The 43144-nt window shown below is 70.4% G+C and carries 44 protein-coding genes and 4 pseudogenes (1 of these 48 running past the window's edge); 28 read left to right on the top strand and 20 right to left on the bottom strand.

Annotation, left to right across the window (positions count from 1 at the left end; genetic code table 11):
• Positions 1–1037, bottom strand: the 5' portion of a protein-coding gene (locus ABZS71_RS12150) for a beta-L-arabinofuranosidase domain-containing protein (protein WP_356209196.1). It extends 985 nt beyond the left edge of the window; only the first 1037 of its 2022 coding nucleotides appear in the window; it begins with the start codon at positions 1035–1037; its stop codon lies beyond the left edge, outside the window.
• 185 nt (positions 1038–1222) lie between these two features.
• Positions 1223–2307 (bottom strand): annotated as a pseudogene (locus ABZS71_RS12155) (MerR family transcriptional regulator).
• Positions 2308–2348: 41 nt separating this feature from the next.
• Between ABZS71_RS12155 and ABZS71_RS12160 the strand changes: the two are divergent.
• The 7 genes and pseudogenes from ABZS71_RS12160 (at position 2349) to ABZS71_RS12190 (ending at position 7895) form a co-directional block, all read left to right on the top strand.
• A complete protein-coding gene (locus tag ABZS71_RS12160) occupies positions 2349–2654 on the top strand; it encodes a hypothetical protein (protein ID WP_356209199.1) in 306 nt (101 codons plus the stop codon).
• Positions 2655–2799: 145 nt separating this feature from the next.
• The gene (locus tag ABZS71_RS12165) at positions 2800–2946 is read left to right on the top strand and encodes a LamG-like jellyroll fold domain-containing protein (protein ID WP_355843769.1); all 147 of its coding nucleotides are present in this window, start codon (positions 2800–2802) and stop codon (positions 2944–2946) included.
• 230 nt (positions 2947–3176) lie between these two features.
• Complete coding sequence (locus tag ABZS71_RS12170) at positions 3177–4190, top strand: aldo/keto reductase (RefSeq protein WP_356209202.1); 1014 nt, start codon at positions 3177–3179, stop codon at positions 4188–4190.
• Positions 4191–4373: 183 nt separating this feature from the next.
• A pseudogene (locus tag ABZS71_RS12175) lies at positions 4374–4971 on the top strand (AAA family ATPase); the annotation flags it as partial.
• 75 nt (positions 4972–5046) lie between these two features.
• Positions 5047–6075: a CobW family GTP-binding protein gene (locus ABZS71_RS12180; protein WP_356209205.1), complete on the top strand. Its 1029-nt coding sequence runs from the start codon at positions 5047–5049 to the stop codon at positions 6073–6075.
• Between the two features lie 95 nt (positions 6076–6170).
• Complete coding sequence (locus tag ABZS71_RS12185) at positions 6171–7625, top strand: FG-GAP-like repeat-containing protein (RefSeq protein ID WP_356209208.1); 1455 nt, start codon at positions 6171–6173, stop codon at positions 7623–7625.
• A gap of 81 nt (positions 7626–7706) precedes the next feature.
• The gene (locus tag ABZS71_RS12190) at positions 7707–7895 is read left to right on the top strand and encodes a hypothetical protein (protein ID WP_356209211.1); all 189 of its coding nucleotides are present in this window, start codon (positions 7707–7709) and stop codon (positions 7893–7895) included.
• Between the two features lie 16 nt (positions 7896–7911).
• Here ABZS71_RS12190 and ABZS71_RS12195 read toward each other — a convergent pair whose 3' ends face one another.
• The gene (locus ABZS71_RS12195; RefSeq protein WP_356209213.1) at positions 7912–8895 is read right to left on the bottom strand and encodes an aldo/keto reductase; all 984 of its coding nucleotides are present in this window, start codon (positions 8893–8895) and stop codon (positions 7912–7914) included.
• 150 nt (positions 8896–9045) lie between these two features.
• Between ABZS71_RS12195 and ABZS71_RS12200 the strand changes: the two genes are divergently transcribed.
• Both ABZS71_RS12200 and ABZS71_RS12205 read left to right on the top strand, forming a co-directional pair.
• Complete coding sequence (locus ABZS71_RS12200) at positions 9046–9288, top strand: hypothetical protein (RefSeq protein WP_355843755.1); 243 nt, start codon at positions 9046–9048, stop codon at positions 9286–9288.
• Positions 9289–9666, top strand: a complete 378-nt coding sequence (locus ABZS71_RS12205; protein ID WP_355843752.1) for a toxin Doc — start codon at positions 9289–9291, stop codon at positions 9664–9666.
• 27 nt (positions 9667–9693) lie between these two features.
• Here the strand turns inward: ABZS71_RS12205 and ABZS71_RS12210 are convergent, their stop codons facing one another.
• The 4 genes from ABZS71_RS12210 to ABZS71_RS12225 form a co-directional block, all read right to left on the bottom strand.
• A complete protein-coding gene (locus ABZS71_RS12210) occupies positions 9694–11475 on the bottom strand; it encodes an FAD-dependent oxidoreductase (RefSeq protein WP_356209217.1) in 1782 nt (593 codons plus the stop codon).
• Positions 11476–11622: 147 nt separating this feature from the next.
• A complete protein-coding gene (locus ABZS71_RS12215; RefSeq protein ID WP_356209219.1) occupies positions 11623–12894 on the bottom strand; it encodes an MFS transporter in 1272 nt (423 codons plus the stop codon).
• 71 nt (positions 12895–12965) lie between these two features.
• Positions 12966–13469 carry a MarR family transcriptional regulator gene (locus ABZS71_RS12220; protein WP_355843743.1) on the bottom strand — a complete coding sequence of 168 codons (504 nt, stop codon included), beginning with the start codon at positions 13467–13469 and terminating at the stop codon, positions 12966–12968.
• A gap of 95 nt (positions 13470–13564) precedes the next feature.
• Positions 13565–14581, bottom strand: coding sequence for a YncE family protein (locus ABZS71_RS12225; RefSeq protein ID WP_355844070.1), 1017 nt, complete (start codon positions 14579–14581; stop codon positions 13565–13567).
• Between the two features lie 444 nt (positions 14582–15025).
• On the opposite strand from ABZS71_RS12225, the gene ABZS71_RS12230 reads away from it, so the two are divergent.
• The 4 genes from ABZS71_RS12230 (at position 15026) to ABZS71_RS12245 (ending at position 20175) form a co-directional block, all read left to right on the top strand.
• Complete coding sequence (locus tag ABZS71_RS12230) at positions 15026–15922, top strand: Gfo/Idh/MocA family oxidoreductase (protein ID WP_356209222.1); 897 nt, start codon at positions 15026–15028, stop codon at positions 15920–15922.
• Between the two features lie 90 nt (positions 15923–16012).
• Positions 16013–16756: a beta-phosphoglucomutase family hydrolase gene (locus ABZS71_RS12235; protein WP_355843737.1), complete on the top strand. Its 744-nt coding sequence runs from the start codon at positions 16013–16015 to the stop codon at positions 16754–16756.
• Positions 16753–19098 carry a glycosyl hydrolase family 65 protein gene (locus ABZS71_RS12240; RefSeq protein ID WP_356209225.1) on the top strand — a complete coding sequence of 782 codons (2346 nt, stop codon included), beginning with the start codon at positions 16753–16755 and terminating at the stop codon, positions 19096–19098. The genes ABZS71_RS12235 and ABZS71_RS12240 overlap by 4 nt, the downstream gene beginning before the upstream one ends.
• A gap of 27 nt (positions 19099–19125) precedes the next feature.
• Positions 19126–20175, top strand: coding sequence for a PHP domain-containing protein (locus tag ABZS71_RS12245; RefSeq protein ID WP_356209228.1), 1050 nt, complete (start codon positions 19126–19128; stop codon positions 20173–20175).
• Positions 20176–20189: 14 nt separating this feature from the next.
• Here the strand turns inward: ABZS71_RS12245 and ABZS71_RS12250 are convergent, their stop codons facing one another.
• A complete protein-coding gene (locus ABZS71_RS12250) occupies positions 20190–20762 on the bottom strand; it encodes a YceI family protein (RefSeq protein ID WP_356209231.1) in 573 nt (190 codons plus the stop codon).
• 201 nt (positions 20763–20963) lie between these two features.
• Between ABZS71_RS12250 and ABZS71_RS12255 the strand changes: the two genes are divergently transcribed.
• The 6 genes from ABZS71_RS12255 to ABZS71_RS12280 all read left to right on the top strand — a co-directional run bounded on the left by ABZS71_RS12255 (position 20964) and on the right by ABZS71_RS12280 (position 24800).
• Positions 20964–21470 carry a hypothetical protein gene (locus ABZS71_RS12255; RefSeq protein ID WP_355843725.1) on the top strand — a complete coding sequence of 169 codons (507 nt, stop codon included), beginning with the start codon at positions 20964–20966 and terminating at the stop codon, positions 21468–21470.
• Positions 21471–21478: 8 nt separating this feature from the next.
• The gene (locus tag ABZS71_RS12260; RefSeq protein WP_356209233.1) at positions 21479–22672 is read left to right on the top strand and encodes a hypothetical protein; all 1194 of its coding nucleotides are present in this window, start codon (positions 21479–21481) and stop codon (positions 22670–22672) included.
• Between the two features lie 310 nt (positions 22673–22982).
• Positions 22983–23171, top strand: coding sequence for a hypothetical protein (locus ABZS71_RS12265; protein WP_356209236.1), 189 nt, complete (start codon positions 22983–22985; stop codon positions 23169–23171).
• A gap of 117 nt (positions 23172–23288) precedes the next feature.
• Positions 23289–23507 (top strand): hypothetical protein, encoded by a 219-nt coding sequence (locus ABZS71_RS12270; protein ID WP_356209238.1) that lies wholly within the window; start codon positions 23289–23291, stop codon positions 23505–23507.
• Complete coding sequence (locus ABZS71_RS12275) at positions 23504–23665, top strand: hypothetical protein (RefSeq protein WP_355843713.1); 162 nt, start codon at positions 23504–23506, stop codon at positions 23663–23665. The genes ABZS71_RS12270 and ABZS71_RS12275 overlap by 4 nt, the downstream gene beginning before the upstream one ends.
• Before the next feature lie 124 nt (positions 23666–23789).
• Positions 23790–24800, top strand: a complete 1011-nt coding sequence (locus ABZS71_RS12280; RefSeq protein WP_356209240.1) for a methyltransferase — start codon at positions 23790–23792, stop codon at positions 24798–24800.
• A 54-nt stretch (positions 24801–24854) separates the two neighbouring features.
• Here the strand turns inward: ABZS71_RS12280 and ABZS71_RS12285 are convergent, their stop codons facing one another.
• From ABZS71_RS12285 to ABZS71_RS12305, 5 genes are all read right to left on the bottom strand, one after another.
• Entirely contained in the window at positions 24855–25673 is an 819-nt protein-coding gene (locus ABZS71_RS12285; RefSeq protein WP_356209243.1) for a class I SAM-dependent methyltransferase, read from the bottom strand.
• A 167-nt stretch (positions 25674–25840) separates the two neighbouring features.
• Entirely contained in the window at positions 25841–27037 is a 1197-nt protein-coding gene (locus ABZS71_RS12290) for a globin domain-containing protein (protein ID WP_356209245.1), read from the bottom strand.
• Positions 27038–27157: 120 nt separating this feature from the next.
• On the bottom strand, positions 27158–27607 hold the full coding sequence (locus ABZS71_RS12295) for an Rrf2 family transcriptional regulator (RefSeq protein ID WP_356209248.1): 450 nt from the start codon (positions 27605–27607) through the stop codon (positions 27158–27160).
• A gap of 71 nt (positions 27608–27678) precedes the next feature.
• A complete protein-coding gene (locus ABZS71_RS12300; protein ID WP_356209251.1) occupies positions 27679–28458 on the bottom strand; it encodes a metallophosphoesterase in 780 nt (259 codons plus the stop codon).
• 86 nt (positions 28459–28544) lie between these two features.
• Complete coding sequence (locus tag ABZS71_RS12305) at positions 28545–29660, bottom strand: AI-2E family transporter (protein WP_356209253.1); 1116 nt, start codon at positions 29658–29660, stop codon at positions 28545–28547.
• A 446-nt stretch (positions 29661–30106) separates the two neighbouring features.
• Here ABZS71_RS12305 and ABZS71_RS12310 point away from each other — a divergent pair, with 446 nt between their 5' ends.
• The 3 genes from ABZS71_RS12310 (at position 30107) to ABZS71_RS12320 (ending at position 33617) form a co-directional block, all read left to right on the top strand.
• Positions 30107–31339, top strand: coding sequence for a cysteine desulfurase-like protein (locus ABZS71_RS12310; protein ID WP_356209256.1), 1233 nt, complete (start codon positions 30107–30109; stop codon positions 31337–31339).
• Between the two features lie 162 nt (positions 31340–31501).
• The gene (locus ABZS71_RS12315) at positions 31502–32101 is read left to right on the top strand and encodes a hypothetical protein (RefSeq protein WP_356209258.1); all 600 of its coding nucleotides are present in this window, start codon (positions 31502–31504) and stop codon (positions 32099–32101) included.
• 319 nt (positions 32102–32420) lie between these two features.
• Positions 32421–33617 carry an acyltransferase gene (locus tag ABZS71_RS12320; protein ID WP_356209260.1) on the top strand — a complete coding sequence of 399 codons (1197 nt, stop codon included), beginning with the start codon at positions 32421–32423 and terminating at the stop codon, positions 33615–33617.
• A 33-nt stretch (positions 33618–33650) separates the two neighbouring features.
• Here ABZS71_RS12320 and ABZS71_RS12325 read toward each other — a convergent pair.
• A pseudogene (locus ABZS71_RS12325) lies at positions 33651–33839 on the bottom strand (IS5/IS1182 family transposase); the annotation flags it as partial.
• A gap of 202 nt (positions 33840–34041) precedes the next feature.
• Between ABZS71_RS12325 and ABZS71_RS12330 the strand changes: the two are divergent.
• From ABZS71_RS12330 to ABZS71_RS12345, 4 genes and pseudogenes are all read left to right on the top strand, one after another.
• Positions 34042–34404, top strand: coding sequence for a DUF2267 domain-containing protein (locus tag ABZS71_RS12330; protein WP_356209262.1), 363 nt, complete (start codon positions 34042–34044; stop codon positions 34402–34404).
• A 455-nt stretch (positions 34405–34859) separates the two neighbouring features.
• Complete coding sequence (locus ABZS71_RS12335; RefSeq protein WP_356209264.1) at positions 34860–35360, top strand: hypothetical protein; 501 nt, start codon at positions 34860–34862, stop codon at positions 35358–35360.
• A gap of 906 nt (positions 35361–36266) precedes the next feature.
• Positions 36267–36629, top strand: coding sequence for a DUF2267 domain-containing protein (locus tag ABZS71_RS12340; RefSeq protein ID WP_355860304.1), 363 nt, complete (start codon positions 36267–36269; stop codon positions 36627–36629).
• Positions 36630–37225: 596 nt separating this feature from the next.
• Positions 37226–37536, top strand: a pseudogene (locus tag ABZS71_RS12345) (IS5/IS1182 family transposase); the annotation flags it as partial.
• Here the strand turns inward: ABZS71_RS12345 and ABZS71_RS12350 are convergent.
• From ABZS71_RS12350 to ABZS71_RS12365, 4 genes are all read right to left on the bottom strand, one after another.
• The gene (locus ABZS71_RS12350) at positions 37535–38092 is read right to left on the bottom strand and encodes a GNAT family protein (RefSeq protein WP_356209266.1); all 558 of its coding nucleotides are present in this window, start codon (positions 38090–38092) and stop codon (positions 37535–37537) included. The pseudogene ABZS71_RS12345 and the gene ABZS71_RS12350 sit on opposite strands and share 2 nt — an antisense overlap.
• A 273-nt stretch (positions 38093–38365) precedes the next feature.
• Positions 38366–39247 (bottom strand): fructosamine kinase family protein, encoded by an 882-nt coding sequence (locus tag ABZS71_RS12355; protein ID WP_356209268.1) that lies wholly within the window; start codon positions 39245–39247, stop codon positions 38366–38368.
• On the bottom strand, positions 39244–39708 hold the full coding sequence (locus ABZS71_RS12360) for a low molecular weight protein-tyrosine-phosphatase (RefSeq protein ID WP_356209285.1): 465 nt from the start codon (positions 39706–39708) through the stop codon (positions 39244–39246). Before ABZS71_RS12360 ends, ABZS71_RS12355 begins: the two co-directional genes overlap by 4 nt.
• Positions 39709–39907: 199 nt before the next feature.
• Entirely contained in the window at positions 39908–40528 is a 621-nt protein-coding gene (locus ABZS71_RS12365) for an L-threonylcarbamoyladenylate synthase (RefSeq protein WP_355860298.1), read from the bottom strand.
• 181 nt (positions 40529–40709) lie between these two features.
• On the opposite strand from ABZS71_RS12365, the gene ABZS71_RS12370 reads away from it, so the two are divergent.
• A complete protein-coding gene (locus tag ABZS71_RS12370; protein WP_356209270.1) occupies positions 40710–41108 on the top strand; it encodes an AMP-binding protein in 399 nt (132 codons plus the stop codon).
• 39 nt (positions 41109–41147) lie between these two features.
• Positions 41148–41990: an AMP-binding protein gene (locus ABZS71_RS12375; protein ID WP_356209273.1), complete on the top strand. Its 843-nt coding sequence runs from the start codon at positions 41148–41150 to the stop codon at positions 41988–41990.
• A gap of 158 nt (positions 41991–42148) precedes the next feature.
• Here the strand turns inward: ABZS71_RS12375 and ABZS71_RS12380 are convergent, their stop codons facing one another.
• Together ABZS71_RS12380 and ABZS71_RS12385 are read right to left on the bottom strand one after the other, a co-directional pair.
• Positions 42149–42583: a hypothetical protein gene (locus ABZS71_RS12380; RefSeq protein ID WP_356209288.1), complete on the bottom strand. Its 435-nt coding sequence runs from the start codon at positions 42581–42583 to the stop codon at positions 42149–42151.
• On the bottom strand, positions 42486–43034 hold the full coding sequence (locus ABZS71_RS12385; protein ID WP_356209275.1) for a serine hydrolase domain-containing protein: 549 nt from the start codon (positions 43032–43034) through the stop codon (positions 42486–42488). Before ABZS71_RS12385 ends, ABZS71_RS12380 begins: the two co-directional genes overlap by 98 nt.
• Between the last annotated feature and the right edge of the window lie 110 nt (positions 43035–43144).

Consider the following 43144-nt stretch of genomic DNA (forward strand, 5'->3'; position numbering starts at 1 on the left):
AGCGCCATCCGCCAGCCGAACTGGATCGAGGCGATGGCCGCGCAGGTCTCCGCGTACGCCTGGTCCGGCGGCAACTCGTACGCGTCGCCGAAGGACTCCAGATGGTGCCGGGCCCCCACCCCGCCCGTCAGATAGGTCTTCGTCGCGGCCATGTCCTCCCACAGCCGCACCAGCGCTTCCCGCAGCCCCGTATCGCCCGTCTCGGCCGCCAGGTCGGCGGCCCCGGCCAGGAGGTACAGCTGGCGCACCGCGTGCCCGGCGACCGCCGTCGCGTCCCGCACCCGGACATGGTCCTGCCAGTAGGGCGCCCCGGGGCGGGGGTCGGCCGTGCCGTCCGCCGCGCCGTCGCCAAGGCTGCCCTGTCCACGCCGGTCCACGAAATACCCGGCCAGATCGAGATAGCGCCGCTCGCCGGTCTCCCGGTACAGCTCGACCAGCGCCGTCTCGATCCCCGGATGCCCGCACACCGCGTCCACGTCCTTGCCGGGCCCGAAGACGGCGTCGATGAGGTCGGCGAACCGCGCCGCCACATCGAGCAGTCCCCTCTCACCGGTGGCCCGGCGGTGCGCGACCGCGGCCTGGAGGAGATGGCCCGCGCAGTACAGCTCATGTCCCCAGCGCAGCTCCGTCCACCGCTGGGCGTCCGGCCTGAGCTGGTGGTACGTCTGCAGGTAGCCGTCCTTGGCCTGCGCGGCCGAGACCAGCGCGGCCAGCCGCTCGACCTGCCGGGCCAACGTGTCGTGGCCGGGACCCTCTCCACCGTCGGCGAGCTGCCAGGACGCCGCCTCCAGCCACTTGTGCACATCGGAGTCCTGAAACGGGAAGTCGCCTGTGGAACCGGCCTCCGGCGCTCCCGCGGCGGCCCGCAGATTGGCGAGATTGCCCGCCTCCTCCAGCCGGTTCGGCCCCTGGACCACGCTGACCTCGGCGTTGACACGGCGTCTGGCGGCCCAGAAACCGCCGGTGATACGAGCCGTGGTGGCCGGGCGCAATGCGGTGTGCGCCCCCTGCGAGAGCCGGATCGGTCCTGCGGACATACGCCTTCCCCTTACGCCGCGCCGCCGGGCATGCCTTTCTGCCGGTCAGAGGTGGGGAAACCGGTTCTCGCGGCGAGCATAGGGAGGCCTCTTTCCGCTCGACAAGAGTTTGCACGCACCATTCATCAACGTTCAACAACCCATGGTGGCACGAGGGTTGGCGGGGCGGCCGCGGAAAGGGGGGCTCAGGCCGACACCAGCGCGCGCCGCTCCTCCACATGGGCCACCACGCAGGTGACGTTGTCGGGCCCGCCGGCGCGAATAGCGAGGGCGACCAGCTCAGCCACCGCCCGCCCGGGGTCGGTTTCCGAGGCCAGTACACGCTGGATCTCCTCGTTGGCCACGACCCCGGTCAACCCGTCCGAGCACAGCAGATAGCGGTCCTCGGCGCGGGCTTCCCGCAGACCCAGCTCGGGTTCGAACGCCGACCCGCGCCCACGGCGCGCAGCAACAGCGCCCGCTGGGGATGCGACGCCGCCTCCTCCATCGTGATGCGCCCCTCGTCGACCAGGGACTGGACGACGGTGTGGTCGTGGGTGATCTGGAACAGCTCGCCGTCACGCAGCAGATAGGCCCGTGAGTCGCCGATATGGACGAGCCCCAGCTGGGAGCCCGACCACACCATCGCCGTGAGCGTCGTCCCGACGTCCCGCAGCGCCGGGTCGGACGCGGCGAGTTCGTCCACGGACGCGTGGATCCGCCGCGCCGCCTCCTCCAGTGCGCTCAGCAGCGCGCCGCCCGGGATCTCGGCGTCCAGAGGCTTGAGCGCCTCGATGGCAGCCTCGCTCGCGTGCCGTCCGCCCCCGAAGCCGTCGGCCACGGCCAGCAGTCGCGGACCCGCGTACCCGGTGTCCTCGTTGCTCTCCCGGACGGAGCCCGTGTCGGAGAGCACGGCGTAGCGGATTCCCAGTGTGCTGTGGTCAGCAGACATCATGGTGTCCTTCCCGGACAGATGGTCGACGAGGAAGGCGGCCAGGTCCCGCCTGGCCGCGGTGGCGGCCTCGACCCGCGCCCAGTACGCCCGCACCTCCCGCGCCGCGGCATCCGGCTCCAGCTCGCACACCGTCCGGATATCGGCCAGCGGCATGCCCAGCTGCCTGAGCCAGGCCACCAGACGGGCCTGCTCCAGCTGCGCCGGATCGTAGAAGCGGTAGCCGGAGTACGGATCGACGCGGGCGGGCGGCAGCAGTCCGAGCTCGTCGTAGAGCCGGAGCGCCTTGGGGGACAGCCGCGATGCCCTCGCGAACGCCCCGATCGTCAGCAACCCCATGCTCACCCTCCTCGTACCGGGCACCTCGCCCGGCCACCACGATGCTGAAGCTTCCCCTTTGGAGAAGGTCAACGGCGGCATGCCGTTCCCTGGCACGGCCCACCTGCGGCCTGGCCCAGGACGGCCGGATCAACGTCTTCATCAAGGCCACCGACAACGCCCTGTGGGTCGCGGTCCAGGCCACGCAGAACAGCGGCCTGTACAACGGCTTCCAGTCCCTCGGCGGCGTCATCGGCTCGGCCGGTGTCGGCGTCCCCATCACCAATGAGGAGAATCTGCTCTACGTCTTCATCCAGGGCAGCGGCACGGCCAGGGACCTCTGGCTGCAGCGCCAGACCTTCGTCTGAGCGGGCCCGGCACCGCACCGCCGACCCGCGCATCCTGCCACCAGATCCTGGAGAGCGCCGGCAGTGCTGCTCGCACTGCCGGCCGCCCTCGTCCTCGCGGTTCCCCTCGCCGCGGGCCGTGTGCACGCCGCGGAGCCCGACCGGAGTGGCTGCGCTTCCCATCACCGCGGGCGGCGCCGGAGCCGAACAGCGCATCGAGGCCGCCCCGCTGCCTACCGGCCAGTGGACCCATGTCGCCGTCGCCTACGGCAGCGGCACCGCGGTGCTCTATGCGGAAGGAGGGCTGTCATAGGGGCGTCACCGTGGAGCCGGTCCACTTCGGCAACCACATCCGCGCCGCCCATCTCGGCACGTCGCAGTAGCCCGACGCGTATCCGAAGGCCGCGTTCGACGACTTCCACGCCTACGGGAAGACACTCACCGCCAACGAGGTCGCGGCCCTGGCGCAAAACTGACAAGCTCAGGCGGGCGGGCCACGGTCCGCCCGCCTCGAACCACTCAGTACGGACAAGGAAAGAGCGCATGGTCTATCGCGCCGCGGAGAACCGCTACGACTTCATGCAGTACCAGCGCTGCGGGCGCAGCGGTGTGCTGCTGCCGAAGGTCTCGCTCGGCCTGTGGCACAACTTCGGCGACACCCACCCGCTCGAAACCCAGCGCGCTGTGCTGCGCCGCGCCTTCGACCTCGGCGTCACCCATATCGACCTGGCCAACAACTACGGCCCGCCGCCCGGCAGCGCCGAGGCCAACTTCGGTTCGATCTTCGCCCAGGACTTCCGCCCCTACCGCGACGAGCTCTTCATCGCGAGCAAGGCCGGATACCTGATGTGGCCGGGCCCGTACGGTGAGTGGGGTTCGCGCAAGTACGTCCTGACCAGCCTCGACCAGTCGCTGTCGCGGATGGGCCTGGACTACGTCGATGTCTTCTACTCCCATCGCTTCGACCCGGACACCCCGCTGGAAGAGACGATGGGCGCGCTCGACAGCGCGGTGCGGCAGGGCAAGGCGCTCTACGCGGGTCTGTCCAACTACCCGCCGGAGGCGATCGCCGAGGCGGCCGCGATCCTGAAGGAGCTGCGCACCCCGTATCTGATCAACCAGCATCCGTATTCGATGCTGCAGCGCGATGTCGAGGGCGGCGTGCTGGAGTCCTCGGCCGAGGCGGGCGTCGGGGTCATCGCCTACTCGCCGCTCGCGCAGGGCCAGCTCACCGACCGCTACCTCAGCGGGGTGCCCGCCGACTCGCGCATGGCGCTCGGCCATTTCCTCAAGCGCGACACGCTCACCGACGAGCGGCTCACCCTGCTGCACGCCCTCAACAAGCTGGCGGAAGGGCGCGGCCAGACCCTCGCCCAGCTGGCGCTGGGGTGGGTGCTGCGGGATCCGCGTGTGGTCTCCGTGCTGATCGGCGCGAGCAGCGTGGCCCAGCTGGAGCAGAACGTCGCGGTGCTGGACTCGCCCGGCTTCAGCGACGCCGAACTGGCCGAGATCGACCGGCTCTCCGCCGAGGCGGGCGTCGAAATCCCCGGACGGTGAACCGAACCGGTGCGCTGCCGTATGCCCGCGGACGGCGGCGCACCGGTCGTCTTCCTCGCACCTGCCCTGGTCAGCGGCACGAGGGGCGGCACATCCATGACGGCAACCGATCACGACACGCACTCACCGGGGCACTCGCCGAGGAGCGGGCTTACCACGACGCCTGCCGCGCGGCGATGGCCCCGCGCCGGCTTCGGCTCGCTCACCGTCCTCGGTGACCTCGCCCAGGGGACGACCCCCTGGGCCGCCCGCAGCCGGCCGGAGCACCTGGGCCACCTGGGCAAACCACAGGCCGCCGTCGTTCCCCTCACCACAGGGTTCCGGGTGCCGGCCACCATCGTCGCGCTGGCAACCGGCTGCTGGGCGCACTGCGGGTCGAGGTGCCCCCGGCGCGCTCACTGCGCCGCGACGGGAGCTTGCGGATCCGCCAGGTGGCCCGGCTCACCGACGCGGCGATCGAGGTGGTGCGCGATGCCCTCGGACAAGAGGGCTCGATCGCCGTCATCGCCGCGGAACCGGACGCGGCGCGGGTGAGCCGCGAGCTGGAGACGGTACGGACGCGACCGCCACCCCGGACGGGCCCGACGCCGCCGCACGCGTCACCGTGCTGCCCGCGACACTCGCCAAGGGGCTCGAATACGACCCTGTCATCGTGGTCGAGCCCGCGGCCATCGTGGCGGCCGAGCCGCGTGGACTCCACCGGCTCTATGCCGTCCTCACCCGGGCCGTCTCCCGGCTCGATGTGCTCCACCACCGCCCCCTGCCGGACGCCCTCGGGTGACCCGGCAGGCCCGTGCCCGGATAGCATGAACGGCCCGCCCGCGAACACCACGAACCGCCGCACGGAGACGCAACCTTGGCCACGCAACGGATCCCGGTCATTCTCATCACGGGCTTTCTGGGCTCCGGAAAAACGACGATGCTCAATCATCTGATGCGTGACAGCACGGACACCCGCATCGGCGTCATCGTCAATGACTTCGGATCCATCAATATCGACGCCTTGGCCGTCGCCGGACAGGTCGACTCGATGATCCCGATCGAGAACGGCTGTCTGTGCTGCGCCGCGGACGCCTCCGAGATGGACGACATGCTCGAGCGGCTCACCGATCCGGACCTGCGCATCGATGTCGTCGTGGTCGAGGCGAGCGGCCTCGCCGAGCCGCAGAGCATGATCCGTACACTGCTGTCCAGCACCAATGAGCGCATCGTCTACGGCGGTCTGATCGAGGTCGTGGACGCGGCCGAGTTCGCGAGCACACGGGAACTCCATCCCGAGCTCGACCGCCATGTCCGCGCCGCCGACCTGGTCGTTCTCAACAAGACCGACCGGGTGGGGGAGGAGGAACGGCAGCGCCTCCTGGAGACGGTCGGGGCGATCGCGCCGGGGCTGCCGGTCCTCACCGCCGAACACGGCCGAGTCGACCCCGGCCTCCTGTTCGACCATCGGCCCCGCCACACCGTGGAGGAGCGCTTCCGCCAGCTCTCCTTCGCGGATGTGTGCGCCGACGGGCACGACGAGCACAGCCGGCATCTCCACGCCGCGTACGAGAGTGTGGAATTCACCTCGTCCGAGCCGCTGAACCCGCGCCGCGTCATGGAATTCCTCGACAGCCGCCCCGCGGGCCTCTACCGCGTCAAGGGCTTCCTCCACTTCGCGGGCGCGGGCCAGGACCAGAAATTCACGCTGCACGCGGTCGGTTCCTTTCTCCGGTTCCGGGCGTCGCCCTGGGAGCGCGGTGAACTCCGTACGACACAGCTGGTGATGATCGGCACCGGGATCGACGCCGACGCCCTCACCAAGCGGGTGACGCAGTGCGTCGAGACATCTCCGGAAGAAATCGGCGAACAGCACATGATGGGCGTCCTGCGCTACACGGACTAGGGAATTGCGTGCGGCCGGCGGGCAACCGTTCGGTGGTGTCACCGGTCCTGGTGGGTGTACATGAGGTAAACGCTCACCAACGAGCAGGAGGCTTTGTGCGTCCCCGTTCACTCTCCACCGTCGCGCGCTGCGCGACGGTGGTCGCACTTGTGACCACCCCCGCCTTACTCGCCGCACCCTCGGCGGGCGCCGCCGAGGCGCGCACCACCACGGCGGCAGGCGCGCCGCGGACCGACTTCAACAACGACGGATTCGCCGACGTCGCCGTCTCCGCGCCGACCGGCACGGCGGGCGGCAAGGCCAAGGCCGGCTATGTCGCCGTCGTCTACGGCTCGGCCTCCGGCGCGGACACCGCCCACCGGCAGGTCATCAGCCGGGCGACCGAGGGCGTCCCCGGCGATCCCGCCGCGTCCGCGCGCTTCGGGTCCCGTACCGTCGCCCGCGACCTGGACGGCGACGGCTACACCGACCTCGCGGTCCAGACGGGCGACAGCCCGGCCATCACGGTCCTGTGGGGCTCGGCGAACGGGCTGAGCGGCGGCACCCAACTGCCCGCCGGTGACGGCGACGCCTTCGGCGCCGGCATCATCGCGGGCGGCGACTTCAACGGCGACGGCCAGGCCGACCTGGTCGATGTGGTCGACCTCAGGGCCTCGGAGGACAACGAGTCGGCCGGACTGCGCGTCCGCTTCGGCCCGTTCACCCGTGACGGCGCCGCCGCGGGCAGCGCCACCGTCGACACCGGAAAGATCGACAGGCCGACCAGCCTGACCGTGGGCGACATCACCGGTGACGGCAAGGACGACCTCTTCTCCACCCACGCCTTCGAGGAGGACGCCGAGCCCAGCCTGTTCTGGAAGGGCGGCACGGACGGCCTCGGGAAGACGCCCACCAGCATCGTCGCCGCTGCCACCGCGACCGTCGGCGACCTCGACAAGGACGGCCGCGGCGACCTGATCGTGCGCACCATCCCCAGCAACATCGTCGAGAACCTGCCGTACGACCACGGCACCATCAAGGTCCTCTACGGCTCCGCGTCCGGGCCGAGCACCACCCGCACCAGAGTCATCGACCAGAACACCGCGGGCGTGCCGGGTATCAACGAGGACGGAGACCAGTTCGGCTCCTCGCTCAGCGCCGGGGACGTCAACGGTGACGGATACGCCGACGTCGCCGTCGGCATCCCGGACGAGGACCTGGACTCCGTCAAGGACGCGGGCAGTGTCGTCCAGCTCTACGGCGGCGCGGGCGGTCTCACCGGCACCGGCGCCCAGGCATTCACCCAGGACACCGCCGGTGTCCCGGGCGCCGCTGAGGCGGGCGACCGCTTCGGCGCGGCGGTGCGGCTCGGCGACACCAACAGCGACGGCAAGGCCGATCTGTCCGCGGGCGCCCCCGACGAGGACGGTGCCTACACCTCCAGCGGTGCGGCCTGGGTGCTGCGCGGCCGGACGGGCGGCCTCACCACCGATGGCGTCGTCTCCTTCGGGCCGTCGGGGCTCGGCGCGCCCGAGGCGGACGCGGCGCTGGGCAGCGACTTCCAGCACTAGTTCCCGTGCAGGGGCGGCCGCCCATCGGGCCGCTGTCCGCAGACAGTTGACGCTCCCTCAGTTTACTGGACGGTAGTGTCCATGGCGACGTATGTGAGGCGAGGGACGCACAGCGGCCGACCCCGACCGGGCCGCACCGGGCTGCTCGGGGCGGCCGCTCTGCTGCTCTCCGCCCCGGCCGACGCGGGAACCTTCCACTACGCGCTGATCGCCGACGGCACCGCCGCCCGGCGCGAACTCGCGCAGTGGGCGGCGGCCGCCGACTTCTGAGGCCTTTGGCCCGCCATCACCAGCGGGGGTGCGCCTGGGCCCGGATCCGCCGGTCGTACAGATCGCCGATGGCGTCCAGCGTGGACTGGGGCAGTGGGGCCAGACCCGCTGCCGCCGCGTTCGCCTGAGCCTGCTCGGGCGAACGCGCACCCGGGATGACCGACGTCACGCCCGGCTGCTGGACGATCCAGCGCAGCGCCGTCTGCGCGGGCGTGGCCCCCTCCGGCGCCAGCTCCCCGAACTCCACCGCCGCCTCGACGCCCTCCTCGAAGTCCACCCCCGAGAAGGTCTCACCCTGGTCGAACCTCTCGCCGTGCCGGTTGTACGTACGGTGGTCGTCCTCGGCGAAGACCGTGTCCCGGGTGTACTTCCCCGTCAGCAGACCGGACGCCAGCGGCACCCGTGCGATGATCCCCACCCCGGCCTCCCGCGCCGCCGGAACCACCCGCTCCAGCGGCTTGAGCCGGAACGGGTTGAGGATGATCTGCACGCTCGCCGTGCCCGGCCGCGCGATCGCCGCCAGCGCCTCCTCGCAGGTCTCCACGCTCACCCCGTACGCCGCGACGCGTTCCTCCGCCACCAGCGTGTCCAGCGCGTCGAAGACCGCGTCGGAGGAGTGCACCGAGGACGGCGGGCAGTGCAGCTGCACCAGATCGAGGACATCCACCCCGAGGTTGGCGCGGGAGCGGTCGGTCCACGCCCGGAAGTTGTCCAGGGTGTAGTTCTCGGCGACCTGCGGCATCCGCCGCCCCATCTTGGTCGCCACGAAGATCCCGGCGTCCGGGCGGTCCCGCAGAAACCGTCCGATGAGCTGCTCGCTGCGCCCGTCCCCGTACACGTCGGCGGTGTCGAAGAACGTCACGCCCGCTTCGACGGCCGCGTCCAGTACGGCCAGGGCGTCCGCTTCGTTCACGTCGCCCCAGTCCGCGCCCAGCTGCCACGTCCCGAGCCCGACGACGGAGACCTTCCGGCCCGCCCGGCCGAACACACGCTGCTCCATGCTCCCTCTCTCTCCTACGGTGCGGACACCGTACTCCCACCAGGTCCGCAGCACGGCTGCGCCCGTCGTAAAGCTTGTCAAGTACCTACAAATACATGAGGTGAGCTGCGGCGATTGATGTCGGGGTACCCGGCAAGTAGGGTGTCCCGCATGTCAGCACTCAACGTGGAATTCAGCGATCGGGAACTTGAGGACCTCCGCCAGATCGCCAAGGAACGCGGTACGACGATGAAGGCCCTCGTCCGCGAGGCGACGGTCGCCGACATCGCCCGGCACCGCGCCCTGCAGGAAGGCGCCGAGGTCTTCCGGCGCTTCTTCGCGGACAACGCCGACGCCTTCGCGGACGCGTTCCCCGAGGATGAGCACCGCCCCCACCCGGGACAGGCCGCCTGAATGGCCCCGCCTCTGCATATTGACGTCCCCTGGCTGCTGCAGCGCCATGAGGAAGTCCTGCCCGAACAGCCGTCCATCTCGGACTTCTCCGGGCTCGTCGCCGCCGTGGCCCGCCACCGCGTCGACCCGCCGCGACTGGGCGTCGATCCCGACCCCGCGTGGCGGGCCGCGGCGCTGCTGCATACGATCGCCCAGCTCAGACCGCTCCCGGCGAGCAACGCACGGTTCGCCAGCGCGACTGCCGTCGCCTATATGCACGCGTCGGGCGAGGGCATCGACCCGCCGTACGGGGCGCTGATCGACCTGGTCCGGGACATCCTCTCCAGCAAGGCCGATGTCTTCGACGCGGCGGGACGCATCCGCTCCTGGCGGATCTGACGGGCGGCCGGCCCTACCCGGTTCGGCTCAGCCCAGATCGAAGGTGTTGGGCAGCCCCAGCCGATAGCGGGTCTCGTCGACACCGCGCAGCAGCTCCAGCTCCGGCGGCTGGTACAGCATCCACACCTGGCACCGCCGCGCCGGTGAACCCTCCGCGTCCAGCAGCGCGTTGACGGCCCGGCGCGCCGATTCGTTCGCCCCCTCCATCGTCGCGAGGTCCATGTCGGTGGCCACATAGTCCCCGGCGAGAAAGAGATTGGGCACCGCGGTGGCGGCGGTGGGGCGGTTGTACCAGGTGCCGGTGGGATGGATCAGCAGCTGCTCGCGATTGGTGGGGGAGGGCCCGCCGAGCCCCTCGACGGCCGGGTCCATGAACCAGGAGTGCACATCCGCGTCGCGCAGCACCGTGCGCCCGGTGTCGTGCAGGCTGTCCTTCAGCTGCGCCCAGATCTCCTTGACGACCTCCTCGCGGGTGCACTGCTTGGCCGTCTTCCCGTACAGGATCCCTGGTTTGTCCCACTCCGAGACGATCGTGGACAGACAGTCGGTGACCTGCCCGTCCCCGTAGTCGGACGCGAAGTCCCGGCCCTTCCAGAACTGCCCCTGTCCGATGGCGGTGATCGACCAGGGCGAGTCCACGCAGTCCACATGGCCGTGCACGACGGGCGTAGGGGTGCGCAGATAGAACTGGACGCCGACCATCCAGTCCGTCTGCAGCTTGTCGCAGCGGGCGAGCTGCGGATCGGCGGCGCGCAGCGAGCTGCCCCAGGTGGTCCGCGCGTGTTCGACGGGCATCGCGCTGAGGTAGTGGTCGGCGGTGACGGTACGGCTCGCACCGGTGCCCCGGTCCTTGAGTCGGACCCCGGTGATCCGCCCGCCCCCGTACTCCAGCTCCGTCACCTCGGTGCCGAGCTCGAACCGCACCCCGAGGCCGCGCAGATGGGTCTCCCAGGGGCCGATCCACACCTCGCTGGTCGGGGCGTTCAGCACCCGGTCCGGCTCGCCGTCGTTGCCGCGCCCCAGCACGTTGTAGAGGAACGCCTGCACGATGCGGGCCACGGTACGGGTGCTGGCCTCCTCCGCCTTGGTGGCGACGATATTGCGGGTGATGCCGACCGCCAGCAGCCGCTGGTAGTCGTGTGACATCCGGCCGGCCTTGACGAAGTCCCACCACGGGACCTTCTCCCACTGCCGCTCACGGCGCAGATCGCAGCTGGTGAGATGGACCAGGACGCGGTCCGCGAAATACGCGATCTCGGTGGGGGGCAGGCCGAGCGCGGTGCTCAGAAAGCCGGTGATGAGCTGCAGCAGGGCGTCTGGGGTCAGCGAGCCCGCGTCGGGCGGTGCGAGGACGGTACGGAACGGCATTCGCAGATCCGGGCTGCCGCCGTTCAGGCTGAACAGCTCCTCGGTGGAGTCGACGAGGTTGTCATGGCAGCCGCCCGGATTGCCGGGGAACGGGATCCGGCGCAACGTGTCGGGCAGATTGCGGTAGAAACCGGGAAAAAAGCGGAAGCCGTGTTCACCGGGCAGCGGCTTGCGGCCCCCGCCGCCGGTGCCGGGCACATCCATGCTGCGTGCCTTGCCGCCGAGTCGGTCGTTGTACTCGTACACCGTGACCGAGAAGCCCCGCTCGGCGAGCTCGTGGGCCGCGCTCAGCCCCGAGACCCCGCCGCCGAGCACGGCGACGCTGCGGGCGGCGGGCGCGGCCGACGCGGGACGGGCGACCGCGGTGCCCAGCGCGAGAGCCCCGCCAGTGCCCCCTGCCGTGGCCAGGAACTGACGCCGTGTACTGCTGCCGCCGCCCATCACGTGATTCCCTCCCCCGGGCCGACATGTCCACGTCACGTTACCGCTGGGGCGTGCGGGGCGGAAGACGCCCGGCGGCCGGGAACCCGTTCGACGGATCACCCGGCCGCCGGGGCGCCGAGCCGGCAGGGGAGGCCCCCTCGTGCGTCAGCCGGCCGAGCCGAACTCCTCGGCCGGCGCCTGCTTCTCCAGCGTCTCCCGCCGCTCCTCGGCCGGCGCGTGCCCGGCCGCCTCCGCCGCCTGGGCCCGCTCGGCCTCGGCGAGCAGCGCATGCCCGGTGGCCAGCACGCCGATGCCCAGCGCGACCGCCGCGGCCCCGATGTAGAAGGGCAGATGCACCCCGCTGTGCTCGGCGATCTTGCCCGCGGCATACGGGGCGAGACCGCCGCCGATGAAGCGGACGAAACCGTAGGAGGCCGAGGCGACAGGGCGTTCGACGGGCGCGACGGTCATCACCGCCTGGGTGGTGATGGTGTTGTTCACCCCGATGAAGGCACCGGCCACGATCACCGCCACGATCAGCGTCGCCTTGGAGGTGGTGAAGACGCCGATGACGAGGATGTCGAGCGCGAACAGCGCCAGATTCAGATACAGGGAGCGGGCTATGCCGAGACGGGCCTGCAGCCAGGGGGCGCCGAAGACGGAGAAGAAGGCGACGAGCAGGCCCCAGCCGGTGAAGACATAGCCCAGCTGATGGGTGCCCAGGTCCATCGGGAAGGGCGCGTAGCCCAGCACCGTGAAGAAGCCCCAGTTGTAGCAGAGCGCGGTCAGCCCCATGGTGAGCAGCCCGCGGTGGCGCAGCGCCTTGAGCGGGTCGGCGATCGAGGCACGCCGCGGCGGGGTCGGGGTGGGCTCGACGAGCACGATGGTCGCGACCAGGGCGATGGCCATCAGGACCGCCACGCCGAAGAACGGCCCGCGCCAGCTGATCCCGCCGAGCTCACCTCCCAGCAGCGGGCCGACGGCGATGCCGATGCCGAGCGCGGTCTCGTAGAGGATGATCGCGCCCGCGAAGCCGCCGCTGGCCGAGCCGACGATGACGGCGAGGGAGGTGGCGATGAACAGGGCGTTGCCCAGCCCCCATCCGGCGCGGAAGCCGACGATCCCGTCGATGCCGCCGGACGCCCCGGCCGCCGCGCTGAAGAGCACGATGAGCACCAGTCCGGCCACCAGGGTGCGCTTGGCGCCGATGCGGCTGGAGACGAAACCGGTGACCAGCATGGCGACGGCCGTGACCACCAGATAGCTGGTGAACAGCAGCGACACCTGGCTCGGCGTGGCATGCAGCTTGGCGGACAGGGAGGGCAGGATCGGGTCCACGAGGCCGATGCCCATAAAAGAGATCACGCAGGCGAAGGCGACCGCCCAGACGGCCTTCGGCTGCTTGAAGGGGCTTGGAGTGCTGGGGTGAGCGGACAAGAACAGCTCCGTCGGTCAGGGCCCGAGCCGTGACGACATGGCGAGCCGTGGCGCGGCAGGGTGCCGGTTGATCAGGAAGCGGGGTGCCCCGGGGGCCTGCGCGCGTGCGCCGCGTTGTCGACCAGCCGTTGGAAGGCGGGGGCGGCGGCGCGGACGGCGGTGGCGAGTGCCTGTTCGTCCTCCGGGTCCAAAGTGGCCAGCAGATCGGCCAGCCGGGCGGTGCGGTCGCGGCGCCGCTCGGCGAGCAGTTCCCGCCCGCCGTCGGTGATCGCCACCAGCACCACCCGTCCGTCGTCCGGGTCGTCGACGCGGGTCACCAGGCCCTGCCGCGCCAGCCGCTGGATCAGCTGGGTCATCGAGGGCTGAGTGACGCCCTCGTCCGCGGCCAGAGCCGTCAGCCGCGCCGGGCCCTCCCGGTTCAGCCGGCCGAGGGTGGAGGCGGCCGTGAAGCTGATGTCCCGGTTGGTCAGATGGCGTACGGCGAGGAACGCCAGCCGCTCCAGCGCCTCCGCGACCTCCTCGCGGGCCGCGGTGGCGTCGGCTTGCCGGTGACCGGACTGCTGCGTGTACTCCACACGCAGATTTGTATCACGGGTCTATATAGGTGGGCTATGTAAAAGCGTCGACGAAAGAGTCGACGAAAGAGCGGGACCCGCCAGGAACGGCCGGCTCAGCGGAAGATCCCGGTGTGGCCGAGGGAGTACCGGCCGGGCTGCGGGTAGACCGCGAGCCCGTGCGGGCCGCCGCCGACCGGGATACGGGCGCGCAGTCGGCCGTTGCGGGTGTCGATCGCGTACACCTCGGCGTTGTAGCGGCCCGAGAGCCACAGCACCTTGCCGTCGCCGGACACGCCGCCCATATCGGGGCTTCCGCCGCCGGGGAGCCGCCACCGGTCGACGAGCTTGCCGGTCGCGAAGGACAGCACCGAGATCGAGCCCTCACCGCGGTTCGAGATGTACATGGAGCGGGAGTCGCGGCTGACGTACAGGCCGTGGGTCCCCTTGCCGGTGGGCAGCAGCCGCGGCCGGGTGAAGGCGTCGCCGTTCAGCACCCACACACCGTTCGCCACCATGTCGGCGATGTACCAGGTCTTGCCGTTCGGCGAGATCTTGACGTCCTGCGGCATCGCGCCCGCCAGCGGCAGTCGTTGCTTGGCGACCACCTTCTTCCGAGCCGTGTCCACCTTCAGCAGCTCACCGGAGAACTCGCACGACACAATGAAGTAGCGCCCGTCGGGCGAGAAGTCCGCGTGGTTGACGCCATAGCAGTCCACCGGCACCGACTTCACCACGCGCATGCTGTGCGCGTCCCGGAAGACCAGGGCCCGGTCCATGGACGCCATCACCACCGCGTACTTGCCGTCGGGGGTGAAGTAGAGGTTGTACGGGTCATGGACGTCGACCGGGCGGCCCACCCGGCCGGTGGCCGGGTTGATCGGGGTGAGGCTGTTGCCCAGGTCGTTGTTGACCCACAGCGTCTTCAGATCCCAGGACGGCACGACGTGCTGCGGCTGGGAGCCGACCTGGATCGTACGGATCACCTTGTACGTCTTCGGATCGATGACGCTCACCGTGTTCGACAGCGTATTGGGCACATACACACGCGACGGGAAGCCCTTGACCGCCCGCGACAGCTTGCCCGGCCGGTCGGCCGCGTAGAGGTCATGGGGATCCAGCGGGGCCGGCATGCCCGGCAGCAGCCGGGCCCGCGCGGCCTTCTCGGCCGCGGCGGACGCATGGAGCGAATGGCTGGCTCGCGGCGTCGCCGACTTCGCCCGGTCGTGCTGGTGCCCGTCGGAGGACGCACAGGCCGGAACCGCGGCGCAGCACAGCAGCAGGGCCGCCCCGGCCCGGACCGCGGCGACACGCGGCCGGGACGCGGGGGAGAGGTGGCGGAGAGGGCCACTGGCCACGGGGTTCCTCCAGCGGTGAGGGCGGGCTGCGGCCGGTGCCCGGACCGCGGCCGGCCGTGGCCCAAGATTGTCACCGCCGCCGCCCCCAGGCACCCGCCCGCGGCCAAGCAGGTGAGCGGCGTACCGCTGTCGACCGAAGGGGCCCCGGCCCGCGCGGCGTAGGATCGCGGCCGACGCCCGGCAGCGCCCGGGGAGGCTTCGTGCGAAGGGGGCGGACGGTTGCGGTTCGGACTGCTGGGCACCGGTCACTGGGCGGCCGAGACCCAAGGGGCGGCGCTCGCCGCGCACCCCCAGGCGGAGCTCGCCGGGATCTGGGGACGCGATCCGGCCAAGGCGGAGGCCCTGGCCGGCCGGTACGGCACGCGCCCCTACACCGACGTCGACGCGCTGATCGCCGTTGTGGACGCCGTCGCCATCGCCCTCCCGCCGGACATACAGAGCGGCCTCGCCGAGCGCGCCGCGCTGGCCGGCCGCCATCTGCTGCTGGACAAGCCGCTGGCCTTCACCACCGAGGCCGCCGACCGGATCGTGACCGCCGTCGAGGAGCGCGGCCTGGCCTCGGTGGTGTTCTTCACCAGCCGCTTCGCCGCGCCCATCGAGACCTTCCTTGCGACCGCGGCGGCGGCCGGAGGCTGGGACGGCGGCCGGGCCACCGCCTTCGCCTCGATCTTCCAGCCCGGCAGCCCCTACGGCGCCTCCCCGTGGCGCCGGGAGCGCGGCGGACTGTGGGATGTCGGCCCGCACACCCTGTCCGTCCTGCTGCCGGTCCTGGGCCCGGTGGCCGAGGTCACCGCCATCGACGGGCCGCGCGGCGCCACGCACGCGCTGCTGCGCCACCGCTCCGGCGCGGTCGGCACGCTCGCGCTCACCTTGGACGCCCGCCCCGCCGCCATGGAGTTCGCCGTCGACTTCTACGGGGAGCAGGGGAGCGCCGCCGTCCCCGACGCCGGAACGACGGCCGTAAAGGCGTTCACCTCCGCCGTCGACCGGCTGCTGCTCAGCGCCCGCAACGGCGGAGCGGACCCCTGCGACGTGACGTTCGGCCGCGAGGTGGTCTCCGTCCTGGAGGCCGCCGACCGCTCCCGCCGCGAGGGCCGCACCGTCACGCCCGCCTGAGCCGCGCCGGGCGGTGCCGAGCCGCGCCGAGCCCGGCACTCACCGCCGATTCCCCCGCATACTCCGGCATTCGCGGGGGAATCGGGTGGCATGACCAAGCTCTGCCTCCCGGAAGGTATCCGGGCCTGCCTGTTCGATCTCGACGGCGTGCTGACCCGGACCGCGGTGGTGCACGCGGCGGCGTGGAAGCAGATGTTCGACGAGTTCCTGCGCCGTCGCGACGGCCCCTCCTTCCGCCCCTTCGACGCGACAGACGACTACGACAAGTACGTGGACGGCCGCCCGCGCGCCGACGGCGTACGTACCTTCCTGGCCTCCCGGGGGATCGAGCTCCCCGAGGGCGATGACGACGACCCGCCCGACAAGGACACCGTCCACGGGCTCGGCAACCGTAAGAACGCCCTGGTCCTGGAGAAGATCCGGGAAGAGGGCGTCGAGGCGTACCCCGGATCGGTGCGCTTCGTCGAGGCGGCCCGCGCCGCGGGCCTGCGGACCGCGGTCGTCTCCTCCAGTGCCAACTGCCGCGATGTGCTGATCTCCGCCGGTATCGAGCACCTCTTCGAGGTGCGGATCGACGGCGTGGTCGCCGCCGAGCGGGGGCTGCCGGGCAAACCGCATCCGGACACCTTTCTGGAGGCCGCCCGGGAGCTGGACGTCCCTCCTGAGGCCGCCGCCGTCTTCGAGGACGCCCTGGCGGGGATGGAGGCCGGCCGCGCCGGCCACTTCGGCTGGGTTGTCGGCGTGGACCGTGTGGGGCAGGCCGACGCGCTGCGCAGACACGGGGCCGACATCGTGGTCAAGGATCTCGCCGAGCTGCTGGAGGACGCTTCGTGATCACCGACTCCTCGTACACCGTCGACCCCTGGCTACTGCGCGAAACCCGACTCGACCTCGATCTGCTGCCCCAGAGCGAATCCATCTTCGCGCTCTCCAACGGCCATGTCGGCTGGCGCGCCAACCTCGACGAGGGCGAGCCCCACGGCCTTCCCGGCTCCTACCTCAACGGTGTGCACGAGCTGCGTCCGCTGCCGTACGCCGAGGCCGGATACGGCTATCCCGAGGCCGGCCAGACCATGATCAACATCACCAACGGCAAGATCATCCGGCTGCTGGTGGACGATGAGCCCTTCGATCTGCGCTACGGGCGGCTGCGCTCCCACGAGCGCGTGCTCGATCTGCGCGCCGGGGTGCTGAACCGCACGTGCGAGTGGACCTCCCCGTCCGGCACCAGCGTGCGGGTGCGCTCCACCCGTCTGGTCTCCCTCACCCAGCGGGCCATCGCCGCCGTCGCCTACGAGGTGGAGGCCCTGGACGCCGAGATCCGCGTCGTCGTCCAGTCCGAGCTGGTCGCCAACGAGCAGCTACCCGAGCGCGGGGGCGACCCCCGGGTCGCCGAGGCCCTGGAGTCCCCGTTGCTGGCCGAGGAGAACGCGGCGAACGACAAGCGGCTGCGGCTGATCCACTGCACCGACGCCAGCCGGCTGCGGGTCGCGGCCGCCGCCGACCACCTGATCACCGGGCCGCCGCCCACCCGCCACGCCAGCGAGAGCGGCGACGACGTCGCCCGCCTCACCATCACCTCCCTGCTCAAGCCGGGCGAGGTCCTGCGGCTGGAGAAGCTGGTCGCCTACGGCTGGTCGGGCGCCCGCTCGCTGCCCGCCGTACGGGACCAGGTCGAGGCGGCGCTGGCCGGGGCCGCGAGCACCGGCTGGCGGGGCCTGCTCGACCAGCAGCGCGGCTGGCTGGAGGACTTCTGGGCCCGCGCCGATGTCGAGGTCGAGGGCGACGCCGAGATCCAGCAGGCCGTACGCTTCGCCCTCTTCCATGTGCTCCAGGCCGGCGCCCGCGCCGAGGAACGGGCCATCCCCGCCAAGGGCCTCACCGGCTCGGGCTACGACGGCCACTCCTTCTGGGACACCGACACCTTCGTCCTGCCCCTGCTCACCTACACCTTTCCCGACTCCGTGGCCGAGGCGCTGCGCTGGCGCCAGTCCATCCTGCCCGCCGCCCGCGACCGGGCCCGCCAGCTCGGCCACGACGGCGCCGCCTTCCCCTGGCGCACCATCGACGGCTCCGAATGTTCCGCCTACTGGCCGGCCGGCACCGCGGCCTTCCACATCAACGCCGATGTGGCGGACGCGGTGGTGCGCTACGTCGACGCCAGCGGCGACGACGAGTTCGAGCGCGACAGCGCCGTCGAGCTGCTGGTGGAGACCGCCCGGCTCTGGCGCTCCCTGGGCCACCACGACCACCACGGCCGCTTCCACATCGACGGGGTGACCGGCCCCGACGAGTACAGCGCGCTCGGCGACGACAACGTCTACACCAACCTCATGGCCCAGTCGAACCTCCGGGCCGCCGCGGCCATCGTGGAGCGCCACCCGGACAAGGGCGCCGCGGTGGGCGTCGACGACGAGGAGGCCGCGGCCTGGCGGGACGCCGCCGAGTCCATGTCGATCCCCTACAACAAGACCGTCGGCGTCCATGAGCAGTCCTCAGGATTCACCGGCCACCAGGAGTGGGACTTCCAGAGCACCCGCCCCGACGACTACCCCCTGATGCTCCACTTCCCCTACTTCGACCTGTACCGCAAGCAGGTGGTCAAACAGGCAGACCTGGTGCTGGCGATGTATCTGCGCGGCGAGTGCTTCACCGAGGAGCAGAAGGCGCGCAACTTCGCCTACTACGAAGCGCTGACCGTCCGGGACTCCTCCCTGTCCGCCTGCAGCCAGGCCGTCATGGCCGCCGAGGTCGGGCATCTGCGCCTCGCCTACGACTACTTGGGCGAGGCCGCCCTGATGGACCTGAACGACCTGGAGCACAACACCCGCGACGGTCTGCACATCGCCTCGCTCGCCGGCACCTGGATCGCGCTCGTGGCCGGATTCGGCGGCATGCGGCACTTCGAGGGCAGGCTGGAGTTCTGGCCCAAGCTGCCGGAGAAACTCGCCCGGCTGGCCTTCACCCTCCAGGTGCTGCGCCGGAGGCTGCGGGTCGAGATCACCGGCTCCTCCGCCATCTACTCCCTGGCCGAGGGCGCGCCGATGGAGATCAGGCACTACGGGCGGGCCATCACCGTCTCCGACAAGACCCCCCAGACCTGCGAGATACCCGAACAGACGGCCCGCCCCGAGCCTCGCCAGCCCCCCGGCCGCCGACCGCACCGCCGCGCCTGAGCGCGGCCCGAGCGAAAGGGGCGTGCGGTGGACCCGCTGGAGGCTTTGGACCGGATCGCGTTTCTCCTGGAGCGCGCCCAGGCGCCGACGTACCGTGTGCGGGCCTTCCGTACGGCGCAGGCCGTCCTGGCCGAGTTGCCCCCGCAGGAGGTGCGGCGGCGGGCCGAAGCGGGCACGCTCACCTCCCTGAAGGGAGTCGGCCCCAAGACCTCGCAGGTGGTTCGCGAAGCGCTCAAGGGGGAGGTGCCGGCGTATCTGGTGAAGCTGGAAGCCGAAGCCGCCGAGGCGGAGCGGGAGACCGACGAGGCGGCGGCAGAGCTGTGCGCCGCGCTGCGCGGGGACTGCCATCTGCATTCGGACTGGTCCGACGGCGGTTCCCCGATCGAGCTGATGGCCCGTACGGCGGCGCGGCTCGGGCATGACTGGGCCGCGCTGACGGACCACTCGCCACGGCTGACCGTCGCCCGCGGCCTCTCGCCGGAACGGCTGCGCGCCCAGCTGGACGTGGTCGCGGAGCTGGCCGAGAAGCTCGCCCCCTTCCGGCTGCTCACCGGGATCGAGGTCGACATCCTCCCCGACGGCTCCCTCGACCAGGAGCCGGAACTGCTCGACCGGCTGGATGTGGTGGTGGCCTCCGTCCACTCCATGCTGCGGATGGAGGCCCGCCCCATGACCCGCCGGATGGTGGCCGCCGTCTCCAACCCCCTGGTCGATGTGCTGGGCCACTGCACGGGACGGCTGCTCGGCGGAAAGCGACGCCCGGAGTCCACCTTCGACGCCGGCGAGGTCTTCGGCGCCTGCGCGGCGGCGGGCACGGCCGTGGAGATCAACTGCCGGCCGGAGCGGCTGGACCCGCCGCGCCGGCTGCTGAGGGAAGCCGTACGGGCGGGGACGTTCTTCTCGATCGACACCGACGCACACGCGCCCGGCCAGCTCGCCTGGCAGATCAACGGATGCGTCCGGGCGGCCGAATGCGATGTCCCGAAGGAGCGGATCATCAACACCTGGACGGCCCGACAGCTCCTGGAGTGGACCCGTACGCGTAAGGCCCCGCACCGCACATCCCGGAAGACCTGACCGGCCGCACTCTCTCAGGCGTGCGGGCCCGCGGGGTCGAGCACGGCCTCGACATCGACGGTGATGTCGACCAGATCGCTCACCACGACCCCGCCCCGGTCGACCGTGTCGTTCCAGGACACACCGAATTCCTGGCGATTGACGCGCGCCGTGGCGAGGAAACCCGCGCGCCGTCTCAGACCGAGGTTCTTCCCGTCCTCCCACCAGGGCGTGTCCCACTGCCCCAGATAGGTCACATGCAAGGTGACGGGGCGGGCGGTGCCACGCACCGTGAGATCGCCGGTGGCGTCGAACTCGGTCGCGCTCAGCTGGGTGACGCCCGTACCGACGAACGTCCAGGTCGGATGGTGCTCGACATCGAAGAAGTCCGCGCTGCGCAGATGGGCGTCCCGCTGCGGCTGGCCGGTGTACACCTGGGTCGCGTCGATGGTCGCCTCGAAGCGTGCACTCTCCGGCTTATCAGGGTCCACCTCGATAAAACCCTGAACGTTTTTAAACTGCCCGCGTACAAAAGTGACCATCATGTGTCTGGCCTTGAATTCGGCGCCCGTATGGCCGGGCTCGAAGAACCATCTGGTGACTGCCATGTCCGCTTCCCTCGCCTCTGATCCGCTCGGTCGCCCCGTAACGATCATGCGGCAGAGGCGCCGGGTCGGCCTCTCGGGCCATACACGAAATCCGCGCCGAATTCACCTGTTTGCCGTAAGTCATTACATCACCACCCTTGTTCGGGCTACGGTTGCAGCGCCGCACACGCCCGGTCCGGGGCGTGGCGTACGGGGGGATTCATGACGGACATGACGGGACTGAGCGATGCCGCCATCGAGCGGATCCTCACCATGGTCGACGCCTCAGCGGCCGCTGTCGCCGCCGAGGAGCATGAAGAGCTCTTCGAGGAGTTCGCCGAGGAGATGCGCGCCGGCCGGCGGGTGCCCGGAGCCGGGGACTTCTTCGACGACCACAGCGGGGCACCCGCCGTGGACACCCATGTGTACCTCACCATCGGGCTGTCGGTGCTCGGCCAGATCGCCTTCAAAGTGCTCTCGACGGCGACCGACATGGCCATCCAGCGCGGAGTGAGGGACGCCGTCGCCTATCTCCGGCGGTGTCTGCGCGGCGCCGGCGGCGACGACAGCGCCGACGGCACCGCGCCGCTCGCCCAGCGGGTGACGGTCGAACTGCGCCTTCCCGCGGAGGTGGACCCGGACACGGTACGAGCTGTTGTACGGATCCAGGCGGAGGCGCTCGTCCGCTCCGAACCGGATCCCGAGAGCGGTACGGACGACGCCGAATAGCGGCCTCCATGACCGCCCCGTCCCCTGTCCGCCGGCTGCGCCGGGCCGAGCGGACCTGCTGGGTGATCCTCCTTGCGCCGGTCTGCGCGGCGCCCGTCACCGGCGCGAGCGTGATGACCACCGGTGACGAGCCGCTGAGCGCACCGGTCGCGATCGGCGGCACCGCGCTCCTGGCCGTACTGCTCCTCTTCGCGCTCACCCTCGGGCCGCTGATCAACGAGTGGCGCTCCGCCTCCCTCAGCGGCCGTGAGGCCCAGGAGGGGCTGCACCCGGTCGACTGGTCGAAGAAGGGCTGGGCGCGCATCCGGGACACCTTCCACGCCGCCGGAGTGGACACCGATCGGCTCAACGCGGTCTCCAGCTGGTCCCCGGTGTCGAATCTGAAGGTGCTGCACGTCCCGCAGCGATCGCCGGGCAGGCTGGGCCGGATCGAGGACTGGGGCGCCCGGCTGCAGCGCCGCAAGTCCGTCTGGGCGGCGAGCGCCGCCGCCGGAGTGGCCTTCGCGGTGCTGCGGGACCGGGTATCGCTCCCCTTCGACGGAGACGGCCTCCTGATCCCCGGGACCGTCGTGGTCGCCGTCCTGTGGGTGGCCGCGGGCACCTTCATCTACCACGCCTTCGCGCTGAACGTCCGCAGACCCACGGTCCAGGTGGCGATCCCGCAGGGCTGGCGCACGCTGCTGCGGAGCTCACCGGCGACCGGGGCGGTGCTGCTCCGGCACGAGATCTCGCATCTGCGCCACGGCGATCCCATGAGACGGCGCTACCTCGCCCATGTGCCGGGGGCGGGGAAGTTCGCGGTGGTCTTCGACTCCGTGACGGCTCTCGGCATCACGCCCCTGGAGACCTCGGGACAGACCATCGCGTCGATGTCGGCGTTCGTCATCACGCTCATCGGCGGCCTCTACGCCAACAGCCGCGCCCACCGGCTCCTGGTCACACTGATCGAGACCCGGGCGGACGCCGAGGCCGCCACCGACGAGGAGTCGGCGCGCCATCTCGCCGCCTTCCTGGCCCGTCAGCAGGCCACGGCCCCCACCGTGCAGAAGGCCGACCGCCTGCGCGCTCTGTCCTCCCACTGGACCGGCCGGCGCCCCGCCCCCTACCCCCGCGCCGTCGCCGCCGCCTGGGTCTTCGCGGTCGGCACATGCGCACCGGCGATCGGGATCTGGACGGGCGTCCTGGACAGGACGCCGTTGTGACGCGGGGTCAGGGGCGGTCGCAGGTGGTAAGGCCGGGCCGCCAGCGGCAGGCGATGGCGGCGAATCCGCCGTCCGCCACGACCGGGACGGACAAGGTGTCGCCGCCGCGTACCACAAGCCAAGGTGGAGCGTCTGACAGATCTCGGCATGGTTGCCTCCCGAGGCGAGTACTTACCGAGTCATCCGATAACTGGGGGAGGATCATGCGTCATTGCGCCCCATCAACTGCCACCTCCCGCTTCCCGGGGCGGCACCGCGGGTAAGGAGCGTGCCAACGGCCCTGCGTGAGCTGGAGAGGAGACAGCGGACGATGAGCGGCACAGCTCGGGACGGCGGGGAAGAGAGGGAGAGGGAGAGGGAGGGCCGCGCGCCCGCGGACCCCGAAGGCGGGGACGCCGCCTGCTGGCTGGACCGCGTCTGCGCCGCATGCGGCGCGATCCAGGACGCCGCGCCCTTCGGCCGCTGCGCGCGCTGCGGAGCCGAGGCGGAGGCCGACTGACCGGGCCGGGCCCCGCGCCTGGTGTCGCCGTCGGGCCACCTCGCCGCGGCCTCCCGTCGCACCGGTCGGCCCGTGGTCAGCCGGCGTACGGCGTCGGGGAACAGGACCGAGTCGCCGGTGGCTACGAGCCGGATGGCATGGGCGATCTGCTGCGACGGGGCCCGCTTGCGGATGAATCCGCTGGATCAACGTGCTGGGTGGACGAGCTATCTCCGGCCGCGGCTCTTCGGCGGCCGTATGGTGCCGTCCGTCGTCATCACCGGGGTCATCTGGGCATCCTGGCACTATCCGCTGGCCTTCATCGGCTACATCGAAGCGGCACCGTGTGGGCCGTGAGCCTCGCCCATGCCGGAAACAACATGGTGCTCTTTCTGCTCGTCGGCCAATCGCTGGGCGCCGGTGGCGATGGCCTCGGCGCGATGGCCACCATGCTGCTTCCCATGATTCCGCTGGCCGCACTCGCACTGTGGGCCGGAAGTGACCGACGATCATGACCGGTCTCACGTCATCGGCCTCACGCTTCAGGCCCAATGGCGGGGTAACGTGAGGGAGTCCGAATCGGCGTCCTATCAAGTGCGCCCAGCGCACATTCCCAGGAGAGAGCGGCAAGGATTTCCTATGCAGCATGAGATCGGTCCCGAGTCCATTCTGCAGGTCGGGCTCGGCTTTATGGCGTCGAAGACCCTGCTCACCGCGGTGGAACTCGATCTGTTCACCCGGCTCGCCGAAGGCCCCCTCAGGGGCGGTGAACTGGCCGAAGCGCTGGGGCTGCACGCGCGCGGCGCGGCGGACTTCCTGGACGCTCTGGTCGCCTTGGGATTCCTGGAGCGCTCCGACGGCGTGTACCGCAACAGCCCGTCCGCCGACGCCTATCTCGACCGGGAGAAGGACACCTACGCCGGCGGAATCCTGGAGATGGCGAACAGCAGGCTGTATCCGTTCTGGGGCTCGCTCACCGAGGCGCTGCGCACCGGAAAACCGCAGAACGAGCTGAAGCACGGGGGTGACGAATTCGGCGCCATCTACGGGGACCAGGAGAGCCTGGAGCGATTCCTGCACGCAATGACCGGTCTCAGCATGGGCAAGGCGCTCAAGATAGCCGAGAAGTTCCCCTGGTCCGACTACCGGTCGGTGCTGGACGTGGGCGGCGCGGTGGGCTGCGTTCCGGTGGCGGTGGCCCAGCGCCACCCCCATATGACCGGCGGAGTCTATGAGCTGCCCCAGGTGCGGCCGGTCTTCGAGCGGTATGTGCAGTCCTTCGGTCTGGAGGACCGGCTGTCCTTCCACGGCGGCGACTTCTTCACCGATGACCTTCCCGGCGCCGATGTCATCGTGCTGGGGCACATCCTGCACGGCTGGGGCACCGAGGAGAAGCGCCTGCTGCTGAGGAAGGCGTACGACGCCCTGCCGGACGGGGGAGCGGTCCTCGTCTACGACGCCATCATTGACGACGAGCGGCGCGAGAATGTCTCCGGGCTGCTGGGCAGCCTCAACATGCTCATCGAGACCCGTACCGGCTTCGAGTACACGGCCGCCGAAGGCCGTACATGGCTCGCGGAGGCGGGATTCCGCAGCAGCCGGATCGAACCTCTGACGGCCGGCCATTCCATGATGGTGGGCATCAGATAACAGCCCACGCCCGGCGCCGGAACAGCCCGGCGCCGGGCACGGCGACGCCCGCCCCTAGAAGCGGTAGCGCAGGATCCGGCCCACGTCCCGGAAGCCGGGAAGATGCGCCATCACCCGCATGCTCACCCGGCCGGAGGCGGGCATCTTCTCCAGGCCCGGCATATCGACACTGCGCACCGCGTCCAGGCAGGTCAGCCCGGAATGCCAGCTTTCGATCTCCTGCGGGTCGTCCAGTCCCCAGTGCAGCGTCGCGCCCGCGTTGCGCACCGCCGGGACCATCTTCTGGAGCCGGATACCCAGTGAGCCGTAGACATCGAAGAGCAGATGGCCGCTGGGGAACCGCTCGGTGATCCGCTGGATGAGGCGCTTGCCCTCCTCCTTGCGCAGATACATCGTCAGACCCTCGAAGACGGCTACCGTCGGACGGTCGTCCGGCACCTCGCGCAGCCATGCCTCGTCGGTCACCGAGGCGCCGACCATCTCGTAGTTCCCCGCCGGCTGCGGGAGCAGCCGGCGGCGCAGATCGATGACCTCGGGATAGTCGACATCGAGCCACCGCACCGACGACGGCGGGTCGAGCCGCTGGACCCGGGTGTCCAGACCGCAGGCGAGGTGAAGCACGGTGGCCTTCTGATTCTCGGCCAGGAACTCCATGGCCCAGTCGTCGAGCTGTTTGGCCCGGAGCGCGATGCCGATCGCCGTCGTGTCCGTCATCCCCGTTTTGCTGAAGTCGTAGGCGACGCGCTCCACCGCCGCCTGCGCCGCGTGGTCGTGCAGGATGGAGTCAGGCGAACGGCCGTCCACCGCCCTGCCGTACAGCGTGGCGAGCATGGTCTCCTGGGCGCCGCTGAGAGTGATCTTTTCGCGATCCATGGTTCCTCGGTCGATGTGGGGTACCGGGCGGCCGTTTGCGAACGGATGCGCACGGGGATGGGCAGAACCCGTGTGCGCACGGTCCCACGTTCACCCGGACAAAAGCGACTTTGTCCTGAGTCATTCGAGTACATCTCGCCACGAACGTGCCGCCCTGGAGGGGTGCGTCAGTCCAGCGCCAGCCACAGATCCGGGCCGAAGACCTCGTAGTGGATCGCGCAGGGGTGCACACCCCGCTCCAGCAGCTGGGCGCGCACCGACCGCATGAAGGGCAGCGGTCCGCAGAGGTAGGCATGAACGCCGTAGGGGAGCTCGACGTGCGACAGGTCGACCCGGCCGGTGCGCTCGGCCGGCCAGTTACCCTCCGGCCGCTCGTACCAGAAGTGGGCGGAACCGTGCGCGAGCTTGGTGACCAGCCGCTCCTGATCGGCGCGCAGCGCGTGGTCGGCGGGGGAGCGGTCGGCGTGGACGGCGGTGACCGGGGCCTGGTGGCCCTGGTCGACCAGGTCCTCCAGCATGGCGACCATCGGCGTGCAGCCGATGCCCGCCGAAACGAGCAGCAGCGGCGCGTCGGCGGCGTCGAGCACGATGTCGCCGTAGGGCGCGGAGACGGAGATCAGATCGCCCTCGTGGGCGTGGTCGTGCAGATGGCCCGAGACCTCACCGGCCGGCCCCGTGCCGTCGTCCACGCGCTTGACGGCGATGGAGCGCACCGTGGAGCCGGGGGCGTTCGTCAGGCTGTACTGGCGGATCTGCCGCGCCCCGTCGGCCAGTTCGACCTGGACCGAGACATACTGGCCCGCCTTGAACGCCGGGGCGGGGCGGCCATCGGCGGGCCGCATCCGGAAGGTGACCACGTCCGCCGTCTCCTGGACCCGTCCGACCACCTCCCACTGCCGCCAGGTGCCACCCGCCAGCGCGCCGTGCTCCGCGTACAGCCGCCGCTCGGTCTCGATGAGGGAGTTGGCCATCAGCCAGTAGACCTCGTCCCAGGCGGCGGCCACCTCCTCGGTGGCCGCCTCGCCGAGCACCTCCGCGACCGCGGCCGACAGATGGCGGTGCACGATCGGATACTGCGCGGGGCTCACCCCGAGCGAGGCGTGCTTGTGCGCGATCCGGTCCAGCAGGGCGTCAGGGCGAACCCCGGGCCGCTCCACCAGGGCGGTGGCGAACGCGGCGATGGCGCCCGCGAGCGCCTGTCGCTGCGTACCGGCGGCCTGGCTGCCCCGGTTGAACAGATTCCGCAGCAGCTCGGGGTGGGCCTCGAAGAGCTTCCGGTAGAACAGATCCGTGATGGTTCCGATGGCGTCAGCGACGGCGGGGAGCGTGGCGCGGACGGTCTCGGCGGACCTCTGGGAGAGCATGAGCGACTCCTAACTGGTATATGAGATGCGCATTTAACGGCGCGAAAAAGCAGGGCGTGGCACGACTCCCCACGCCAAGGCTCAGGAGTACGGCGAGATCCGGCGCCCGCCCGGACCGGCTCACGGCGACAGGCCGGGCCCGCGCCCGACCAGTCCCAGTAGCACGGGCCCGGTCGGCGATTCGACCAGATCGGCGACGGTCAGCGGATCGAGCGAGGTGAAGAACGCCTCCTGGGCCCGGCGGAGCGCCATCCGCAGCCGGCAGCCCTGTCGCAGCGGGCACGGCACATCCCCCTCGCAGTCGACGACATCGCCGACCCCCTCCAGATCCCGCACCAGCTGACCGATCGAGGCGGTGCGCCCGGTCTCGGTGAGCGTCAGCCCCCCGCCGCGCCCGCGCCGCGTCTCGATCAGGTCGAGATGCTGCAGCCGGGCGGTCACCTTCGCCAGATGGCTGTAGGGCACTTGCATCTCCCCGGCGATCTGCCGGGCGGTGCAGGGCTCGGCCCCGGTGACCGCGAGGCGCATGATCGCGCGAAGGGCCAGATCCGTTGACTTCGTCAGCCGCATGACAGCAGATTAGATAATGCGAATCTGAGATGCAATTTACGACGGCGCCAGCCACACACCCCGGGCAACTGCTAGCCGACCGGCACGGCCCGAAAGTGCGTCGTCACCCGGTTCTCGTCGTCGAGCACATGGAAGGCCACCATCGGCGGCAGGTCGTAGTCGATACGGTCCTCGCCCTCGCAAGGGAGCGTGAGCGTCGAGACCACACCCGGCGCGGCCAGCAGCGGGAGCCGGGCGAAGGTGGTGGTCGCGCCGGTGTGGGCATGGCCGCACAGAAGCGAGACGACATGGTCGTGCCGGTCCAGAACCTCCTCCAGACGCTCGGCCCCGAACTGCCGGATGGCGTCGACATAGGGGAGATGAAGCGGCACCGGCGGATGGTGGAACGCGACGAAGGCGGGCACGTTCTGAGGGGAGTCGGCGAGCGCGCGGTCCAGCCATACGAGCGTGGCATCGTCCAGCAGCCCCTCGCCGCGCCCGGGGACCGACGAGTCGCACATCACAAAGGTCGCCCCGGGGAGATGGTGCGCCCGGTTGACGGGCGATGCCCCGTCCTCACCCGTCCGCTCCGGGTCCTCGCCGAGAAAGTGCCGCCGGTACGCGGCCCGCTCGTCATGATTGCCGGGGCAGGTGAACACCGGGAGGGGGGACTTGAGGATCGCTGCCGCCTCCTGGTACTCATCGGCGGTCCCGTGGTCGGCGATGTCGCCCGTCACCACGATCGCGTCGAGCGGCCCGGAGAGCCCGTGGAGATACGACATCACCCGACGGGTCCGCTCGGCGGCCCTGGCGCCGCCGTCACCCCGGTCCTGGCCGAGATGGACATCGCTGATCTGAGCGAACACCAACATGGTGGAGGTCTCCTGACGACAGAGAAGCAGTACGCGACGCCGACCAGGCCAGCCTATGCGGGCACCGCACACGCCCGCGTCCTCCGTCAGGGACGACCGGGCGGCCGCTGGTCGCGCAGCGCACGCGTCACCGACCAGGCGACGGACACCATGGGAACGGCCACGACCGCCCCGATCACCCCCGCGACGATACTTCCGGCGATGACCGAGATCGCGACCGCCACCGGATGCAGCTGCACCGCCCAGCTCATCACGAGCGGATGCAGCACATGGCCCTCGAACTGCCCGACGACCACAATGAGCACCAGCACCACAGCGGCGATGACCGGACCGCGCCCGGCCAGGGCCACCACGGTCGCCACCGCCAGCGCGATCGGCGAACCGATCAGCGGAATGAAGGTCGCGAAGAAGACCAGCAACGTCAGCGGCAGGGCCAGCGGCACCCGCAGCACCAACAGGGCGAGACCGACGAGCGCCGCGTTGGAGGCCGCCACGACGATGATGCCCCGGGTGTACCCCGCGAAGGTCCGCCAGGCCGCCCGCGCCGCCCGGTCCCACGGGGACTGGGCGCCGGCGGGGAGCTGGCCACGGAACCACCGCCACATCCGATCGCCGGAGTGGACGAAGAAGAGAGAGCAGAACAGCGCCAGGACCACCGCCGTGAGCGCTTCCACGACCCACCCCGCGCTGCTGAGCGCCTTGCTGATCAGGGCCGAGCGATGGCTTGACACAAAGGAGCTGATCTTGTCGTGCAGCCCCGACAGCGTGCCGCGCCGGACATGGAACGGAGGCCCCTCCAGCCAGCGTTCGATCCGCCCGATCCCGCCGCGGAACTCACCCACCAGCCGCCCCGCCTCCCCGGCCGCCGCATTCCCCACCAGCGCCAGCAGCCCCAGCACCGCGAACAGACTGCCGAACACCGCAAGCGCCACCGCGAGCGGCCGGGGAAGCACCCGGGCCAACAGATCGGCCAAGGGACGCAGCAAGGCGGTGGCCACCAGCGCGAGAAACACCGCGATCGCCACGAGCTCGAAACGCCCCAGCACCCTGAACGCCAGATAGATAGCCGCACCGACGACCAGCAGCCGCCACGCGTACGCCGCCGCCAGCCGAAGCCCGGGATGGACAAGCCCGCCCTCCCCGTCCGCCGCGCGCCCCGCCGCCGCGAGGACCGCGGAACCGGAGCGACGAACCCGCGCCACCGCCCGCGCGCCACGGTGCGGACGGCCGCCGAGCGCGCCACGGCGCGGGCGTGGGCCCTGCCCCCTGGGTCTCTCGGGCGGGTGGGGAGACTCGCTGCTCACGTCGGCGCCACCGCCTTCCGCGTCCCGGCCCTGCGCAGCGGAAAAGAATGATGATCCATCCGTCTATGTGCTGATTCAACCAGGGCGGATGTCCGGGCGTGGGAACACCTCTCCCCGGGCGCGGCGCGATGGCGACCGAGGAGAGGGAGACAGGGGGAGGCCGACGAGCCGGCCACCCGAGAAGGAGCAGGCCCGTGCAACCGCTGCCCGCTCAGCCCGTACGTACCGGCGCCTGCGTAGGATCTCCCTGATCACCAGTCCATATGTTCGATCCCGGAGCGATCTCCCACCGCATCCGCCAGTCGCGGCACCGTGAATCGACCCCTCTCTGCAAGGAGTTGCCCGTGACCTACGACATCACCGCCCTCCGCGCGCAGTTCCCCGCCCTGAAGGCCGGTTCGGCACACTTCGACGGCCCGGGCGGCACGCAGACACCCCTCCCCGTCATCGAGGCGATCACCGACGCACTGGCCAACCCCCTCGCCAACCGGGGCCACGGCACCGCGGGAGAGCGCAACGCCGAGGCGATCGTCACGCAGACCCGGCAGGCCCTGGCGGATCTGCTCGGCGCCGACCCGACCGCGATCGTCCTCGGACGCAGCGCCACCCAGCTCACCTACGACTTCTCCCGCACCCTCGCCAAGACCTGGGCGCCGGGCGACGAGATCGTGGTGTCCCGCCTGGACCACGACTCCAACATCCGCCCCTGGATCCAGGCCGCGACACACGCCGGCGCCACCGTGCGATGGGCCGACTTCGACCCCACGACCGGCGAGCTGACCCCCGACGACATCGGCGCGGTCCTCAGCGACCGCACCCGGCTGGTCGCGCTCACCGCCGCCTCCAACCTGATCGGCACACGCCCGGCCATCCCGGAGATCTCCCGGCTGGTCCACCAATGGGGCGCCCTGCTCTACGTCGACGGCGTGCACTACACCGCCCACGCCCACGTCGACATCGCACAGCTCGGAGCGGACTTCTTCACCTGCTCCCCGTACAAGTTCCTCGGTCCCCACCTCGGCGTCCTGGCGAGCCGCCCCGACCTCCTGGAGACCCTGGCCCCGGACAAGCTGCTCCCCTCGACCAACGCGGTCCCCGAGCGCTTCGAATTCGGCACTCTGCCCTACGAACTCCTCGCCGGTACCCGCGCCGCCGTCGACTTCCTCGCGGACCTGGCACCCAAGGCGCAGGGCGGCGGCCGCCGGGAGCGGCTGGCATCGGCTTACGCGGAGCTCGAACAGCGCGAGGTCGCCCTACGGCGGCGCATCGAAGAGGGTCTGGCCTCCTTCGAGGCGGTCACGATCCACTCCCGGGCGGCGCACCGCACCCCGACCCTGCTCCTCACCATCGAGGGGCACGACACCACCGACGCCTACCGTCACCTGGCGGCCCGTGGCGTCGACGCGCCGTCCGGCTCCTTCTACGCGCTGGAGGCATCCCGCCGGCTGGGCCTCGGCGACACCGGAGGACTCCGTGCCGGCCTGGCCCCCTACAACAGCGCCGAGGACGTCGACCGGTTGCTGGAGGGCCTGTCGGACTTCCTGCGCGGGCCCGCCCAGCGCCCCCGGAGCTCCTGACCCCGGCGGACGGCCGTGGCGCCCCCCTTCGTAGGTGGCCGATCCAGGGCGCCGGACGTCTCATCGAAGCCGAACGCCCCGCCGTCCACCGCCAGGCCGTCACCGCCTTCCTCACCGCCCCCCCGATCCCACCGGGCGCTGCGGAGCTGACACGCTTCCTCCATGGACCGCACAGAAGTACTGCTGATCGCAGGGCGCGCCGGTGTCGGCAAGACGACGGTGGGATGGGAGGTCTCCGCCCAGCTCCGTGCCGCGGCGGTGGACCACGCCGTCGTCGAGGGCGACTACATGGGCCGGATCCACCCCGCACCGCCGGACGACCCACACCGCTCGCAGATCACCGAGCGAAATCTGACGGCCGTGTGGGCCAACTACGCCGCCCTCGGCTGCCGTCGCCTCGTCTATACGAACACCGTGAGCGTATTGCCCGAGGCGATCGGCATGGTCGAGCGCGCCATGGGGCCGGATGTGCGGACCATACGGGTCCTGCTCACCGCCTCCGACGCCACGGCCGGGGAGCGGCTGGCGGGCCGGGAACTCGGCTCCGAGCTGGAAGGAGAGCTCGTAAGCAGCGCACGCAAGGCGCGGCTCCTGGACGAGCGGGCGCCCGCGGACGCGCTGCGGGTGGCGACCGACGGCCGGCTGATCGTGGACATCGCGCAGGAGGTGGTGGCCGCGACCGGCTGGGCCGTCGGCGGTCCGAACGGGCCCGATCACCGCCTCCCCAACCCTCTCGGCCGCGGCCGAACCCCGCACCCCTGACAACTCGGCCCCAAGACGACGGCCCAGACGCCTATAAGGCCCTCATGGCCTGGTTCACAACCGTACGCACCTACCGGTAGCGTGAGAAAAGCGTGCCGTCGCTCATGAATTCCCGGCTCCGAACCGGCACTGTGGATCAGGCAAAGGCCATTCCCGGCGGGTGTGTGCTGCTCTGGAACGCATGCTCGAATAACGCCGCTCGCCATTACCTCTGGCGATATCGTTTCGTCAAGATGTTCCCCCGGCATCGCACTGGCCCGAAGACCTCATTCCGTGCAGGCTCATTCAGTACCATTCCCCCTCGCACGGAAGGCTCCCCATGGTCAGCGCCTTACCGCGTCCCGATCGTCTTCCCTCACTGACCGGCTACCGCTTTCTGCTGGCCTGCACGGTGCTATTCGGGCATCTCCTGACCCTGGAAAGGCTCTACGAAGACCCGGACATCTATAAAGCGGCCGATGCCTCCTCCATGGCAAGCGCCGGAGCCGTATCCTCCTTCTTCATGCTCAGCGGCTTCGTACTCGCCTGGAACGCACGCCCGGACGACACCGCCCGCCGCTTCTGGCGACGCCGGTTCGTCAAGATCTTCCCCAATCACGCGGTCGCCTGGGCCCTGATGATGGCCCTGCTCATGGGGACCAGTACCGCCGCACTGCTTCCCCTGCCGGACCCGACCCTCAGCCAGGCGGTCAAAAACCTGCTGCTCGTGCACACCTGGCTTCCCCACATGGCGGACTTCTCCAGCGTCAACCCGGTGACCTGGTCCATCTCCTGTGAGGCGTTCTTCTACCTCCTCTTCCCCTTTCTCATCCGGCCCGTGCGCGCCCTGCCCACCCGGCTGATCCGGCTCGTGATCGCTGCGGTCGCCGCGCTCGTCCTGGCCATGCCCACCCTCGCCGCGTTCGTCACCGACGAAGCCGGCATCGGCAACTGGTCGCCCCTGTCCATGGACCGCTGGTGGCTGATCTACTTCTTCCCTCCGGTGCGGCTGCTCGAGTTCGTCCTCGGCCTCCTGCTGGCCCGCGCCGTCCTGACGGGCCGCTGGCCCGCGCTACGGATGCGGTGGCCCCTGCTCGTCCTCGCCACCGTCTTCGCGGCACAGCCCAAGCTGCCCCACGAGTACGTCTGGGGCGCCGCGACCTGCCTCCCCCTCGCCGCCCTGATCCCGGCGATCGCCACCCGCGACCTCGACCGACGCCCCCTCTGGCTCAGCCGCCGCGGCCTGGTCCTGCTGGGCGAGGCGTCCTTCGCGCTGTACATGATCCATTTTCCGATCCTGTACGCGATCCGGGCGCTGCTCGGCTCGCGCACCTACGACACGGTGACGGCCACACTGCTCTCCCTGGGCGTCGCGGCGTTGTGTGTGCTCGCCTCACTGCTGCTGTGGCGCACCGTCGAAACGCCGGTGATGCGCCGCTTCTCCCGCCCCCGCCCCCGCCCGGCCGAAGCGCCCACCGCCGAGCCGGCGGATGAGAGCGAGGCGGCAAAGGTACGGCAACAAGACCCCCTGCACTGAACCCGCCCGCGCTAGCCGCAGGGCGTCGCCCCCACCCGGTGTGATCAACAGGGCCAGCGGGCGGCGTCCGCCTTCCCCGACGAGGTGGACCTCGCCAGGTCAGTCCGCCGGGAGCGTCCGGGGTGCCTTGTCGCTCCAGCCGAGGCGGACTTCCGCGTCGGCGCCGGTCCGGACGGCCCAGGTGCCGTCCGCTGACCAGCGTCTGTGACGCCCACGTACGGTTGCCGCCTGGCGCGGCGGCGAGGAACACCACAGCGCCAGGCGCGTCCGTCCTCGCTCCGCAGTTCCTGCCCCGAAATCACCCGGATGGCCGGTGGGCGTACGGACGATAGGGGCTTGCCTGATCGTTACGATCTGTCGACTTATGTATCCGCTCGGGAAGTACGCCGCGGGTACTCAGGCAACGTTTCGATGAGGAGTCGCCATGGAGTATGACGAGTTCATCCGGCTCGTCGCTCAGCGGGCCCACGTGCCGGAGGGTCAGGCGGCGCCGCTGACCCGTGCCACGATGCTGACGCTCGCGGAGAGGATTACGGGCGGCGAAGCACGTGATCTGGCAGCAGTCCTTCCTCCGGAAGTCGCCCCGCCGCTGGTCCCGCCGGAGGACGTGGCTCAGAAATTCGGCGTGGACGAATTCGTGCGGCGTGTGAGCGAACGTGCGAACACCGACGAGACGGTGGCGCGCCGCGCGGTTCGGGCGGTGTTCATGACGCTGCAGCAGGCAGTTCCGGGCAAGGAGTTCCAGGACGTCATGGATCAGTTGCCGAACGAGTTCCAGGACATCTAGGTTCTTTCCGGCCGAACGCCGCATCAGGTCCGAGGTCGCGGCGGATGCCCAGGTGAGACCCGGCTGGGGTATCGCGGCCGGCCAGGCGCCCGTCTGCACAAGGGAACACGCGGCGGACGGCCACCTGGCTTCCACAAGGAGCGGTACAAAAATGCAACTCCGTCGAACGGGCCATCAACAAGCTGAAGCATTACCGGGCCGAGGCCACTCGCTACGACAAGCGCGGTAACGTATTTCTCGGCACGATCGCCGCCGCAGTCACGGTCATCTGGCTCCGCTTATGCAGCGTTCGGCCGGACAGAACCAGCCCGTAGTGCTGCGACGCCGCGGACAGACAGAGTGAGCTGCCCCACGGTGCGACCTTGCCCGCCGCCCGGGCAGAGACAACTCCGTTGCCCGGCCCAGCTCGGTTGGGCAGCAGGGCGCCCATGCGACGCCATGAGTACACCGACCTCATGGCGCTTCGCGCCATGCAGACTCTGGCCGTCCGAACCTTCCCGACAACCGGGTACCGGCACGTCGGCGACCTCGCCTGGAACTGGTGCCTCGCCATCGACCGGCCCAGCCAGTTGCCGACAGCGATCTGGACCCATGACGACCGACCGGTGGCCTGGGGCTGGCTGGAACTCCCCAACAGCCTGATGCTCCAGGTCGACCCTGACCACCCAGAGCTCGCCGACAACGTACTCGCCCGGGCCGAGCGAACAGCGCCCGGCCCGCTGAGCGTGGAGGTCGCCGAAACCGAACCCCACCTGGCCGCCGCGCTCGAGCGACGCGACTCATCCGTACTGTCGACGGCCCGTTCATGGCCTGCCTCGGCCGTCCCCTCACCCATCTGCCGGAGGGGTGCACCATCCGGACTCAGCACGACCATGCCGACGTGGCCGGCCGGGCGTCGGCGCACCGAGCCGCCTTCGGCTCGACCCGGATCACCACCGAACGCCATGTCCGCATGAGGGGAACGTGGCCCTACCAACCCGAGTTCGATCTCATCGTGGCATCCGCCTCCGGCGTCGTCGCCTACTGCCAAGGCTGGTACGACCAGGCCAACGTGAATTGGCGAGTTCTAACCGGTCGGCGCCCACCCCTACCACCGCCGCCTCGGGCCTCCCGCGCGGTCTGCACGGCAGTGCTGCCGCGTTCGCCGACGCGGGAGGCCACCGTGCCATCGTCTACTCCCGCGGCGACAGCGGCTATCCCGCTCCCAAACGGCTCTACGAGTCCATGGGCTTCACCCCTCATACCCGCACGCACACCTACGCATGGCCGAGCCGCACGTCAGCCGCTGCACCGAACAACGGTGGACATGTGACACCTAAATCCCACCGCCGCCATAGACGGCTTGGGCACCAGGACTCTCCGCTCGCAGAACGTGGGCCCAACGAGACACCGGGCCATCGCCAGGGTGCTGGACAGCAGCGCGGGTCGTTGGCTGAACGCGTCCCGGGGACCTGGCCGCCCATGCCCACCTTGCCTCCTGACGCGATGTCATGCAGATGTGGTCCACCCTCCTTAGGTGCGCGCGCGACACCTGGACGACCGGAGGGGCGAGAGACGCGGGACGGCATCGGCGATGCTGCTCCCAGGTGTGGGATTCGGCGGCGTCATGGACACTCCGGGCCACATTCTCGAAGACGACCCACGCGTCGAGCGCCGCCGCTGTTCTCTACCTGCCACCGACCACGGTCTAGCCCGGGCCGGTGTCCGTCGCTGGTCGTCCCACCCTGTCCGCGACCGGCCCGTTGACCAGTCCTTCCCCATAGACCGACCAATTGATCTATTCGTGCGACATGATTCTCTTGGATCTCGTTCTGGCAAGAACGGCATGAATACTTAAGACATTGTCAGGATGAGGAGGCGCCATGGAACAGGACGAGTTCATCCGGCTGGTTGCTGAGAGGGCTCACGTCACCGAGGAGCAGGCCCGTGCGCTGACGCGGGCCACGATGCTGACACTCGGCGAGCGGATCACCGGCGGCCAGGCCCGCGATCTGGCCGACGCACTGCCCCCGGAGATCGCCCCGCCGCTGATCATGCCACAGGAAATGGCGCAAAAGTTCGACCTGGCCGAGTTCGTACGGCGCGTGAGTGAGCGCGCGGGAGTGGACGAGACCACAGCGCGCGACGGAGTGCGGGCGGTGTTCATGACCTTGCGGGACGCCGTTCCCGGCAAGGAATTCCAGGACGCCATGGACCAGCTGCCGAACGAATTCCAGGAGATCTAGCCCCACCCGCGACCGTCAAGGACAGCTCCGAACCGCTGATACGCCGCCCGGAGCTGGGTCAGTGGCGGGCAATGTTCTCCCGGACCAGCGGCGCAGTCCATCCCCCGCCTCGCCAACCGGTTCGAGGAACGCTGACGTCTGGTGACCAGCGTCGTGGGCTTCTCCCGACCCGGTATAGGCCCACGATGACGTCGGCCGAACCTGCCGCGGCAGTGGAAGCCGCCCCAGCGACCAGACCGATCGCCATGAGTACAGCGGCTGACGCCCTTCCGAAGATTCGCCGCATGAATCCCCCTAGCCCGGCGGAAACACCCGGATTTACGATCTTCCGCGCAATTTTATCCGCAGGTGTGTGCGCCGCCAGACTTGGTCCGGTCCCGACAGTCCGTCAGCCACCCAGCGCAGCTGCCGCTGTGGGAGCGGATCGAATCGCTGCTACCGAAGCGGGAGCGCCGGTTTTCGCTACCCGGGCTACAACGAAGCCGGCGGCTACCGGTAGCGGCACGTGCGTTGGCCACGACCGCTGAACGCGGCCGCGAACCTGGACTGGTCCCGCGCGGTGGTCGACGCCGGTCACGCGCGGGCGGTAAAATCCGGGCCCGTCGCCGGTCGACCAGGGCCGGTCCGGCTCGAAGCACCGCCTGATCATCGGCGGCCGCGTCGGCCACCCACGGCGCAAGCCGGTCTCGTTGTTCGCCGACCGCGCTACGGTCACGACATCTACCGCGACCGGCTGCGGGCACGGGGCATCATCCCGACCATCGTGCGTCGCGGCAGCGGCCTGGGCACCTACCGTTAAGTCGTAGAGCCGGGTTTCGCCTGGCCGCACGGCTTCAGGCGCCTGCGCATCCGCTGGGAACGACGCCCCGACACCCAAGAAGCCTTGGTCAAGCTGGTCTGCTGCCTCACTCCTGCCTGCCCGCCCGCCACTCCGGCGCAAGCACCGACCATACCTCCATGTCATGCCGCTTTCCCCGGTACGGGTAGCTCTCCCGCAGCACGCCGTCTTTCGTCATCCCCAGGCGCCGGGCCACGGCGATGCTGGCCTCATTCGCCGCCGCGACCAGCCACTCCACGCGGTGGATGCCCCGTTCCTCAATGGCCCAGTCGATGATCACGCGCGCGGCCCTGGTCACCAGACCCTTGCCCACTGCCGACGGCTCCAGCCAGCAGCCCGCCTCGGCGTTGCCGTGCTCGACGTCCATCGTCCGGAAGAGGACTCCGCCGACCAGCTTGCCGTCCGTCCAGATGCCGTAGATCCGTCCGGCGTCGGCCGCGGCCTTCTCCGCGTACGCCTGGAGGAACGAGCGGCTCGACTCGAGGTCCGTGACGACGTCCGGTAGCGCGACGTGTTGCCCGATGAACTCCCGTCCTCGGTCCATGTGAGTCAGAAACTCCTCGGCCCGCCACGGCTCGAGCGGACGAAGCTCCGCGCCGTCGTCACCCAGGGATATCGCGTACATCGATGCCCTCCGCCGTCGAAACCAGCACACACTGCGACGGGATCTTCCCACGGCGGTGTCACGGGCGACTGCGGCGGCGCGGCTCGCCGGCGGTCCGGTGTCCCTGGCCGGGTGCTCCCTGTAGATGCCGGGCAGCACGTACAGGATCCGCATCTCCCCGTGATGAAGATTGCGGCGGTATATCCGGGGGAGATGTGCGCATCAATGAACGCGCCGGGCAGGGCGAGGTGCCGCACCCGGCGGTGCGCACCGCACGCACATCCGTCCCATCGGTCACCCCGCCAGGGCCGCCCGGGCGACCGCGAGTGCCTGTTCGGCGTAGCCGCGGCCGAACAGCACCGCGTGCACCAGCAGCGGGAAGAGCTGGTGCAGCCCGATACGCTCCGCCCAGCCGTCGGCGAGCGGCGCCACTTCCTGGTAGCCGTCCAGCACCCGGTCCAGGTGCGGGCAGCCGAACAGGTGGAGCATCGCCAGGTCGGTCTCCCGGTGTCCGCCGTGCGCGGCCGGGTCGATCAGCCAGGGGTGCCCGTCGGCGCCCCACAGGACGTTCCCGTTCCACAGGTCGCCGTGCAGCCGGGCGGGCGGCTCGGCAGGGCCCGCCAGCTCGGGCAGCCGCTCGCAGACGCGTTCGACCACGGCCGCCTCGGCGGGGCGCACCGTGCCGTCGTCGACCGCGCGGCGCAGGTAGGGCAGCACCCGGTGCTCGGCGTACCAGCGCGGCCAGTCGGTGCCGGGGACGTTGCGCATCGGGGCGAGCCCGATGTATGCGTCCTGGGGGCCGCCGGGCGGCGGGGCGCCGAACGCGGGCGCGCCGGCGGCGTGCAGGGCGGCCAGGGCGCGGCCAAACCGGGCCGCTGCCCGGGCGCTCGGCCGGCCGGCCGGGACGGCGTCGGTCACCAGCCAGTGCAGGTCGTGGCCGTGTACCGCCGGGACGCGGACCGTGTCGGTGCCGGCCAGCCAGCGCAGCCCTGCCGCCTCGGCCGGTACCGCGCCAGGGTCCACGCCGCGCTTGACCATCACCACCTGCCCGCCGTCGAGGGTGACTTCGGCGAATGTTCCGGACAGCGGACGCTCACCGGTCACCGGGCGGCCGGTGAGGCGGGCCGCTGCGGCACCCGGGCCTTCGCCGGTCCCGGCCGCCGGACGGGCGGTCATGGGCCTGGGTGCTCGCGTACCCAGGCCAGCAGGCCGGGCATCGCGGCTTCGATCATGGCCAGCACCTCACCGAATCCCTCCGGGCCGCCGTAGTACGGGTCGGGCACGTCCAAGTCGATGATCGCCTCCGGGTCGAAGGACCGCAGCAGCCGGACCCGGGACGGGTCGTCGACCAGCCGGCGCAGCGCCTTCTCGTGACCGCGGTCCATCGCCAGGAACAGATCGGCGTCCAGATGCTCGGCACCGACCTGGGCCGCGACGTGCTCGACCGGGTAGCCGTGCCGGGCCAGCAGCTCGCCGGCCCGCTCATCGATGGGTGCGCCGACGTGCCAGGGGCCGATGCCGGCGCTGCTGACCCGTACCGCGCCGTCGAGTCTCGTCCGGCGCAGGTGCTCGGCGAAGACCAGCGCGGCAGACGGCGACCGGCAGATGTTCCCGCTGCAGACGAAGCAGATGTGCACGGCCACCAGGGTACGGCCGTGCTCCGCGGCGCCGCGGGGACGGGCCCGCTGCAGACGGTGGAGGACATGCGAGCGCACGACGAGTGCGCCCCCCGCACGATTACGACAGCGATCAGTCCATCCGGGCATAGGAGGCGGTCCAGGCCGCCCCGCAGCGCCTGCGGTTACGTCCGGATACGGGGTGATGCCATCGGCGCGGCTACTCGAACTGTGCGGTGTCGCCTGCCCCCCGGCGTACGATCTCGGCTTCGCCGCCGGAGAAGTCGATGACCGTGGTCGGCTCGGTGCCGCAGTCACCCGAGTCGACCACGGCGTCCACCACGTGGTCGAGCCGTTCCTTGATCTCCCAGCCCTGCGTCATCGGCTCGTCCTCGTCGGGCAGGAGCAGGGTGCTGGAGAGCAGCGGCTCACCGAGGTCGGCGAGCAAGGCCTGAGTAACGACATGGTCAGGAATCCGGACTCCGACCGTCTTTTTCTTCGGGTGCAGCAGCTGGCGCGGCACGTCCTTCGTGGCAGGGAGGATGAAGGTGTAGCTGCCGGGCGTTGCTGCTTTGATCGCGCGGAACACGTCTTTGTCGATGTGCACGAACTGACCCAGCTGCGCGAAGTTCTGGCACACCAGGGTGAAGTGGTGACGATCGTCGAGGTTCCGGATCGACCGGATCCGGCCGATGCCGTCACGATTGCCCAGCTGGCATCCCAGTGCGAAGCAGGAGTCCGTCGGGTAGGCGACGAGGGCGCCGGAGCGGATCCTGTCAGCCACATTGCTGATGGTGCGCTGCTGAGGATTTTCGGGGTGCACGTCGAAATACTTCGCCATCCGCCGAGCCTACGTGATCAGGACACCCCACTCAGGTGACCAGGACTGCCGCCGGGCCGGGAATGCCCTGAGCCGTCGGCCGCTCCGGCCCGCGATGTGCCGGACTGCACTTCGCGCGTCTCGGTGGCGCTGCCACGCTCGGCCGACCTGGTGGTGGCACTGCTGGGGATACTGAGGTCCGGTGCCGGATCTGCCGATCGATCCCCGATATCCCAGCCAGCGGCTGGACTTCCTGCTCTCCGACGCCGCACCCGGACTGGTCCTCACGGACGCCGAGACGGCGCAGACGTTGCCCGCCCATGGTGTTCCCTGTTGCTACCTCCAGGCGCTCGACCTCGAGGACGGCGGCGGGAAGGACACCGACGACGATCCGGTGCGGTCGTTGCGGCCGGATCACCTGGCGTACTTGATGTACACGTCGGGTTCGACGGGAACACCGAAGGGTGTGGCGATCACCCACGCGAATGTGGTCAACGGCGTGTCCCGGCTGGTGGAGATGGCGGGAAGCCGGGGTCGCGTGTGCTGGCCGGGACTTCGATCAATTTCGACGTGTCGGTCTTGGAGGTGTTCGCCGCATTGAGTACCGGTGCCACGGTCGAGGTTGGTCCGCGACGTACTCGTGCTCGGCGAGCGCGGCGGATGGACCGGCAGCGTCGTGCACACGGTCCCCTCGGTGTTCGCCGAGATGCTCGACCAGATTGCGGGGCGCGTCGACGTGGACGTGCTGATGTTCGCCGGCGAGCCGCTGCCCGCGGCGCTGGTGGAGCAGGTACGGAAGGCGATGCCGGGGACGTCGGTGGTCAACGCCTATGGGCAGACGGAGAGCTTCTACGCCACGACGTTCACCGTCCCCTGCGACTGCAACAGCACCGGGAGCGTGCCGATCGGTCGTCCGCTCGGCAACATGCGGGCCTATGTGCTCGGCCCCGGGCTTGCTCCGGTTCCGCCTGGTGCGGCGGGGAAGTTGTATGTCGCGGGATCGATAGGCCGGGGCTACCACGCGCGGCCCGGGTTGACCGCCGAACGGTTCGTGGCCGATCCGTTCGGCCTGGCCGGGGAGCGGATGTACCGCACGGGTGATCTGGCCCGCTGGAACTCGGAAGGGCAATTGGAGCACCTCGGGCGCGCAGACACCCAGATCAAGATACGCGGGATACGCACAGAGCCCGCCGAAATCGAAGCCGTACTGATCAGCCATCCCGGCGTCGCCCATGCCGCGATAGCCGTCCGGCCTGGGCGAGGCTCCAGCGGCAGCCGACTCGTCGCCTACCTCGTCCCTGCCGAATCGAGTACCGAGGAACCCGGTACCGATCTCGACCCGAGGAAACTACGCCGGTTCGTTGCCGACCGGCTTCCCGACCTCATGATCCCGTCGGCCTTCGTCGTCCTCGACCGGCTCCCATTGGGCCCCAATGGAAAGCTCGACCGAGAGGGACTGCCGGAACCTCGGCAAAGCCGTTGAGTAACCGGAACCTCGGACTCCTCTTGCGGTTGGCAGCCCCCACCGCACAGCTCGGAGCACATGTCCTGCGCTCTTACCGAGCGCGTGCCACCTCGCTGCAGTTCGGTGACGGCCGCCTCCACGTGATCACTCCCGTCTTCGGGTTCCAGGCGATGCCGTCAGGCGGTCTTCGGCGACACCCGCATGCCGAAGTAGACGTAGGGCGTGTCGTCCGGAAGCGTCCCGAACACCAGCGGCAGCCACGGCGCGCTGGCGGCGCCGACACCCGGCATGGCGAGCACCGTGTCGGACACCGGCACCAGGTCGGCCTCTATCGGCGGTGCGTATTCGGCCATCCTGTCGGTCAGCTCCACCCGCACATGCGGCACACCGTCCCGCTCGTCGATCGTGAGGCGCACGCCTTCGCGTTCGTACGTGCCCGCGAGCGGGGCGACATCGACCGGCCGCGGTTCCGCAGCGGGAGCGAAGGCGTCGGGCATCCGCACCCCGGCGAGCTCACCGAACAGCTCCTGGAACAGGTCGACGAACAGACCGGTCGCATCGCCACCATTGGTCAGTAGCTGCGGCGGCGACGCCGCTGCCAGGCACGACACGCAGGTACGAGAACTGCCCGAGCGCGGCGCCGTCGTGACCGTAGCCGGCGACACCGTCCCAGTCGTACTGCGCCCACCCGTGACCCCATCCGTCCGCCATGAACGCCCATCCGTCCAGGCAGTCGACGACGCGTCGCCGCATCGTCGCCGCCGACTCGGCGGACAGCACGCGCGTGCCGTCGGGCGCGGTACCGCCGTCGAGATGCATCCGCGCGAAGCGGACAACGTCGGCGGCAGTGACGAGGACGCGCCCGTACGGCCCGGCCGAGCGCGGCAACACGTCCCACACGGGCGCCGGCTCAGGCTCGTGTCCCAGCTCGCCGACATGGCTCATCGCCACCCGGAACCGCGGCGCCTCCTCCGGCAAGGTCATCGAATGGTCGAGACCGAGCGGCGCCAGCAACCGGTCGCGCAACGCGTCGTCCCAGGTCTGACCGGTAACCACCTTCACGATTCGGCCGAGAATCGGCTAGCCGGTGACTTCGCACATGGGGTTTTAGGTCTCCAGCCAGCGGGGTCTGGTTTCGTCGATGCCGAGGAGTTCGAGCAGGTGTGCTTGGA

Source organism: Streptomyces sp. NPDC005393 (assembly GCF_040606675.1).
Taxonomy (GTDB): Bacteria; Actinomycetota; Actinomycetes; order Streptomycetales; family Streptomycetaceae; genus Streptomyces.

What these genes read in the sequence shown, in the direction of transcription:
- ABZS71_RS12160 (WP_356209199.1), top strand. Translation starts at nt 2,349, where the DNA reads ATGCTGAAGCTTCCCCTTTGGAGAAGGTCAACGGCGGCATGCCGTTCC.
- ABZS71_RS12170 (WP_356209202.1), top strand. Translation starts at nt 3,177, where the DNA reads ATGGTCTATCGCGCCGCGGAGAACCGCTACGACTTCATGCAGTACCAG.
- ABZS71_RS12190 (WP_356209211.1), top strand. Translation starts at nt 7,707, where the DNA reads ATGGCGACGTATGTGAGGCGAGGGACGCACAGCGGCCGACCCCGACCG.
- ABZS71_RS12195 (WP_356209213.1), bottom strand. Translation starts at nt 8,895, where the DNA reads ATGGAGCAGCGTGTGTTCGGCCGGGCGGGCCGGAAGGTCTCCGTCGTC.
- ABZS71_RS12200 (WP_355843755.1), top strand. Translation starts at nt 9,046, where the DNA reads ATGTCAGCACTCAACGTGGAATTCAGCGATCGGGAACTTGAGGACCTC.
- ABZS71_RS12205 (WP_355843752.1), top strand. Translation starts at nt 9,289, where the DNA reads ATGGCCCCGCCTCTGCATATTGACGTCCCCTGGCTGCTGCAGCGCCAT.
- ABZS71_RS12210 (WP_356209217.1), bottom strand. Translation starts at nt 11,475, where the DNA reads ATGGGCGGCGGCAGCAGTACACGGCGTCAGTTCCTGGCCACGGCAGGG.
- ABZS71_RS12225 (WP_355844070.1), bottom strand. Translation starts at nt 14,581, where the DNA reads ATGCCGGCCCCGCTGGATCCCCATGACCTCTACGCGGCCGACCGGCCG.
- ABZS71_RS12235 (WP_355843737.1), top strand. Translation starts at nt 16,013, where the DNA reads ATGACCAAGCTCTGCCTCCCGGAAGGTATCCGGGCCTGCCTGTTCGAT.
- ABZS71_RS12250 (WP_356209231.1), bottom strand. Translation starts at nt 20,762, where the DNA reads ATGGCAGTCACCAGATGGTTCTTCGAGCCCGGCCATACGGGCGCCGAA.
- ABZS71_RS12255 (WP_355843725.1), top strand. Translation starts at nt 20,964, where the DNA reads ATGACGGACATGACGGGACTGAGCGATGCCGCCATCGAGCGGATCCTC.
- ABZS71_RS12260 (WP_356209233.1), top strand. Translation starts at nt 21,479, where the DNA reads ATGACCGCCCCGTCCCCTGTCCGCCGGCTGCGCCGGGCCGAGCGGACC.
- ABZS71_RS12265 (WP_356209236.1), top strand. Translation starts at nt 22,983, where the DNA reads ATGAGCGGCACAGCTCGGGACGGCGGGGAAGAGAGGGAGAGGGAGAGG.
- ABZS71_RS12280 (WP_356209240.1), top strand. Translation starts at nt 23,790, where the DNA reads ATGCAGCATGAGATCGGTCCCGAGTCCATTCTGCAGGTCGGGCTCGGC.
- ABZS71_RS12285 (WP_356209243.1), bottom strand. Translation starts at nt 25,673, where the DNA reads ATGGATCGCGAAAAGATCACTCTCAGCGGCGCCCAGGAGACCATGCTC.
- ABZS71_RS12290 (WP_356209245.1), bottom strand. Translation starts at nt 27,037, where the DNA reads ATGCTCTCCCAGAGGTCCGCCGAGACCGTCCGCGCCACGCTCCCCGCC.
- ABZS71_RS12295 (WP_356209248.1), bottom strand. Translation starts at nt 27,607, where the DNA reads ATGCGGCTGACGAAGTCAACGGATCTGGCCCTTCGCGCGATCATGCGC.
- ABZS71_RS12300 (WP_356209251.1), bottom strand. Translation starts at nt 28,458, where the DNA reads ATGTTGGTGTTCGCTCAGATCAGCGATGTCCATCTCGGCCAGGACCGG.
- ABZS71_RS12315 (WP_356209258.1), top strand. Translation starts at nt 31,502, where the DNA reads ATGGACCGCACAGAAGTACTGCTGATCGCAGGGCGCGCCGGTGTCGGC.
- ABZS71_RS12320 (WP_356209260.1), top strand. Translation starts at nt 32,421, where the DNA reads ATGGTCAGCGCCTTACCGCGTCCCGATCGTCTTCCCTCACTGACCGGC.
- ABZS71_RS12330 (WP_356209262.1), top strand. Translation starts at nt 34,042, where the DNA reads ATGGAGTATGACGAGTTCATCCGGCTCGTCGCTCAGCGGGCCCACGTG.
- ABZS71_RS12335 (WP_356209264.1), top strand. Translation starts at nt 34,860, where the DNA reads ATGGCGCTTCGCGCCATGCAGACTCTGGCCGTCCGAACCTTCCCGACA.
- ABZS71_RS12340 (WP_355860304.1), top strand. Translation starts at nt 36,267, where the DNA reads ATGGAACAGGACGAGTTCATCCGGCTGGTTGCTGAGAGGGCTCACGTC.
- ABZS71_RS12350 (WP_356209266.1), bottom strand. Translation starts at nt 38,092, where the DNA reads ATGTACGCGATATCCCTGGGTGACGACGGCGCGGAGCTTCGTCCGCTC.
- ABZS71_RS12355 (WP_356209268.1), bottom strand. Translation starts at nt 39,247, where the DNA reads ATGACCGCCCGTCCGGCGGCCGGGACCGGCGAAGGCCCGGGTGCCGCA.
- ABZS71_RS12365 (WP_355860298.1), bottom strand. Translation starts at nt 40,528, where the DNA reads ATGGCGAAGTATTTCGACGTGCACCCCGAAAATCCTCAGCAGCGCACC.